The 49152-nt window shown below is 78.3% G+C and carries 42 protein-coding genes and 1 pseudogene; 18 read left to right on the forward strand and 25 right to left on the reverse strand.

What is annotated here, in order from left to right:
- From AC3WUG_RS12355 to AC3WUG_RS12410, 12 genes and pseudogenes are all read right to left on the reverse strand, one after another.
- Positions 1-1513, reverse strand: a pseudogene (locus AC3WUG_RS12355) (hypothetical protein); the annotation flags it as partial.
- Positions 1510-4791 (reverse strand): hypothetical protein, encoded by a 3282-nt coding sequence (locus AC3WUG_RS12360; protein WP_492327925.1) that lies wholly within the window; start codon positions 4789-4791, stop codon positions 1510-1512. The pseudogene AC3WUG_RS12355 and the gene AC3WUG_RS12360, both read right to left, overlap by 4 nt.
- Complete coding sequence (locus AC3WUG_RS12365) at positions 4788-5504, reverse strand: ABC transporter ATP-binding protein (RefSeq protein WP_492327963.1); 717 nt, start codon at positions 5502-5504, stop codon at positions 4788-4790. The genes AC3WUG_RS12360 and AC3WUG_RS12365 overlap by 4 nt, the downstream gene beginning before the upstream one ends.
- A 44-nt stretch (positions 5505-5548) precedes the next feature.
- Positions 5549-6547 carry an ABC transporter ATP-binding protein gene (locus AC3WUG_RS12370; protein WP_492327926.1) on the reverse strand — a complete coding sequence of 333 codons (999 nt, stop codon included), beginning with the start codon at positions 6545-6547 and terminating at the stop codon, positions 5549-5551.
- Positions 6548-6707: 160 nt separating this feature from the next.
- Complete coding sequence (locus tag AC3WUG_RS12375) at positions 6708-7349, reverse strand: DUF3618 domain-containing protein (protein ID WP_492327927.1); 642 nt, start codon at positions 7347-7349, stop codon at positions 6708-6710.
- Complete coding sequence (locus AC3WUG_RS12380; RefSeq protein ID WP_492327964.1) at positions 7342-7785, reverse strand: phage holin family protein; 444 nt, start codon at positions 7783-7785, stop codon at positions 7342-7344. The genes AC3WUG_RS12375 and AC3WUG_RS12380 overlap by 8 nt, the downstream gene beginning before the upstream one ends.
- Before the next feature lie 89 nt (positions 7786-7874).
- Positions 7875-8753, reverse strand: coding sequence for a hypothetical protein (locus AC3WUG_RS12385; protein ID WP_492327928.1), 879 nt, complete (start codon positions 8751-8753; stop codon positions 7875-7877).
- A 10-nt stretch (positions 8754-8763) separates the two neighbouring features.
- The gene (locus AC3WUG_RS12390; RefSeq protein ID WP_492327929.1) at positions 8764-9645 is read right to left on the reverse strand and encodes a manganese catalase; all 882 of its coding nucleotides are present in this window, start codon (positions 9643-9645) and stop codon (positions 8764-8766) included.
- Between the two features lie 230 nt (positions 9646-9875).
- Positions 9876-10271, reverse strand: a complete 396-nt coding sequence (locus AC3WUG_RS12395) for a hypothetical protein (RefSeq protein WP_492327965.1) — start codon at positions 10269-10271, stop codon at positions 9876-9878.
- A 189-nt stretch (positions 10272-10460) separates the two neighbouring features.
- Positions 10461-10850 carry a VOC family protein gene (locus AC3WUG_RS12400; RefSeq protein ID WP_492327930.1) on the reverse strand — a complete coding sequence of 130 codons (390 nt, stop codon included), beginning with the start codon at positions 10848-10850 and terminating at the stop codon, positions 10461-10463.
- A complete protein-coding gene (locus AC3WUG_RS12405; protein ID WP_492327931.1) occupies positions 10847-11170 on the reverse strand; it encodes an ArsR/SmtB family transcription factor in 324 nt (107 codons plus the stop codon). The genes AC3WUG_RS12400 and AC3WUG_RS12405 overlap by 4 nt, the downstream gene beginning before the upstream one ends.
- Before the next feature lie 64 nt (positions 11171-11234).
- Entirely contained in the window at positions 11235-11423 is a 189-nt protein-coding gene (locus AC3WUG_RS12410; RefSeq protein WP_492327932.1) for a hypothetical protein, read from the reverse strand.
- Positions 11424-11553: 130 nt separating this feature from the next.
- Between AC3WUG_RS12410 and AC3WUG_RS12415 the strand changes: the two genes are divergently transcribed.
- The 8 genes from AC3WUG_RS12415 to AC3WUG_RS12450 all read left to right on the forward strand — a co-directional run bounded on the left by AC3WUG_RS12415 (position 11554) and on the right by AC3WUG_RS12450 (position 19730).
- On the forward strand, positions 11554-13428 hold the full coding sequence (locus AC3WUG_RS12415) for an anthranilate synthase family protein (RefSeq protein WP_492327933.1): 1875 nt from the start codon (positions 11554-11556) through the stop codon (positions 13426-13428).
- Positions 13429-13465: 37 nt separating this feature from the next.
- Positions 13466-13846: a hypothetical protein gene (locus tag AC3WUG_RS12420; RefSeq protein ID WP_492327934.1), complete on the forward strand. Its 381-nt coding sequence runs from the start codon at positions 13466-13468 to the stop codon at positions 13844-13846.
- Positions 13847-13895: 49 nt separating this feature from the next.
- Positions 13896-15131, forward strand: a complete 1236-nt coding sequence (gene dinB / locus AC3WUG_RS12425) for a DNA polymerase IV (RefSeq protein ID WP_492327935.1) — start codon at positions 13896-13898, stop codon at positions 15129-15131.
- A 199-nt stretch (positions 15132-15330) separates the two neighbouring features.
- Positions 15331-16005: a PAS and ANTAR domain-containing protein gene (locus AC3WUG_RS12430; RefSeq protein ID WP_492327936.1), complete on the forward strand. Its 675-nt coding sequence runs from the start codon at positions 15331-15333 to the stop codon at positions 16003-16005.
- A 122-nt stretch (positions 16006-16127) separates the two neighbouring features.
- Entirely contained in the window at positions 16128-16976 is an 849-nt protein-coding gene (locus AC3WUG_RS12435; RefSeq protein WP_492327937.1) for a UbiA family prenyltransferase, read from the forward strand.
- A gap of 77 nt (positions 16977-17053) precedes the next feature.
- A complete protein-coding gene (locus tag AC3WUG_RS12440; RefSeq protein WP_492327938.1) occupies positions 17054-18133 on the forward strand; it encodes a type III polyketide synthase in 1080 nt (359 codons plus the stop codon).
- 5 nt (positions 18134-18138) lie between these two features.
- Complete coding sequence (locus AC3WUG_RS12445) at positions 18139-18684, forward strand: isoprenylcysteine carboxyl methyltransferase family protein (protein ID WP_492327966.1); 546 nt, start codon at positions 18139-18141, stop codon at positions 18682-18684.
- On the forward strand, positions 18681-19730 hold the full coding sequence (locus AC3WUG_RS12450; protein ID WP_492327939.1) for an NAD(P)/FAD-dependent oxidoreductase: 1050 nt from the start codon (positions 18681-18683) through the stop codon (positions 19728-19730). Before AC3WUG_RS12445 ends, AC3WUG_RS12450 begins: the two co-directional genes overlap by 4 nt.
- A gap of 8 nt (positions 19731-19738) precedes the next feature.
- Here the strand turns inward: AC3WUG_RS12450 and AC3WUG_RS12455 are convergent, their stop codons facing one another.
- A complete protein-coding gene (locus tag AC3WUG_RS12455; protein ID WP_492327940.1) occupies positions 19739-20683 on the reverse strand; it encodes a GGDEF domain-containing protein in 945 nt (314 codons plus the stop codon).
- A 170-nt stretch (positions 20684-20853) separates the two neighbouring features.
- Between AC3WUG_RS12455 and AC3WUG_RS12460 the strand changes: the two genes are divergently transcribed.
- Both AC3WUG_RS12460 and AC3WUG_RS12465 read left to right on the forward strand, forming a co-directional pair.
- A complete protein-coding gene (locus tag AC3WUG_RS12460) occupies positions 20854-21708 on the forward strand; it encodes an alpha/beta fold hydrolase (RefSeq protein ID WP_492327941.1) in 855 nt (284 codons plus the stop codon).
- 103 nt (positions 21709-21811) lie between these two features.
- Positions 21812-22564 carry a DinB family protein gene (locus tag AC3WUG_RS12465; protein WP_492327942.1) on the forward strand — a complete coding sequence of 251 codons (753 nt, stop codon included), beginning with the start codon at positions 21812-21814 and terminating at the stop codon, positions 22562-22564.
- An 8-nt stretch (positions 22565-22572) separates the two neighbouring features.
- Here AC3WUG_RS12465 and AC3WUG_RS12470 read toward each other — a convergent pair whose 3' ends face one another.
- Positions 22573-23343, reverse strand: a complete 771-nt coding sequence (locus AC3WUG_RS12470; protein ID WP_492327943.1) for a class I SAM-dependent methyltransferase — start codon at positions 23341-23343, stop codon at positions 22573-22575.
- Positions 23344-23369: 26 nt separating this feature from the next.
- Positions 23370-25838: a glycoside hydrolase family 43 protein gene (locus AC3WUG_RS12475; RefSeq protein ID WP_492327944.1), complete on the reverse strand. Its 2469-nt coding sequence runs from the start codon at positions 25836-25838 to the stop codon at positions 23370-23372.
- A gap of 206 nt (positions 25839-26044) precedes the next feature.
- Between AC3WUG_RS12475 and AC3WUG_RS12480 the strand changes: the two genes are divergently transcribed.
- Complete coding sequence (locus tag AC3WUG_RS12480; RefSeq protein ID WP_492327945.1) at positions 26045-26467, forward strand: PLDc N-terminal domain-containing protein; 423 nt, start codon at positions 26045-26047, stop codon at positions 26465-26467.
- A gap of 6 nt (positions 26468-26473) precedes the next feature.
- On the opposite strand, the gene AC3WUG_RS12485 is transcribed toward AC3WUG_RS12480, so the two are convergent.
- The 3 genes from AC3WUG_RS12485 to AC3WUG_RS12495 form a co-directional block, all read right to left on the reverse strand.
- Positions 26474-28648, reverse strand: a complete 2175-nt coding sequence (locus AC3WUG_RS12485; RefSeq protein ID WP_492327946.1) for an iron ABC transporter permease — start codon at positions 28646-28648, stop codon at positions 26474-26476.
- A 34-nt stretch (positions 28649-28682) separates the two neighbouring features.
- A complete protein-coding gene (locus AC3WUG_RS12490) occupies positions 28683-29678 on the reverse strand; it encodes an ABC transporter substrate-binding protein (protein ID WP_492327947.1) in 996 nt (331 codons plus the stop codon).
- A 96-nt stretch (positions 29679-29774) separates the two neighbouring features.
- A complete protein-coding gene (locus AC3WUG_RS12495) occupies positions 29775-30674 on the reverse strand; it encodes an ABC transporter ATP-binding protein (protein WP_492327948.1) in 900 nt (299 codons plus the stop codon).
- A gap of 171 nt (positions 30675-30845) precedes the next feature.
- On the opposite strand from AC3WUG_RS12495, the gene AC3WUG_RS12500 reads away from it, so the two are divergent.
- Both AC3WUG_RS12500 and AC3WUG_RS12505 read left to right on the forward strand, forming a co-directional pair.
- Positions 30846-32039: an NAD(P)/FAD-dependent oxidoreductase gene (locus tag AC3WUG_RS12500; protein WP_492327949.1), complete on the forward strand. Its 1194-nt coding sequence runs from the start codon at positions 30846-30848 to the stop codon at positions 32037-32039.
- 31 nt (positions 32040-32070) lie between these two features.
- Positions 32071-32571, forward strand: coding sequence for a glutathione peroxidase (locus tag AC3WUG_RS12505; RefSeq protein WP_492327950.1), 501 nt, complete (start codon positions 32071-32073; stop codon positions 32569-32571).
- A gap of 137 nt (positions 32572-32708) precedes the next feature.
- On the opposite strand, the gene AC3WUG_RS12510 is transcribed toward AC3WUG_RS12505, so the two are convergent.
- Positions 32709-36347, reverse strand: a complete 3639-nt coding sequence (locus tag AC3WUG_RS12510) for an ATP-binding cassette domain-containing protein (protein ID WP_492327951.1) — start codon at positions 36345-36347, stop codon at positions 32709-32711.
- Positions 36348-36431: 84 nt separating this feature from the next.
- On the opposite strand from AC3WUG_RS12510, the gene AC3WUG_RS12515 reads away from it, so the two are divergent.
- The 3 genes from AC3WUG_RS12515 to AC3WUG_RS12525 all read left to right on the forward strand — a co-directional run bounded on the left by AC3WUG_RS12515 (position 36432) and on the right by AC3WUG_RS12525 (position 39268).
- Complete coding sequence (locus AC3WUG_RS12515; RefSeq protein WP_492327952.1) at positions 36432-37184, forward strand: VOC family protein; 753 nt, start codon at positions 36432-36434, stop codon at positions 37182-37184.
- Positions 37185-37262: 78 nt separating this feature from the next.
- Entirely contained in the window at positions 37263-37862 is a 600-nt protein-coding gene (locus tag AC3WUG_RS12520) for a helix-turn-helix domain-containing protein (RefSeq protein ID WP_492327953.1), read from the forward strand.
- Positions 37859-39268 carry an MFS transporter gene (locus tag AC3WUG_RS12525; protein ID WP_492327954.1) on the forward strand — a complete coding sequence of 470 codons (1410 nt, stop codon included), beginning with the start codon at positions 37859-37861 and terminating at the stop codon, positions 39266-39268. The genes AC3WUG_RS12520 and AC3WUG_RS12525 overlap by 4 nt, the downstream gene beginning before the upstream one ends.
- Positions 39269-39283: 15 nt before the next feature.
- Here the strand turns inward: AC3WUG_RS12525 and AC3WUG_RS12530 are convergent, their stop codons facing one another.
- The 6 genes from AC3WUG_RS12530 to AC3WUG_RS12555 all read right to left on the reverse strand — a co-directional run bounded on the left by AC3WUG_RS12530 (position 39284) and on the right by AC3WUG_RS12555 (position 46129).
- The gene (locus AC3WUG_RS12530; RefSeq protein ID WP_492327955.1) at positions 39284-39916 is read right to left on the reverse strand and encodes a response regulator; all 633 of its coding nucleotides are present in this window, start codon (positions 39914-39916) and stop codon (positions 39284-39286) included.
- Positions 39913-41301, reverse strand: a complete 1389-nt coding sequence (locus AC3WUG_RS12535) for a sensor histidine kinase (protein ID WP_492327956.1) — start codon at positions 41299-41301, stop codon at positions 39913-39915. Before AC3WUG_RS12535 ends, AC3WUG_RS12530 begins: the two co-directional genes overlap by 4 nt.
- A gap of 27 nt (positions 41302-41328) precedes the next feature.
- Entirely contained in the window at positions 41329-41883 is a 555-nt protein-coding gene (locus AC3WUG_RS12540; protein ID WP_492327957.1) for a hypothetical protein, read from the reverse strand.
- A 123-nt stretch (positions 41884-42006) separates the two neighbouring features.
- Positions 42007-42300: a hypothetical protein gene (locus AC3WUG_RS12545; RefSeq protein WP_492327958.1), complete on the reverse strand. Its 294-nt coding sequence runs from the start codon at positions 42298-42300 to the stop codon at positions 42007-42009.
- Positions 42301-42389: 89 nt separating this feature from the next.
- A complete protein-coding gene (locus AC3WUG_RS12550; RefSeq protein ID WP_492327959.1) occupies positions 42390-44399 on the reverse strand; it encodes an ABC transporter ATP-binding protein in 2010 nt (669 codons plus the stop codon).
- Positions 44396-46129: an ABC transporter ATP-binding protein gene (locus AC3WUG_RS12555; protein ID WP_492327960.1), complete on the reverse strand. Its 1734-nt coding sequence runs from the start codon at positions 46127-46129 to the stop codon at positions 44396-44398. The genes AC3WUG_RS12550 and AC3WUG_RS12555 overlap by 4 nt, the downstream gene beginning before the upstream one ends.
- A gap of 331 nt (positions 46130-46460) precedes the next feature.
- Here AC3WUG_RS12555 and AC3WUG_RS12560 point away from each other — a divergent pair, with 331 nt between their 5' ends.
- Both AC3WUG_RS12560 and AC3WUG_RS12565 read left to right on the forward strand, forming a co-directional pair.
- Positions 46461-47375: a WecB/TagA/CpsF family glycosyltransferase gene (locus AC3WUG_RS12560; RefSeq protein WP_492327961.1), complete on the forward strand. Its 915-nt coding sequence runs from the start codon at positions 46461-46463 to the stop codon at positions 47373-47375.
- The gene (locus AC3WUG_RS12565; protein ID WP_492327962.1) at positions 47372-49114 is read left to right on the forward strand and encodes a glycosyltransferase family 2 protein; all 1743 of its coding nucleotides are present in this window, start codon (positions 47372-47374) and stop codon (positions 49112-49114) included. The genes AC3WUG_RS12560 and AC3WUG_RS12565 overlap by 4 nt, the downstream gene beginning before the upstream one ends.
- Positions 49115-49152 lie beyond the last annotated feature (38 nt).

Genomic DNA, 49152 nt, shown 5'->3' on the forward strand with positions numbered 1-49152 from the left:
CGCCGGTCCCGGCTCCCGGGGCGCCGCCCGCCGCGCCCGCGCGCAGCGCCACGACCGAGCCCGCCGCCAGCGCCGCCAGCGCGAGCTCCGTGGCCAGCCGCCGGCCCCGGGCGTCGGCCCCGCGGCCGGCCCGGTCGCCGGCCCGCCGCCGCCGGCCGGGGTCCGCCGCACCGTGCGCGACGCGCAGCGCCGCGACGGGCGGCGCGAGCGCGGCGAGCCCCGCGAGGGCGAGCACGGCCCCGACGGGCACCGCCCCGGGCACGACGGCACCGGCCAGGACCACGCCGGCCAGCGCACCCACCCCGGTGACGACGACCGCCTCGACCCCGAGCTCGACGGCCAGCGCGGGCAGCGCCGCACCCCGGGCGCGCCGGGTGGCGAGCTCGCCGGCCCGGCGCCCGGCGAGCAGCCCCGCGGTGAGGACGACGAGCAGCGCACCCACGCCCACCCCGCCCACGACGAGCGACGTCGCGGCGGCCCGCGCGGCCGCGAGGTCCGCGGCCGCCGCCCGGAGCACGCCCACCGCGCTCGAGTGCAGGGACCCGCCGGACGCACCCCAGCCGATCGTGCCGGGCGAGGCCTGCAGCGCCGGCAGCTCGGCGAGCACCCGGTCGGCGGCCGCGACGCCCACCCGCGCGGGCTCGAGGGCGACCCGGACGGTGCGCTGCACCTCCCGCGGGCCCACCGCCGCCACCGCCGCGGCCAGCGACTCGTCCGAGAGCAGCGCGGCCGCGTCGGTGGTCGTGGCGGGGCCCGTCGTCGACACGCGCGGGTCGAGGAGGTCGGGCGCGTCGTGCCACGTCGCGGCGCCCGGGTCCGCGGGACGGAACACCCCCGACACCACCGCCTCGACCGGCCCGCCGTCGGACGCCGTCAGGTGCAGCGGGTCGCCGGTCGTCGCGCCGACCGCGCGCGCCACCGCCTCGGAGAGCCCGACCTGCACCGGCTCCGGCGGGACGGGCGCGCCCCCGTCCCCGGCGCCGCCGTCGGCCCCCGGCGCCGGGAACGGGGGCGGGACCACCGGCTCCGCCCCGGACACCCACGTCACCGCGCCCTCCGCCGGGGTCCACACCAGCCGGAGGGTCGCCTCCCCGGTGGGCGCGGCGCGGTCGTCCGGGTCCACCGCGAGCTGCAGCGGCGCCGTCGCCGTCGAGACCACGGGGAGGCGCAGCACGTCGCCGAGCCGCGGGGCCAGCCCGGCGGCGATCTGGTCCGCCGCCTGCCGCGCGAGCCCGGCCGAGCCGTCGTACCCCTGCCCGGTCTCGGTGAACGCCGTCGGCGTCGTCACCACCAGGTCCGCGTCCGCACCGGCCCGGGCGACCGCGGTCCGCACCGCCGCGTCCGACACCCGCGCGACGGCCCGGGGCACCGCCACCGCCAGCGCCACCACGAGGGCGACCAGCACCGCCACCAGCGCCAGCGGGCCCGCCTGCGCAGCGGCGCGCCGCGGGAGCGTGCCGAGGTCGAGCCCCGCCCGGCGCCGCCCGGCGCGGGTGCGGTGCCGGCCGGTCACCCGGCGTCCCCGAGCCGCAGGTGCGCGGCGGACGCGCGCCGGACCAGGCCCGTCACGACCGGCAGCACCACCGCCGCAGACCCCGCGAGCAGCACCGTCGCGATCCCGCCCGCGACGGGCCAGGACCAGACCGCCAGCGCCCCGGGCACGGGCCTGCCCCCGGTCGCCGAGATCGTCAGCGCCGGCGCGAGCGCCCGGACCGCGACCGCCCCCACGGCGGTGCCCGCGGCCACGGCGAGGACGTCCACCACCACGTGCTGCACGAGCAGCGTGCCGGCCACCGCCCGCGGGGCCGCGCCGACGGCGAGCAGCCGCGCCACCTCCGGGCCGCGGTCCTCGGCCGTCTCGGCGGCGTGCAGGGCGGTGCCGACGAGGGCGAGCGCGACGGCGGCGACGACGAGCAGCCCGAGCGCCGCGAGGACCCCGACCCGCAGCGGCCCGCCCCGGAGGTCCTCGGCGACCTCGGCCCGCGACGTCACGCCCGCGCCCGCGTCCCGCAGCGCCGCCACGTCACCGCCCGCGGGCAGCCACCACGCGTCCACCAGCGACGCCGTCTCGGCCTCCCCGACCGCGACCCGGGACAGCATCCGCAGGTCCGCGAGCACCGCGGGCCCGTCGACCGCGCCCGGGAGGTACGGGGCGACGGCGGCGACGGTCGCGGGCAGCGCGGTCCCGCCGACCGCGACCTGGAGCGCGTCGCCGGGCGCCAGCCCCGCGTCGGCCGCGAGGTCCTGGGTCACCACCACCGGCAGCTCCGCCACCGGGGAGAACGCCGTCAGCACGAGCACGGTCGGCAGGTACGACGCGCGCGACACGTCGACCTCGGCCGCGCCGCGCAGCAGCCCCGGCGCCACGGTCACCGCCGGGTCCGCGAGCGACTGGTTCCGGAGCGTGGCGCCGGTCGGACGCGCGGACCACCCGTCCGGACCGGCCGCCGGCTCGTCGGTGCCCGGCGGCCGGTCCCACCCCACCGCGACGTCCACGTCCGCCAGCCCGCCGACGCCCTCGTCCAGCACGGCGTCGGTCGCCACCTGCAGCGCGACCGCGAGCACCCGAGCACCCCCGTCGGGCGCCGAGAAGCCGCCCGGCGTCGTCAGCCGCACCGTGCGCTCCGCGCCGTCGAGCGGCACCCGCTCCCCCACGGCCCGCACCCGCACCCCGTGCCCGTCGTCGAGCACGAGCGTCGGCGTCACCGCCATCGGGTAGGTGCTGCCGGTCGTCCCCGAGACCCGGACCGCCAGGTCCCCGCCGCCGGCGGCGAACGGCAGGGCCGCCGCGAGCTCGTCGTCCGGCGGGGCGAGCCCCGCCGTGAGCCCGGCCCACGACGTGCCGTCGGGCAGCCGCCCGGCCAGCGCCGCGGCCCCGGTGTCGACGGCGAGCAGCCGGGGCTCCGCGTCCTCGGGCCCGGACACCGCGAGCGTCCCGAACCCGGTCACCCGGTCGGTCACCGGCAGCGCCGCGCCGTCGGCCGCCGACCGGACCAGGGCGCCCTGCGCGGTCGGCGAGCCCGGCACGTCGGCCGCGACCACCGCCGCGGGCACCAGCGCCTCCGCCTGCTCGGCCTGGGACCGGGACCAGGTCGCCGCCCACCCCGCGCCGGACGTCGCGCCCGCGGCGGCGAGCACCAGGAGCAGCAGCGCGACGGCGGCCCGGGGCCGGCGGGCCACGTCGAGGGCCGCGAGGGGCAGCACGAACCCTCGCGACCGCCGCGCGGCGCGCTCCGCCGGCCGCGCCAGGGGGGGCACGACCCGCAGTACGACCACCGACGCCGCCACCAGCACCAGGACGGGCGCCAGGACCCGGACCGCGTCGGTGGCACCGCCGGCGCGGAGCCGGACCGCGGCGAGCACCGCGACGGCCACCAGCAGCAGGTCCCCGCCGGACCGGGCCAGCCGCGACGCGGCGCCCCCGCGGCGCCGCGCGCCCGGGGGCCGCGTCGCCGGGGCGACGAGCGCCACCAGGAGGCCGGCCGCGCCGGCGGCGACGGTCGCCACGAGCGACGCCGGCACGCCGTCCGCGGCCCCGACGCCCGAGCGCGCGACCAGCGGCACCGCCGTCAGCGCGCGGTACGCCGCCAGCCCGAGCGGGACGGACAGCGCCGCCGCGACCGCCACGACCGCCGCCGCCTCGGCGAGCGCCAGGCCGAGCAGCTGGCGCCGGGCCGCCCCGCGGTCGAGCAGCAGGGCGCGCTCCGGGGCGCGGCGCGCCGCCAGCAGCCGGCCGGCGAGCAGCAGCGCGGCCGCCGCCAGGGCGACGCCGACCAGCCCGGCGGTCAGCGCCGCGGCCCCCGCCACGGCGTGCTGGGTCGCCACCGCGCGGACCGTCGCCGGGAAGGCGGTGCGGACCACCGCGCGGTCGACGCGCTCGCCGAGCGCGTCCGCGACCGCGGGACGCAACCGGGCGACGTCCCGGCCCGCCGCCTGCAGGGCCGCGACCGCGACGCCGGCGGTCCCCGGCCGCAGCGTCACGGTCACGACCCCGACGCCGGTCCCGGCCGCGGGCAGCGAGCCGGGGGCGACCGCGAGGGGCCCGTACGCCGGCGACAGCTTCCGGCCCGAGGTGCCCGGCCGGGGGTGCTCCGGGTCGACCCCGGCGCCCCCGAGCAGGTCGCGCTGCCACACCGGCGTCCCGGGGTCGCCCCGGCCGAGCGGCTGGAACACCCCCACCACCCGGACGGTCGTGCGCGGCGCCGCCGCGGGCGCGTCCGGCGAGGGGGTCAGGTCGACGGTGTCGCCCGGCGTGAGACCCAGCGCGGCGGCGGTGGCCTCGGGCACCGCGACGTCGACCGCAGCGCCCCCGCCCGCAGCCGCCGCGGCCTCCCGCGCCTCCCCGGCGGGCGCGGGCCAGGAGCCCGCCACCAGGCGGGCGGCGTCGGCGAGGTCCGCGGCGTCGGTCAGGTACGCGTAGCCCGGGCCCGCCGAGCCGTCGCCGGGCAGCGCCAGCAGGGGCGACTCGGTCCAGGTGGTCGGGGTCGCGGGCAGCGGCGCGAGCGCGTCGGCGACGAGGGCCGCCACCTCGGGCTCCAGCGCGGCGGCCTCGGCGGCGTCCGCCCCGACGGGCGGGACGAGCCGGACGACCACCTGGGTCCCGCTGGTCCCCGCGGCGGCGAGCGCGGCGTCCAGCGCGTCCCGGCGGCCGGCGGTGAGGAGCAGCCCGCAGGCGGCGAGGACCGTCAGCGCGACCAGCGCCGTCGCGGTCACGGCCGCGAGCAGCGGCGCCTGCGCCCGGGCGCGGTGCAGCGCCAGCGCGGGCACCTCCCGGGCCCAGGCCGCGGTCATGCGGGCAGCACGCGCCCGTCGACCAGACGGACCGCCCGGTCCGCCAGGCCGATCATCACCGGGTCGTGGGTCGAGACGACCGCCGCCGTGCCCTCCGCCTCGACGACCGCCCGGATGAGCGCCATCACCGCCAGGCCGGTCTCGGTGTCGAGCTGGCCGGTGGGCTCGTCGGCGATCAGCAGCCGGGGCGAGCCCGCGAGGGCGCGGGCGATCGCGACGCGCTGCTGCTGGCCGCCGGACAGCTCGTCCGGCCGCAGCCCGGCGTGCCCGTCCAGCCCCACGAGCCGGAGCAGCAGGGCCACCCGGCGCTCGCGGTCGGCGACCGGCAGCGCGCGCAGCCGCAGCGGCACGGCGACGTTCTCCGCCGCGCTGAGCACCGGGACCAGCCCGAACGTCTGGAACACGAACGCCACCACGTCCCGGCGCATCCGGACCTGACCTGCGGCGTCGAGCGTGGTCACGTCGGTGCCGTCGACGTGCACCGTCCCGGCGTCCGGCCGGTCCAGCCCGCCGACGACGTTGAGCAGGGTCGTCTTGCCCGAGCCCGACCGGCCGACCAGGGCGACGAGCTCGCCGGGCGCCACGTCCAGGTCGACGCCCCGCAGCGCGTGCACGGCCGCGCGACCCGAGCCGTAGGTGCGGTGCACGCCGCGGACGCGGACCAGCGGCGCCGTGCCGGGGGCGGCGGGACCCGGGCTGCCGGACCGCAGCACCGCCTCGTCCGCCCCGGCCCCGGCGGCCGCGGTCGACCCGCCCGTCACGCGGCACCGTGCCGACGACGCCGGGCCGGCCCGTCGGGGCCGCCGTGGCCGCCGGGCCCACCGGGGGCCGCGGAGCCGTCCGGCCGCACCGCGACGTGGTCCGCCTCGAGCTGGAGCCGGACGCGCCGGGTGAGGTCGAGCGCCTCCCGGTACTCCCGCGGGACCTGCACCCGGCCGGCCCGGTCCATGACCGCGTACTCCTCGGCGACGACGGCCGCGGCGCCGTCCTCGCCGACGTGCGCGCGCCGCAGCACCTCGCTGCTGGTCCGTCCGTCCCGGATCGCCACCGTGCGCTCCACCTGGCCGCTCACCGCCGGGTCGTGCGTGACGACCACGACGGTCGTGCCCGCGTCCCGCTGGGCGGCGCGCAGCGCGTCGAACACCTGCTGCCCGGTCGCGGTGTCGAGCTCGCCCGTCGGCTCGTCGGCGAGCAGGAGCCGGGGCCGGTTGGCCAGCGCGACCGCGATCGCCACCCGCTGCTGCTCGCCCCCGGACAGCTCGGCGGGGCGGCGGCCGCCGGCGTCGGCGAGCCCGACCAGCTCCAGCAGCTCGCCCACGCGCGCGACCCGCTCCCCGCGCGACGCCCCCGCGAGGGTGAGGGGGAGCGCCACGTTCTGCCGCGCGGTGAGGTACGGCACGAGGTTGCGCGCGGTCTGCTGCCGGACGGTCCCGACGACGGTGCGGCGGTAGGTCACGCGGTCCCGGGCGCTCAGCGCCCCGAGGTCCCACCGTCCCACGCGGACCCGCCCGGCGCTCGGCGCGTCGGCGGCGGACAGGATGCGCAGCAGGGTGGACTTGCCGGACCCCGACGCCCCGACGACGGCGACCATCTCCCCCGCGTGCACCAGCAGGTCGAGGCCCTGGAGGGCCTGCACCTCGACGCCGCCGGACCGGAAGATCCGGACAACGGCGTCGCAGGCGACGAGGGCCTCGCTCCCGAACTCCCCGGGCGCGCCGAGCCGCTCGCCGAGCTCCTCCACGATGCTGCGCTGCACGGTGCCCCTCCTCGGACGACGGCGGGACTGTACCCCGTGCGTCGCCGCACGTCACCGGCGCGCCGGGGTCGTCACCCGCGCGCGCCGGCGCCGGGGATGCGGCCGACGGCGCGACGCCGCCCCGGGCGCGGTGCACCCGGGGCGGCGTCGGCGGCGTGCGTCAGCCCTGCTGCGGCGCCTGCCGCACCTCCTGGGCCGAGTCCTGGGCCTGGTCCCTCAGGTCGCTCGCGGCCTGCGTCCCCTGCTCCTTGACGGACCCGACCGCCTCGGCGGCGCGCTCCTTCACCTGGTCGACGGCCTGCTGCGCCGGCTCGCGCAGCTCGTCGACGACCTGGCTCGCCGCCTCCTTGACCTGCGGGGCCAGCTGCTGCGCCTGGTCCTTGAGCGCCTGCGCCGCCTGCTGCTCCTTCTGCGAGGACGGGAGCAGCGACGCCGCGAGCCAGCCCACGCCGAACGCGATCAGGCCCGCGGCCAGCGGGTTGCCCTGCGCCTGGCGCGCCACCGTCGACGGCGCGCCCTGCACGCCCTCGGCCAGCCCGTGCGCCGCCGACCTCGCCGAGCCGGCGGCCGAGTGCGCCGACCCCGACGCGCTGCCCGTCGCCCCGCTCACCGTGTCGCGGGCGTCGTGCACCGTGCCCATGACCCGGTCGCGGACCGAGCCGACCGTGCTGCGGACCTTGTCGGCCTGGCGGTGCGCCACCTGGCGCGGGTCCAGGGCGTCGCCCACCGCGTCGACGTTCGCGCTCAGGTCCGCGCGGGTCGCCTCGATGCGGGCGCGGATCTCGTCCGGGTTCTCACTCATGGTTCGCCTCCTCGTCACCCTTGAGGGCGTTCGGGATCTTCTTCATCGTCTCCGCCGTGCGCGGCGCACCCGTGACGCGCTGCAGCTCCGAGCGACCGCGCAGCGCGAGCACGGCCGCGATCACGCCCCAGATGACCGCCAGGACCAGCGCCGACCAGGCGTGGCCGAGCGGGTGGGCCAGCGCCCACCACAGCGCGATGGAGCCGAACAGCAGCACGAAGTGCCCCGCGACGCCGGCGCCGGCGAGCATCCCGCTGCCCCGGCCGGCGCGCTTCGCCGACTGCGTCAGCTCGGCCTTCGCCAGCTCGACCTCCTGGCGCACCAGCGCCGACAGGTCCTGCGTGACGTTGCCGATCAGGTCGCCGAGCGACGGACGCTCGCCGCCCGACCCGGCCGGTGCCGTCCCCGCCGGCGCCGACCCGGGGGCGTCGCCCAGGGGAGGGACGCCGCCCGCCGTGCCACCCGTGCCCGCACCGCCGGGACCCGCGCCGGGGGCCGCGGCGACGGTCGGGTCCCCCGGCCCGGTCACGGCTGGTCCTCGCGGCGCACGCCGGCCAGCGGGTCGCCGCCCGCGGTGCCCGGGTCGTCCGTCGTCGGGAGGTGGCCGGGCGTCGGGGCGACCGGGGCGTCGCCGCCCGCCGCCGCCCACGCCTGCTCCTCGGAGGCGAACCCGGCGTCGTCGGCCGGGCCCGGCTCGCGGTGCTGGCCGCCGTCGAACTCGGCGTCGACGTCGGTCACCTCGGCCGTGCCGCCCGCGACCACGCCGGGTCCGCCCGCGGCGGCGAGCGCCGGGGTGAGGTCCTCGGTGGTGGCGGCCGGCGAGCCGCCGGCGGAGCCCGCGGTCGGCGTGGACAGGCCGGTGGTGGCGCCCGGCAGCGACGAGCCGGTGGACCCGGTGGAGCCGGTCGACCCCGTCGACGGCGGCGCGTCCTTCAGGCCCCGCGTCAGCCGCCCGGCCAGCACGCCGGCGCCGGCCGCGATCGCCAGGAACACGCCGGGCCGCCGCCGCGCGAAGTCGGTGACCTCGCCCAGCACGTCGCCCGGCTCGCGGTTCTCGAGCCACGTCGCCACGGAGCCGGTGCGGCCCGCGACCTGGCGGACGAGGTCCGCCGCGAGCCCGCCCTGCTCCGAGCCGTCGGCCATCCGGCCCAGCTCGTCGCCCAGCGAGCGGAGGCTGGACGCCGCCCGCGCCTGCTGGTCGGACGCCTGGCTCGTCAGGCCCGCGCGCGCCTCGCCCAGCAGGTCCCGGGCCTGGCCCGTCGCCTCCTGGACGACGTCCGCCGCCTGGTCCTTCGCCTCGTGCAGCACACCCTGGCCGCTGTCGGCCGCCGCGTGCGCCAGTCCGGACGCCTGCTCCTTCGCGGTGCCCACCGCTGCGGCGGCGCCGCTGTCGTTCGTGCTCATCGCGTCCTCCTCACTCGCTCTTGAAGGTGTCCTTGAGCTTCCCGGCGACCTTCTCGGCCGTGTTCGGGAGCGGGGTGGTGCCGTACAGCCGCGGGTCGGGCTGCGTGGGCGGCGGCATCGGCACGCCGGCCGGGGGCTCGGCGACGTAGCTGAACTCGCCGAGGCCGTCCGGGGTCGGGCCGGAGGCCCAGGAGCCCTTGTCCGCGTCCGTGCCGTTCGAGAAGTTGATGTACTGGTAGGACACCTCGCGGTGCTCCTGGTCGATCGGGAAGTTGCTCGGGGTCGGGATGCCCTCGAAGCCCTCCTCCTGCAGCTCGCGCGCGGCGGCGATCCACTGGTTCTGGTGCATCGTGTCGCGCGCCAGCAGGAACGCGAGCATGTCCCGGACGCCGCTGTCGTCGGTCATGTGGTAGAGCCGGGCCACCTGCACGCGGCCCTGCATCTCGGCGTTCGCGTTCGCCTGGAAGTCGGCCAGCAGGTTGCCGCTCGCGGTGATGTAGCCGGCGCTCCACGGGTTGCCGTTGCTGTCGACCGGCCGGGCGCCCGCACCGGCGACGATCGCGTGCTGGACGTCCGTGCCGCCGACGATCGCGGCGATGGTCGGGTCCTTCTGGACGGCGTCCTCGGTGATCCCGACCGGCGCCTTCTCGAGCAGCTGCGCGATCATCGTCGCCAGCATCTCGACGTGGCCGAACTCCTCGGCGCCGATGCCGTACAGCAGGTCGCGGTACTTGCCGGGCAGGTGCGTGTTCCAGGACTGGAACCCGTACTGCATCGCGACCGTGATCTCGCCGTACTGCCCGCCCAGGACCTCCTGGAGCTTGCGGGCGTAGACGGCGTCCGGCTTGTCGGGTGTGGCCTTGAACTGCAGCTCTTGACGGTGGAAGAACATCGCGACCTCCGCGCCCCGGGCTCGGGGCAGTCGTCTGCGGGAGGCTCGGTCGCGGGAGGTGCCGGTGGCGGCGCCCGCCCGGACCGGGCGGTGCGCCGGCGCCCTGCTGCACCGACACGGGGCGGTCCCGGTAGCGGACCGCCTGGACCCGACGCTAGGTCCGTCCGTGTGAACGCGCCTCTCGGGGGCGCGGTTGCGCGCCGTGCCCCGCCGTGCGAGGTCGCCGCCGGTCAGGCGGTGGGCCGCGCCTCGTGCCCCGGGCGCCCGTGGGTGCGGTTCCGCTCCTTCAGCTGCGACTCGTAGACGTGCTTCCGGCCGCCCACCAGGCGCTCACGGGTGCGCCGCTCGGCGTCGGCGAACGTGCGGTAGTAGCCGTCGTCGAAGTCCTCGACGACCTGGAACGTCCAGCGCCCCTCGAGCACGTTGCGGCCGACGACCTCGGCCCGGAGCTCGTCGGCGACGTCGGGGTGGCCCGCCTCGGCGAGCCGGTCGAGCGCGTCGGCGAGCTCGGCGTCGGCGCGGCCGATCAGGCGGTGGAAGGCGTACAGCATCCCGCGGGCGTGCTCGACGACCTCGAACGCCGCGGTCACGCCGCCGACGGCCTCGACCACGGCGTCGGGGGGCAGGTGCGCGGCGTCGGGCCGCTCGGCGGACCCGCCGGCGGGGTGGTCGGCGGGGTGGTCGAAGGTCGGGGGCCGGGTCGCGTCGTCGGTCACCCGGCCATCGTGCGGCGCCCGGCGCGCGCCCACCACCGCGAGCGGGTGGTCGACCCCTCGGGCGAGCGGTTGCCGGGCGCTCCGGGCCGCGGGCGCGGGTCAGGCGGCCGGCGAGGCGATCTGGATCAGGTTGCCGCAGGTGTCGTCCAGCACCGCCACGACGACCGGGCCGGCGTCGGTGGGCGGCTGGACGAACCGCACGCCCAGCCCCTCGAGGCGCGCGTGCTCGGCGCGCACGTCGGCCACGCCGAAGCTCGTCCACGGGATCCCGTCCGCGACGAGCGCGGCACGGAACGGCCCGACGGCCGGGTGCTCCGCCGGCTCGAGGAGGAGCTCGACGCCGTCCGGGGCCCCCGCCGACACGACGGTGAGCCAGCGGTGCGCGCCGACCGGGACGTCGGTCTTCGGGCGGAAGCCCAGGACGTCGGTGTAGAACGCGAGCGCCCTGGCCTGGTCGTCGACGAACACGGAGGCGGTGGTGATGATCACGGGGACTCCTCGGTGGGTGCGGGTGGGGCTGCGGGTGCGGCTGCGGGTGCGGACATCACGTCGAGCCAGCCGGCCACGCCGGCGAGCGGCCCCGGGTCGAGCCGGTGCACGGTCGTGCGCCCCGCGCGGGTGGTCCGGACCAGGCCGGCGTCCGCCAGCACGCCCAGGTGCTTGGAGACCGCCTGCCGGGTGACCCCGACGTCGTGGACGGAGATCAGCCGGGTGCAGAGCTCGAACAGGGTCTGGCCGTCGCGCCGCCGCAGCTCCTCGAGGAGCAGCCGCCGCGTCGGGTCGGCCAGCGCCCGGAACACCTCGTCCACGCGACCACGATAGGCAACCAGAGGGTTGCCTATCAAGCCCCCCGGGCCGACCACCGGCGGGGGCTCAGTCGGTGGCGCGCCGCACCACGCCCCCGGCCAGGCCCGCCGCGAGCCCCGTCACCGGGTCCCGGGGAGCCTCGTCGACCCGCTGCACCGCGGCGCGCAGGACCGGGTCCCCGGTGACGCCTCCGGGCTCGAACGCGCGGGGCGGTCCACGGCCGGCGGGCCTCCCGTGCCGTACCGTGTCACCCATGTGCACGACGCAGAGCTGGTGGCCCGCCTCCTAGGCGGACCCTCGACGCGTCGACGACCGCCCCTGAGCCGGGTGGTCGTGTCCGCGGACGCGGCGGGACCACCCGGTCCCCGACCGAACGGCACCCGCGATGACCTCCCTGCTCCGCTCCCTGCTCGACGACGACGCCACCGGCTTCGCGGTGCTGCACCGCCGCGGCACGGACTGGCTCGACGTCCTCGTCGGCGACGTCCTCGACGTCGACCGGCTGGCCGACGTGCCGCTGGACGGCGGCACCGTGCTCGCGCTCGTGCCGTTCCGCCAGGTGCGCGAGCGGGGCTTCGCCGCGCACGACGACGGCGCCCCGCTGCGCTGCCTGCTGGTCCGCGAGCGCGAGCGGGTGCCGCTCGCGGAGGCCCTGCCGCTGCTCCCGGACGCCGTCCCCGTCGAGCCGGAGGGCTTCGACGTCGACGACGCCGCGTACGCGGACCGGGTGCGCACCGTGGTCGAGGACGAGATCGGCCGGGGCGAGGGCGCGAACTTCGTGCTGCGCCGGGACTTCGTGGCCCGGACCGGGGCCGCCCCCGGGCCCGCGGTGCTGGGCTGGCTGCGCGCGCTGCTGGAGCGCGAGCAGGGCGCGTACTGGACGTTCGCGGTCCGCACGCCCGGGCTCGCCGCCGCCGGCGCGACCCCGGAGCGGCACGTGTCCGTCGCGGGCGGCGTCGCCCGGATGAACCCGATCAGCGGCACGTTCCGGCACGGCGCGCAGCCGCCCACCGGCGCGGAGCTGCTGGAGTTCCTCGCCGACACCAAGGAGAGCGAGGAGCTGTTCATGGTGGTGGACGAGGAGATGAAGATGATGAGCGCCGTCTGCCCGGACGGCGGCCGGATCCTCGGTCCGTACCTCGCGCAGATGTCCCGGCTCACGCACACCGAGTACGTGCTGGAGGGGCGGACGGACCTCGACGTGCGCGAGGTCCTGCGGCTGACCATGTTCGCCCCGACCGTGACCGGCTCGCCGATGGGCAACGCCTGCGCCGTCATCGCGCGCCACGAGACGACGCCCCGCGGCTACTACTCCGGCGTGCTGGCCCTGCTCGAGCCGGACGGCACGACCCGGCCGGGTGGCGCGCCGGGGTACGCGGTCGACGCCCCGATCCTGATCCGGACCGCGTACCTCGACGACGCCGGCCGGGTCACCGTGCCCGTGGGCGCCACCCTCGTGCGGCACTCCTCCCCCGACGGCGAGGTCGCCGAGACGCACGCGAAGGCGGCCGGGGTGCTGACGGCGATCGGCGCCCTCGCCCCCGTGCGCGCGGCGGCGCCCGCCCCGGTGCTCGCGGACGAGCCCGGTGTCGCGGCGGCCCTGGCGTCCCGCAACGACCGGCTCGCCGCGTTCTGGCTGCGGCCCCAGGCGGTGGCGCCGGACCCGGCGCTCGCGGGCCGCACCGCCCTGGTGGTCGACGCCGAGGACCAGTTCACGACGATGCTCGCCCACCAGCTCCGGCACCTCGGGCTCGACGCCCGGGTGGTGCCGTGGCAGGACGTGCCCGACGACCCGGGCACCGACCTGCTCGTCCTCGGTCCCGGCCCGGGCGACGCGCGGCACCGGCACGAGCCGCGGGTGGCGCGGCTGCACGAGCTGCTCGCCCGGCGGCTCGCCTCCGGCGACCCCCTGCTCGCGGTCTGCCTCAGCCACCAGGTGCTCGCCCTCCAGGCCGGGCTCCTCGTGGCGCCGCTGCCCGCGCCGCGCCAGGGGGTGCGGCTCGCGGTCGACGTGTTCGGCGAGCGCGCCGCGATCGGGTTCTACAACACGTTCGCCGCGCACCGCCCCGCCGGGGCGACCCGGACCCCGCTGCTCGGCCTGGAGGTGGCGGCCGACGAGGCCGGGGTGGTGCACGCGCTGCGCGGGCCCGGGGTCGCGTCGGTGCAGGGGCACCTGGAGAGCGTGCTGTCGTCCGACGGGCTGGCGACGCTGCGCCGGCTCGTCGGGCACGCGCTGGCGACCGGCCCGGCGCCGCGGTGACGGCGGACCCGCCGCTCGCCCGCTAGCGTGACCTGCCATGGCCTCCCGCACCGGCGTCTCGACCGCCTCCGGCTGGCTCGCCGTGGTGGCCCTGGCGGGCACGGCGCTGCTGCTCGTGCCCGGCTGGTTCGGCCGCCCGCCGGGCGCTCTGCTGCTCCCGGTCGCGGCGGCCGCCGCGCTCGGCCTGGGCTGGCTGCTCGACCCGGGGGCGAGCCGCGCGACGTTCGTGGACGGGGCGCTGGCGGCGGTCGGCCTCGGCGCGCTGCTCGGGGGCGTCGCTCTCCTGGTCTCGTCCCTGGTGCGGCTGATCGCGCTCGGCGACGTCGCGGCGCTCGGCTTCGGGCTCGGCGGGGCCGCCCTCGGCACGCTGATCGGCTCCGGCCTGCTGGCGACGCGGATGGACGGTCCGCCGATCTAGCCCGGTCCCCGGCGGCGGCGTGTCGGACCCCGGGTCGAACATGTGTTCCATGCCCGCCACCGCCGCCGACCCCGGGCCCGCCGCCACCGCCGGGATCCTGCACGCCGACCTCGACGCGTTCTACGCCTCCGTGGAGCAGCGCGACGACCGGCGCCTGCGCGGCCGGCCGGTGGCCGTCGGCGGCGGGGTGGTGCTCGCGGCCTCCTACGAGGCGAAGCGCCGCGGCGTGCGCACGGCGATGAGCGCGCGGCAGGCGCGGTCGCTCTGCCCGGGGCTCGTGGTGGTCCGGCCCCGGTTCGAGGCCTACTCGGCCGCCAGCCGGGCGGTGTTCGCGATCTTCCGGGACACCACCCCGGCGGTGCAGGGGGTGTCGATCGACGAGGCGTTCCTCGACGTGCGCGGCCTGCGCCGGATCGACGTCGCCCCGGTGCAGCTGGGGGCGCGGCTGCGGGACCGGGTCCGGGACGAGGTCGGCCTGCCGATCACGGTCGGGGTGGCCCGGACGCCGTTCCTCGCGAAGGTGGCCAGCCGGGTCGCCAAGCCCGACGGGCTGCTCCTGGTCGACCCCGCCGGCGAGGACGCGTTCCTGCACCCGCTCCCTCTCGAGGTCCTGTGGGGCGTCGGCGCGGTCACGGCGGAGAAGCTGCACGCCTTCGGGCTCGCGACCGCCGGGGACGTGGCCGCGCTCCCCCGGTCGGTCCTGGAGCACGCGCTCGGCCCGGCCATGGGCCGGCACCTGCACGCCGTGGTGCACGGCCGGACGCCCGACCGCGTCGAGACCGGGCGCCGTCGCGGTTCCGTGGGGGCCCAGCGCGCGCTCGGCCGCGGCCCGCACGACCCGGCGCAGGTCCGCGCCGCGCTGCTGGGCCTGGTCGACCGGGTCTGCCGCCGGATGCGCGGCGGCCACCGCCTGGCACGGACGGTGGTGCTGCGCCTGCGGTTCGCCGACTACACGAAGGCCACGCGCTCGCGGTCGTTCGCGTTCGCGACGGCGTCCGGGGCCCAGATCGGGGCCGCGGCGGTGGCGCTGCTCGACGAGGCCGCGCCGCTGCTCCGCGAGCGCGGGATCACGCTGGTCGGCGTGGCCCTCACCGGCCTGGAGCCCGACGACCACTGGCAGCCGGCGCTGGACCTCGACGGCGGGGCGCGGGACGGGCTCGACGTCGCCGTCGACGCGGTGGCGGACCGGTTCGGCTCCGGGGCGCTCGTGCGCGGCGCGCTGCTGCGCCGCGGGACGGGGCTCGAGGTGCCGACGCTGCCGGACGAGCCGGAGGACGACGCGTGACCTCCCGGGGACGCCCGCCGCGCGCCCCGGGACCCGGCCGCCGGCCACCGGGTCACCGCGGCCGTCGGCGCTCGCCCGGGTGCGCCGCTCCCGGGTGTCGGGATCGCGGGGGCACGCGTACCGTCGACGGGACAACGGCGCCCGGGGTGGAGCCACCGCCCGCGCACGCCGCACCGGACACCCGACGGGGGCGGCGTCCATGACCCTAACCACCGGAGCGGAGCGCGCACTGGCGCTCGGGACCCGCACGCGCGCGGGGGCCTACCGGCTCGACCTCGAGACGCAGCACTGGTGGTGGTCCGACGACGTCTACGCCATCCACGGGTTCGCCCCGCACGAGGTCGTGCCCACGACGGAGCTGCTGCTCGCGCACAAGCACCCCGAGGACCGGGACCACGCCGTCGCGGTGCTCGGCGAGGCGAGCCGGACGGGCGTGGCGTTCTCGTGCGTGCACCGGATCGTCGACGCCCGCGGGCGAGAACGTGTGGTCGCGGTCGTCGGCGCGGGGCAGGGCACGGCCGCGCACGGCGGACCCACGGAGCTGGTCGGCTACTTCGTCGACGTGACCGACGTGGTCCACGACCGGGCGCAGGCCGCGGCCACGGTGTCCATCGCCGCCGCCGCGCAGAGCCGGTCCGTCATCGACCAGGCGGTCGGGGTGGTGGCCTTCGTCGAGGCGGTCGACCCCGCCGCCGCCTTCCTCGTCCTGCGCGCGGCGTCGAACGACGCGAACGTGCCGATCCGGGTGCTCGCCCGCGCGATCGTCGGCGCGCTGCCCACGCTGCGGCACGACCCGGCCCGGGTCCGGCAGTTCCTCGACGGCCTGCTCGCGCCCGCGCACCGCACCGCCGCCGGGGCCGCGCCCGGCGCCTGAGCCCGCCGGGCCCGCCGGACCGGGCACCACCCGCCCCGCTGCCCGGGCCGCCTGCGCCCGCCGCCGCTACCGTCGGCTGCACGGGCGCGCCGCCGCGGCGGGTCCCCCGGGCGAGGAGGGCCATGCCGCCGGCAGCCGCACCGACGACCGCGCGCCGCGCCGTCGCGCTGGTCCGCGCCGCGCACGCCCCGCCGGCGTTCGCCGTCACGCTGTTCGCCGGCGCCTACGCCGCCGGCGCGGCGGGCGCCGGCCCCGCGCGGGCGGCGCTGGTCGCCGCCGCGGTGCTGGCGGGCCAGCTGTCCGTCGGCTGGTCGAACGACTGGATCGACGCGGGCCGGGACCTCGCGGTGGGCCGGGCCGACAAGCCGGTGGTCGCCGGGACGGTCACGGTCGCCGGGCTGCGGCGCGCGGCCCTCGCGGCGCTGGCCGCGTGCGCGCTGCTCTCGCTCGCCCTCGGCCCGGCCGCCGCGGCGCTGCACCTCGCGCTGGTCGGGGCCGCCTGGGCGTACAACGCCCGCCTCAAGTCCACCGCGTGGTCCTGGCTGCCGTACGCGGTGGCGTTCGGCGGGCTCCCCTCGGTCGCGACCCTCGGGGTGCCGGGCGGCGACGCGCTCGCGCCCTGGTGGGTGACGGCCGGCGGGGCGCTGCTCGGCGTCGGCGCGCACCTCGCCAACGTGCTGCCCGACCTGGAGGACGACGCCGCGACCGGCGTCCGCGGGCTGCCGCACCGGCTGGGGCGGCGCCGGACCGCGTTCGGCGCGGCGGTCGTGCTGCTCGCGGCGGTCGTCGTCGTCGCGCTGGGCCCGCCGGGCGCGCCCGGGGCGGTCGCGGCGGCGGGTCTCGCCCTGGCGGCGGCGCTCGCCGCGTCCGGGGTCGCCGTCGCGCTCGCCCGGCCCGCGAGCCGGTGGCCGTTCGGCGCGGCCATGGCGGTCGCCGCCGTCGCGGTGGTGCTGCTGGTGGTCCAGGGGTGACCGCCGCCGCGGGGCGGTCGCGCACGGCCATCCCCCGACCGGTCGCGGCCGCGAGGGTCGGAGGGCAGCATCGGGGCATGTCCCGCATCGCGGCCGTCGCCCCCGCGCTCCCCGAGCACGTCTACCCGCAGGCCGAGATCACCGCGGAGGTGGCGGGCCTGGTCACCCGGGACCCCCGGCGGCGCGCCCTGCTCGACCGGGTGCACGCGTCCAGCGGCATCGCGACCCGGCACACCGTGCTCCCGCTCGAGAAGTACGCGGGGCTGACCTCGTTCGGCGAGACCAACGACGTGTTCCTCCGCGAGGGCCTGGAGCTGGCCGCGCGGGCGGTGACCGACGCGCTGGCCGCGGTCGGCCTGCGGCCCGCCGACGTCGACCACCTGTTCTTCACCACCGTCACCGGCGTCTCCGCGCCCTCGCTCGACGCGCTCCTCGTGGGCCGGATCGGGCTGCGGCCCGACGTGCGGCGGGTGCCCAGCTTCGGCCTCGGGTGCGCGGGCGGCGCCGCGGGCCTCGCCCGGGTCGACGACCACCTGGCGGGCCACCCCGACGAGGTCGCGGTGCTGCTGTCGGTCGAGCTGTGCTCGCTCACGCTGCAGCACGACGACGACTCGACCGCGAACCTGGTCGCCAGCGGCCTGTTCGGCGACGGCGCCGCGGCGGCGGTCCTCCTGGGCGACCGCCGCGCGGCGGCGCTCGGGCTGGACGGCCCGGCGGTCGTCGGGGCCCGCAGCGCGCTCTACCCCGGGACCGAGCACGACCTCGGCTGGCAGGTCGGCGGCACGGGCTTCCGCATCGTGCTGTCCGGCGGCATGGCCGGCACCGTGGCCGCGCACGCCGCCGCGGACGTCGCCGCGCTGCTCGAGCCGCTGGGCGCGCGGGTCGCGGACGTGGCCCGCTGGGTGGTGCACCCGGGCGGGCCGAAGATCCTCGACGCCGTGCAGGACGCGCTCGGGCTCGCACCCGAGGCGCTCGCCGGCTCGCGGGCCGCGCTGTCCAGGTCGGGGAACCTGTCGTCGGCCGCCGTGCTGCACGTGCTCGCCGACGTGCTCGCGGGTCCGCCGCCCGACCCGGGCGCGCTGGGCGCGGTCCTGGCGTTCGGCCCCGGGGTCGGCGCCGAGCTGGTCGCCCTGCGCTGGCCGGAGGTGGTCGCGTGAGCTCGCTGGCGTGGTTCGACGTCCTGGTCGCCCTGACCGCCCTGGAGCGGCTGGCGGAGCTCGTCGTCTCGTCGCGGAACGCCCGGTGGTCGTTCGCCCGGGGCGGCGTCGAGTCCGGGCGGCGGCACTTCCCGCCGATGGTCGCCCTGCACACCGGCCTGCTGCTGGCCTGCGTGCTGGAGGCGCACCGCGCCGACCGGCCGTTCCTGCCCTGGCTCGGCTGGCCCGCGCTGGTCCTCGTGCTGGCGAGCCAGGCGCTGCGCTGGTGGTGCATCGCGACGCTCGGACCCCGGTGGAACACCCGGGTGATCGTGGTGCCCGGCCTGCCGCTCGTCGACCGCGGGCCGTACCGGTCGATCCCGCACCCGAACTACGTCGCGGTGGTCGTCGAGGGCATCGCGCTGCCGCTCGTGCACACCGCCTGGGTCACGGCCCTCGCGTTCACGGTGCTCAACGCCGTGCTGCTCCTCGGGTTCCGGATCCCCGCCGAGGAGCGCGCGCTCGCGGCGGCGACGGGCGGCGGCGGGCCGGTGCCCGCGCCGGGCCGGTGAGCGCCACCCCGGACGTCGACGTCCTGGTCGTCGGCGGCGGGCCCGTCGGGCTCGCCGCGGCCCTGGAGGCCCGGCGCGCCGGGCTGTCGGCGCTCGTGGTCGAGCCGCGCGGGACGCCCGTCGACAAGGCGTGCGGCGAGGGCCTGATGCCGCGGGCGGTCGACCTGCTGCGCCGGTGGGACGTCGACCCCGCGGGGCGGCCGCTCGCGGGCATCGCCTACGTGCGGGACGAGCTGCGCGCCGAGCACCGGTTCGCCGGGTCGCCGGGCCGCGGCGTGCGCCGCACCGTGCTGCACGCGGCGCTCGCGGACCGGGCCGCGGCCGCGGGCGTCGGGCGGCTGACGGCGCGGGTCGGCGACCTCGCGCAGGACGCGGACGGCGTGACGGCCGCCGGGGTGCGCGCCCGGTGGCTGCTGGGGTGCGACGGCCTGCACTCGACGGTCCGGCGGCTCGCCGGGCTGGAGAGCACGCGCGGGGTCCGCGCCGCGCACCGGGGCCGCGCCGCGCGCCGGTTCGGGGTGCGCCGGCACTACCGGGTCGCCCCGTGGACCGACCTGGTCGAGGTGCACTGGGGGCGGCGCGCCGAGGCGTACGTGACCCCCGTCGGCCCGGACCTGGTCGGGGTGGCGCTGCTCGGGCCCGCGCCGGTCGACGTCGACGCCGAGCTCGCCGCGATGCCCGCCCTGGCCGCCCGCCTCGACGGGGCGCCCGTCGACGCCGCCGACCGCGGCGCGGGCCCGCTGCGGCAGCGCACCCGCGCGCGCACCGCCGGCCGGGTGCGGCTGGTCGGCGACGCGTCCGGCTACGTGGACGCGCTGACCGGCGAGGGCCTGCGGCTCGGGTTCGCCCAGGCGGTGGCGGCCGTCGCGCACCTGGACGACCCCGCGGGCTACGAGCGCGCCTGGGCGGCCGCGACCCGGGACTACCGGCTGCTGACGTCCACGCTGGTGGCCGTGGCGACGTCGCCCCTGCGCGGCGTGCTCGTGCCGGCGGCGGTCCGGCTGCCGCCGGTGTTCGCCGGGGCGGTCGAGCGCCTCGCCCGCTGACCGCGGCGCTACCGGCGGGCGCCCGCCTTCCGGTCGTGCTTGTCCGCGTACAGGTCCGCGTCCGCGCGCGCCAGCAGGTCCCGGGGCGTGTCCCCCGGCCGGTGCACCGCCACGCCCGCGCTGCACGGCAGCGGGGTCCAGGCGCAGGCGAGCGCGGCCCAGCGCCGCGCCGCCTCCTCGTCGTGCCCCGGCAGCACCGCGACGAACTCGTCGCCGCCGAGCCGCCCGACGAACCCCGCGCGGTCGAGCTCCGCGTGCCAGTGCGCGACCAGGTCGGCCATGAGGTCGTCGGCGCCGAGGTGCCCGTGCGCGTCGTTGACCCGGCGGAAGTCGTCGATGTCGAGCGCCACGACGCCCAGCGGCTCGCCGCGCCGGCGCGCCCGCCCCAGGGCCGCGTCGAGCCGCGCGTAGAAGGGCCCGCGGGTCAGCGCCCCGGTGAGGTGGTCGGTGCCGCCGGCCTCGCGCAGCCGGTGGCCCTGCCACCCGAGCAGGACGCAGGACAGCACGCAGAGCGTCGCCATGCTGACGATGTTGGTGGCGTGCACCGGCGCGACCGCCAGCCACGCGCCGACGGCGATCGTCCCGGCCGCGGCGGCCACCACGACCGCCGCGCGGCGCGTGTCCAGCACGTACGCGGCGAGCTGCCCCGCCAGGATCACGCCGAGCGCGAGGACGACCACGCCCTCGGTCGCCCGGCAGCTCGCGAGCACCCCGCCGGCGACGACGATGCCGGCGACCAGCACGACCTCGGTGCTCGTCGGGTGCGCGGGCAGCGTCACCGCCAGCACCGCCAGGACCGCGTACGCGGCCGCCGCGACGGCCCAGCGGCCGGTGGGCGTCTGCGGGTCGACCGGCGTCAGACCGCCGACCGCCGTCAGCACCGAGACGACCAGCAGCGCCACGGCGAGCTGCACGCGCAGGTCCCCGTGCGGCGTCTGCTCCACCGTCGGCATGGCCCGATGGTGCCGTGTCCGCGCGCGCGGCGCGGCTGGCGGACGGGTGAACTCCGCGACGTGCCGCGCACCGTCGGGCCGGGGCCGCGCACGCTCACCCGAACGGCGGCGGGGGCGTCCGGGCGCGGCTCACCCGGACGACGGCGGGCGTCTCGGCTACCGTCGCGCGGGTGACCGCCGCACCTCCGGGACCCGCCCGCGCCGCCGCGGCCTCCCCCGCCGCGCCCTCCCCCGCCGACCGCAGCGCCACCGCCGACGACGGCACGCGGCTGCACTGGCGCGAGCAGGGCGCGGGCAGCCCCGTCCTGCTGCTCCAGGGGCAGGCCACCGCGATGGCCGGCTGGGACCGGGTCGCCGCCGGGCTCGCCGCGGAGTTCCGGGTGCTGCGGACCGAGCAGCGCGGCGTCGCCGGCACGGACCCGGGCCCGGGCGGCCGGGTCCCCGAGGGCCTGACGACCCGCGACCTCGCCCGGGACGTCCGCGCGGTGCTGGACGCGGCCGGCGTGGCGACGGCCCAGGTCGTCGGGCACTCGATGGGCGGCAAGATCGCGCAGTGGCTCGCGGTGGACGCGCCGGACCGGGTCGCGTCGCTGGTCCTCCTGGCCACCAGTGCCGGCGCCGCCGACGGGGTGCCCCGGGACGCGGAGGCGCACCGGCTGCTGCTCGCCGGCGACGGCGCGGCGCGCACCCGGCTGTTCTTCGACGACGACTGGGCCGCCGCGCACCCCGACGAGGTGCGGACGTTCTTCGCCCTCGACGCCGACCGGCCGACGCTGCGGGCCCTGTACCGGGCGAGCACCGAGCACGCCGCGCTCGGCTCCCTCGGGGCGGTGTCGGCGCCGGCGCTCGTCGTGCACGGCAGCGAGGACCGGCTGGCGGCCCTCGCGTCCGCGGAGCGGCTGGCGGCGGCGGTGCCGGGCGCCCGGCTCGTCGCCGTCGCCGGGGCCCGGCACGGGCTGCACCTGGACAGCGCCGAGGCCGCGGCGGCCGTCCGGGAGTTCCTGCGGGAGCACGCGCCCCGGTGACGGGCGCGCACCACCGGGCGCACCGGCGGTGGTGGGGGCTGGCGCGCCGGCGCCCCGCGGGCCTTGACTGGTCACCCGGCGCGCCGCACCCGAGGGGGACGAGATGACCACGACCGACCGGCGCGACCTGCGCGGGGCGCACCTCGTCGAGGCCGACCTGCGCGGGGCGCGGCTGGTCCGCGCCGACCTGTCGGGCGTCGTGATGCGCGGCGTCGAGATCGACGGCGCGGACATCGACGCGCCCTGGCTGCTCGACGGCGGCTCGCTGCTCGTGAACGGGGTGGACGTGGTGCCGTACGTCGACGCCGAGCTGGACCGGCGGTACCCCGGGCGGTCCCTGCGCCGCGCCGCGGACCCCGAGGGCCTCCGCGCCGCGTGGGCCGCGGTGGAGCGGACCTGGGCGGCCACCCTCGACCGCGTCGCGGCGCTGCCCGCGGGCGCGGTGGACGTGTCCGTCGACGGCGAGTGGTCGTTCGCGCAGACGGTGCGGCACCTCGTCATGGCGACGGACACCTGGCTCCGCGGCGCCGTGCTCGGCGTCGAGCGGCCGTACCACCCGCTCGGGCAGCCGAACGTGGAGTACGCGGCCGACGGTCACGACCCGTCCGTGTTCGCGGACGGCACCCCGCCCTGGGACGAGGTGCTGGCGGTGCGGGCGGAGCGCGTGGCGATGGTCCGCGACCACCTGGCGGGCGTCACCGCGGCGGACCTCGCGGGGACCCGGCCGAACCCGTGGGCCCCCGAGCACCGGGAGACGGTGCTCTCCTGCCTGCACACGATCCTCGAGGAGGAGTGGGAGCACCACCGGTACGCGGTCCGCGACCTGGCCGTGGTCGCCGCGTCCGCGGGGCCGTGACCGCCCGCTCAGCGGGGACGGCGGGCGAGGACGAGCCGGAACGCGTTCCGGAACCGGTACGAGCCGTCCGGCCGCCGGAAGGGGGCCGCCGCCGCGACCACCACCGGCCCGCGCTCCGCGAGGCCGGCCGCGTCCTCGCCGAGGAGCAGCCCCCGCACGAGGGCGTCGGCGTCGGGCGCCGCCCAGGGCACCTCGACCAGCGCGACGCGCTCGACGGCCAGGCCCGCGCAGGCCAGCAGCGCGCGCACCGGCGCCTCCCGGCGCAGCGGCCCCTCCGGACCGGGCTCGTCGCCGTCGTCCGCCGCGAGGGCGGCCTCGACCGCGTCCAGCTCGCACCGGTCCCGCTCCGCCCAGCCGCACACCGCCAGCACCCCGCCGGGTGCCAGCACCCGCGCCGCCTCCGCCGCGGCCGCGGCGGCGTCGGCCAGGTGCAGCACGTTCACCGCCGCGACGACGTCGAACGCGCCGTCCGGCCACGGCAGGTCCTCGGCGTCCGCCTCCCGCACGTCCGCGCCGGGGGCGGCCCGCCGCGCGCGGGCGACCATCCCGGGCGCGGCGTCCGCGCCCGCCACCGCGGCGCCCCGGGCCGCGGCGTCCGCCAGCAGCTCCCCGGACCCGCAGCCGACGTCGAGCAGCCGGGTGCCCGCCCGCACCCCGGCCGCGTCCAGCAGCGCGGCGCGCGCCGGGTCGGCGAAGCCGCCCCACGCCGCCGCCCAGTCGTCGGCCAGGGCCGTCCAGGGGTCGTCGTCGGGCGGGGCGAGGTCGGCGTCGTCGTGCACGTGCCCAGTCTCGCGCGGGACGCGGGCTAGTCCGCCCAGACGCGCAGGTGGTCGAACCAGGCCGTCGCCCGCGGCGCCGCCCCGTCCCACCCGTGCGCCACCAGCCCGACGCGCAGGTCGGTGCCCGGCGGGAACGTCCAGACCCCGCCGGCGACCCAGGTCCGCCCGTCCGTGCTGGTCAGCGCGCGCACCTCGTGCTCGCCCGCGTCGTCGGTCCGGTGCACGAGCCGGAGCCAGGTGGTGTCGCCGGGCGGCCCGACGATCGTCCCGCCGTAGGACAGCCGGCCCGCGAACGGCAGCTCGCGGCCGAACTCGGTCTGCCGGGTGTTCCAGATCGCGACGTGCGACAGCCGGGCGAAGTCGTCGTCGCCCGCGTACGCGACCAGCCCCGCCTGCTGGAAGTTGCGCACGTCGTCGGTGCCGAGGTCGACGGCCACCGCGGTCTCGGCGGTCCAGTCGCCGTCGGGGACGTCCCGCAGCAGCACGCCCGCGTCGTTCGTGGGGCCGGTGAGGTCGGCCTGCTCGACCGGCCAGACCAGCGCGCCGTCGGCGACCGTCACGTCCGGGTCCCGCACCGCGGTCCAGCCGGCCCCGGGGTCGTCGCCGGACGCCCCGTCGAACGTCACCTCGTCCACCAGGGTCCCCGTCGGCGGCAGCGGCTCGACGTCGGTGACCGGCTGGGCGAGCGGGACCGCGCTGAGGTCGTCGACGTGCACCCCCGAGGTCCGCGCCACGGCGCCCGCGCCCCCGGGGCGGAGCCGCTGCGGCAGGTCCAGCGTCACGACGGCGAGCGGGTCGCCGAGCCGGGCCTGGCTCACCTCGGCCCGTGCGAGCCTGCCCTCGACCTCCAGCGCGACCGCGTGCCAGGTGGACCAGTCGACCCCGGGCGGCAGCGGCACCGCCGCCCGCGCCGACCCGGACCGGAGCACCAGCTCCCCGGCGGCGGGGTCGAGCACGGCGCTCACGCCGCTGCCGGCCCGGGCCGCGCCGCGCACCCCCGCGGGACCCGGGCCGGCCGCCGACCCGCCGGTCGTGCCCGCGCGCCCGAGGCCGAAGCCCGCCACCACGCCCCCGGACGCCCCGGGGTTCAGGCGCACGTCGGCCTCCACCCGCACGGGCCCGGGCAGCCGGGACCGGGTGAGCAGCGCGCCGGCGCCGACCGCGACGGCGTGGCCGCCGCCCTGGGGGTCGCCGCCGACGGTGCGCCAGGCGTCGCCGCGCCACCCGGCACCGAGCCCGTCCTCGAACCCGGCGACCGCGGGGCCGCCGGCGGCCGGCGCGGGCTGGGCGTCGTCCGACGGCCCGCGGCCCGCCCGGACCACCGGCCAGCCGTCCACCCAGTCGAGGCGGTCGAGCAGCATCGGCCGCCGGTTGACGCCGTCGGTGCCGTCCAGGTACGGGCGCGCGCGGTCGATCGCGTGGTACGCGACCCAGTCCCGCCCGGCCAGGTCGGTGACGACGGCGTTGTGGCCGGCGCCCACCCAGGCGTTCCCGTTCTGCGCCAGCACCGGCGTGCCGCCCGCGCGGGACTGCAGCAGGGGCACGCCCTCGCGGTCGAGGTACGGCCCGGTGACCTCCGTCGATCGCCCGACCTGCACGCTGTACCCCGTCGTGGGGCCCGCGCAGCAGTTCGCGGTCGACGCGAACAGGAACCAGTACCCGCCGCGCCGCACGACGTACGCGCCCTCGAACTTGTTGTCGACCGCCACCTGCACCGGGTCCCCGACCGCCCGGGTCCCGGTGTCGTCCAGCGCGGTCACCCACAGGCCGCCGTAGTACGAGCCGTAGACGAGGTGCTCGGACCCGTCGGGGCCGACGACGTGCGACGGGTCGTAGGTCCACAGGAAGTCGTCGGGCGCGCCGCTCCCGCCGGGGCGCGGGGCGACGACCGGGACGCCGGCGTCGGTCCACGGCCCGGTGGGCGTGGGTGCGGTGGCGACCCCGATGGCCGAGTCCCCGGTCCCCGGAGTCACCGTGGTCTCGGTGACCACGTAGTACAGCCGGTACTCGCCGTCGACGTACCGCACGTCGGGGGCCCACAGCGCGGCCGGGTGCGCCGGGTCGGTGTCGGCCCAGGACGGCAGGGTGCCCTCGGTGAACGCGTCGCCCACGTGCTCCCACGTGACGAGGTCGGCGGACCGGGCGACCGGCAGCAGGTGCCGGGCGTCCTCGCCGGAGCGCAGCGGGTCGGTCGTGCCGAACGCGTACCACCACCCGTCCTGGCCGCGGATCACCGCAGGGTCGGCGAACGTGTCGGCGAAGCCGGCGCTGACCGGGTTGGTGGACGTGCCGGGCGCCGTCGGACCGCCCCGGGCGAACCGGGCGTCGCCCACCGGCACCTCCGCGGAGCGGGGCGCGGGCGGGGCCGCGGCGGCGGGTGCCGTGGCCGGCGCGACGCCGCCCGCCAGCGCGAGCGCGAGGACCGCGGCGGGGAGGACGGCGCGCGCGCCGGTCCTGCCCGCGGCGTGCCGGGGCCGAGGGGTGCGCTGCGCCATCGCAGGCTCCTGCCGTTCGTGGATCCGGAGCACCCTTCTACGCCCGTGGGCGCGCAGCCGCCACCCGGACGGGCGATCCGGCCGAGGACGACCCGTCGTTCGGCGGACAGGGGGGTGCCCGCTCCCCTACCGTCTCCGATGTCTGCTCGGCCGCGTCCGCGCGCGCCGTGGCCGCCCGCCCCCACCGCCGACGAAGGGTCCCCGCCGTGATCCGCGTGCTGCCAGTCCTGATCCAGCTCGGGCTGCTCGTCTACTGCCTGATCGACTGCATCCAGACGGACTCGGTCCTCGTGCGCAACCTGCCCAAGACGGCGTGGGTGCTGCTGATCGTCCTCCTGCCGCTCGTCGGCGGGATCGCGTGGCTGGTCGCAGGGCGGCCCGAGCGGGGCGCGGTCGCGCAGTCGGTGCCCTGGCCCAGCACCGCGACGGCCGGCTTCCCCGAGTACGAGCGGCCGCGCGCGACCGGCCCCGACGACGACCCCGAGTTCCTCGCCGGCATGCGGCGGTCCGACGACCGGCACGAGCGGATGCTCCGCGACTGGGAGGCGGACCTGCGCGCCCGGGAGCAGGGCCTGCGCGACGGGGATCCCGCCGCGGACGACGAGCCGCCCACGCGACCCGGCGCCTGACCGGCGTCAGCGGCGGGACGTGGCCCGCATCCGCCAGAGCAGCCAGAGGAAGTACGGCGTCCCGACCACGGCGGTGACCAGGCCCGCGGGCAGCTGCGCGGGCGCGATCGCCGTCCGCCCCACGACGTCGGCCACGCAGACCAGCGCCGCGCCGAGCACGACGGTCAGCGGCAGCGTCCACCGGTGGCGCTTGCCGATCAGCATCCGCGCGGCGTGCGGCGCCACGAGCCCGACGAACACCACCGGGCCGATCGCCGCCGTGGCCGCGGCCGTCAGCAGCACCGCGGCGCCGACGTGCAGCGACCGGGACCGCGGCAGGTCGACGCCGAGCACGCGCGGCGTGACGTCGTCGACCTGGACCAGGTCGAGGTCGCGGTGCGTGCGGGCGACGACCAGCACGCCGATCGCCAGGGCCACCGCCATCGGCACCAGCTGCGGGGTCCCGGCCCCGTAGGTCGACCCGCCGAGCCAGGTGATCGCGCGGTTCTGGTTCCACGGGTCGGTGCGGACGAGCAGCAGCGTCGTGACCGCGCTCGCCGCGGCGCCGGTGCCGAGGCCGACGAGCACCATCCGCCCCGACGCCATGCCGGTGCCCGCCGTGACGCCGAACACCAGCAGGCCCGCGAGGACGGCGCCGACCAGCGCCCCGGCGAAGACCAGCGCGAACGACGGCGCCGTCGTCAGCACGATGACGACGACCGCACCCAGGCCCGCCGCGTGCGCGACGCCGAGCACGCCGGGGTCGGCGAGCGGGTTCCGCGTGACCGTCTGCACGAGCGCGCCCGCCAGCGCGAGGCAGGCGCCGGCGAGCAGGGCGGCGGCGACCCGCGGCACCCGGGAGTCGAGGATGATGTCCAGCCGCACGGACGCCTTGCCGGCGAGCCAGTTCGACACGTCGCCGAGCAGGACCGTGGAGTCGCCGAGCAGCACGGCCGCGACGACGACGCCGACCAGGACGAGCACCACGGTGCCGAGCAGCAGGGCCGGGGCGCGGCGGGCGAGCGCGCTGCCCGCACGCAGCGTGACCAGCGTGTCGGGCTCCAGGGCGGCGCGCGCCCGCCGGGCCAGCACGACGAGTGCCACGGCGCCGATCAGGCTGGTCACGACTCCGGTCGGCACGGTGACCCCGGAGATCGGGCCGAACACGGCGCGCAGCCCGACGTCGGCGGTGAGCACGAGGGCCGTGCCGGCCACGGCGGCGGCGGGGATCAGGAGCCGGTGCCGGCCGAGCGGCCGGACCCAGGTCGCGAGCAGGCGCACGAGCAGCGGCGCGCACAGGCCGACGAACCCGATGGGGCCGGTCACCGTCACGGCGCAGGTGGCGAGCAGCACCGCCAGCACGACGCCGACGAGGCGGGTCCGGGCCACGTCGACGCCGAGCGACCGGGCGGCGTCGTCGCCGAGCCCCAGCAGGTCGAGCCGGCGGCCCAGCAGGACGAGACCCAGGAACGCGACGGCCACGACCGGCGCGACCGTGCGCACCGTGCCCATGCCGTTCTGGCCGAGCGAGCCGGCGCCCCAGGCGAACAGCCCCTGGGTCTCCCAGGGGAACAGCACGAGCAGGGCCTGCGTCACCGACGACAGGCCGAGCGTGATGGCGGTGCCGGCGAGCACGAGGCGCACCGGCGAGGCGGCCGGGCCGCCCGACAGGCCGATCACGACGCCCGCCGCGGCGAGGCCGCCGACGAAGGCGACCGCGACGCCGGGGAGCGCGCCGAGGGAGGCCCCGACGACCGCGGCGGCCGTGACCGCCAGGTGTGCGCCCGCGTTCACCGCGAGGGTGTCGGGTGCGGCGAGCGGGTTGCGGGCGACGCCCTGCAGGGCAGCGCCCGACGCGCCGAGCGCGCAGCCGACCAGCACGCCGGCCGCCAGCCGCGGCAGCCGCGACGCCGTGACGACCGCGGCGGCCTGGTCGAGCCCGCCCTGGCCGGTGAGCGCCCGCCACAGCTCGCCGACCGTGACGTCCGCGGTGCCCTGGGTCAGGTGCCACGCGGCGGCGGCGACCAGCCAGAGGACGAGCAGCACGAGGGCGCCGACGAGCCGGACCGGCTGGCGCCGCGCCGGGTGCGCTGCTGCCCCGGTCCGCGCGGCACCGCGCCCCCCGCCCGCCGGTCCGGCGCCGGGCGCGGCAGGGGGCGCGGCGGCGGCGACGGGGCCGGTGGCGGGGGGCGAGGTGGTCACGGTGTCCCTCAGGGGTGGGTGGTGCGGGTGCGGGTCACTCGGCGGTCAGCTGGGCGACCAGGTCGTCCGACCAGCCGGCCAGCGACTCCGGGCCGCCGTAGGCCCAGATGCCGACGCCGGCGCGGTGGACGTGGCCCTGCTGCACGAACGGCAGCGACTGCCACACCGGGTTGCTCGCGAGGACGGTCTCGACGACGTCGTCCTCGTCGTCGTTGCCCCAGTACAGGAACCGGGTCTCGGCCGGCAGCGCGGTCAGGCCCTCGACGTCCACGTAGGACAGGCCGTACGCGTCGTCGCCCGGGTCCTCCGTCGCGGAGCCGAGGCCCATCTCGGTGGCGACGGCCTGGAACGCCGAGCGCGGGCCGTGCATGCGCACCGTCACGTTCGCGCCCTCGGCGTACGGCGAGGCGAACACCACGGGCGTGCCCTCCAGGCCGGCGTCGGCGATCGCCTGCGCGTTGTCCGCGATGCGCGCCTCGGTGTCGGTGACGACCTGCTCGGCCTCGTCCTCGGCGCCGACCAGCGTCGCGACGCTGCGGAAGGTGTCCTCGACGTAGCCGAGCGGGTCGGACGCGTCCGCGCCGTCGAACAGCGCGACCGGCGCGATGCGCTCGAACTGCTCCAGCGCGCCCTCCGGGATCGACGACGTGACGCCGATGATGAGGTCCGGCTCCAGGCCGGCGATCGCCTCGACGGAGGGCTCGCCGCGCGTGCCGACGTCCTCGGGCTCGCCCTCGAGCGGCACGACGGCGCCGACCCAGGAGGTGTAGCCGGCGACGTCCGCCGCGCCGACCGGGGTGACGCCGAGCGACGTCAGCATCTCGGTCTGCATCCACTCCAGCGACACCACGCGGGTGGCCGGGGCGTCGAGCTCGACGGTCTCGCCGCGGTCGTCCGTGATGGAGACCGGGCCGCCGGCGGGCGCGGCGCTCGTGGCGTCGCCCGCGGGCTCGTCGGTGGTGCCGCAGGCCGCCAGCGCGGCGACCGCGCCGACGGCGACGAGCGCCGTGAGCGTGCGTCGGGTGGTCATCGTTCCTCGTGTCTGCGCGGGAGGGAGTGGGCGCCCGCGCGTCGCGCCCTCGGCCGCGGGGAGGCGCGGCGGGTGGTGGGGGTCGGTGGCGGCGCGTCAGGCGCCGACGGGGGCCGGGTGCGGTGCGCCGGCGGGCGCGTCCGCGGGTTCGTCGACGCGGTCGCCGGCGGCCCGGGCGCCCACGCGGCGGAGCAGCAGGCGCGGCGCGTGCACGCTGACGTGCCCCGTGCCCGCGTCGGTGCGCACCACGATGTCGATGTCGTAGACCTCGCTGAGCAGGGCCGAGGTCATCGCGTCCTCGGGCGCGCCGTCCGCGACCACGCGGCCGCCGTGCAGGACGAGCACCCGGTCGGCGACCGCCGCGGCCTGCTCCAGGTCGTGCAGCACCACGCCGACCGCGACGCCGTGCTCGTCCGCGAGCTGCCGGACGAGCTCCAGCACCTCGACCTGGTACCGGAGGTCCAGGTGGTTGGTCGGCTCGTCGAGCAGCAGCACGCCCGTGTCCTGGGCGAGCGCGGACGCGAACCAGACGCGCTGGACCTGGCCGCCGGACAGCGCGTCGACGTCGTCGCCCGCGAGGTCCGCGATCCCCGCGAGCTCCAGCGCGCGGTCCACCGCGGACCGGCCCTCGGGGTCCGTGCCCCGCCAGCCCTGCCGGTGCGGGTGCCGGCCGAACTCGACCGCGTCCCGGACCGTGATGCCGGCGGGCGTCGGGCGGGACTGCGCGAGCAGCGTGACCCGGCGCGCGAAGTCGCGGGCGGAGAGCGCGTCGGCGTCCCCGTCGGCGACGGTCACCCGTCCGGCGGACAGCCGCTGCAGCCGGGCCATCCCGCGCAGCAGGGTCGACTTGCCGGAGCCGTTCGGCCCGACGAGCGCCGTGACCCGGCCGGCGGCGAGCTCGACGCTCGCGCCGGTGACGACGGGGTCGCCGCCGTAGCCGATGCTGACGTCGGCGGCGGCCATCGCGGCGGTGTTCACGGGCACGAACCGGGACATTAGCGAAGGCTTACCTCAGAAGTCCATCCGCGTCCGGTCCGTGACCTGCGGCGGGCGGTGCCCGGTCCCCCACCGGCGGGTGGGCGGACGCCCGTCCCGCCGGGCGGGCCGGCCGCCCCTCGCCTAGCGTGGCCGGGTCCGGTCCCCCGACGCGCGGAGCGTGGTGCACTGATGAGCGGTCCCCGGCGGCACGACGTGCTCGTCCTCGGCGGCGGCAACGCCGGCCTGTCCCTCGCCGGCCGGCTCCGGCGGGACGGCTGCCCCGACGTCGCGGTGGTCGAGCCGCGGTCGGTGCACCACTACCGGCCCCTGCTGTCCTACGTCGCCTCCGGCACCGCGACCCTGGCGGACCTGCGCCGGCCGCAGGACGAGGTCGTCCCGTCGGGCGTCCGGCGGTACGCCGGCACCGTGGCGTCCGTGGACCCGGCGCGATCGGTGGTCGTGCTCGCCGACGGCACGGAGCTCGGCTACGGCGACCTCGCGGTGTGCCCCGGCTCGGAGGTCGACTGGGACGCCGTCCCCGGGTCGCGCGAGGCGGTGGCGACCGCGCACGCCGCGACCAGCTACCTGCCCGAGCAGGCGGAGAAGACCTGGACGATGCTGTCGTCGCTCCGGTCCGGCCGCGCCGTGTTCGTGCTGTCCGACCGGCACGTGCCGTGCGCACCCGTCGGCCTCAAGCCGCTGTTCTCCGCGCTGGACGTGTGGCGGCGCTCGGGGGTGCTCGCGGACATCGAGGTCGAGCTGCTGGTCGAGGGGCCGCACCTGGTTCGGCACGCGGCCGCCGACCGCCGGCTGCGGGACGCGGCGGCGGCGTACGGCGTCCGGGTCCGGCTCGGGACCACGGTGCGCTCCGTGGACGCCGCGGGGCGGACGCTGGCGCTCGAGGGGCCGGACGGTGCGTCGGCGCTCGGCTACGACGCGCTGTACCTCGCGCCGCCGCACCGCGCGTACGACTGGATCGCGGAGAGCGACCTGGCGACCGACGACAGCGAGGGGTTCGTCGCCGTCGACCCGGAGACCCTGCAGCACGTGGCGCATCCGAACGTGTGGGGCCTCGGCGACGCCGCGACCGTCGGGACGCTGCCGTCGGGCGGCGCGCTGCGCAAGCAGGTGCCGGTGGTGGCGCGCAACATCCAGGCCCGCCGCACCGGCCGCACGATGCGGCGGTACGACGGCTACTCGGTCGCGCCCGTGACCACCTCCCGGCGCCGGCTGCTGCTCGCCGAGTTCGACCGGACCGGCCGCCCCGAGCCGTCGCTGCCCGTCGTGGACCTCGCCCGGCCCCGCCCGAGCCTGCTCGTGTTCGACCGCTACCTGGAGCCGCTGATCTACTGGCACAAGCTCCTCCCGGGCCGCGTCTCCTGACAGCCGGCCCCGGCGGTGGCAGGGTGAGCGCGTGCAGATCGACGACATCCCGGTCCGGACCCTCCGCGGCGAGGAGACCACGTTCGGCGCGCTGACCGACGGGCGGGTGGCCCTCGTGGTCAACGTCGCGTCCCGCTGCGGGCTCGCGCCCCAGTACGAGCAGCTCGAGGCGCTGCACCGGTCCTACGGCGGACGCGGGTTCACCGTCGTCGGCGTGCCCAGCAACCAGTTCCTCCAGGAGCTCGGCTCGTCCGAGGCGATCGCCGAGTACTGCTCGGCCACCTGGGGCGCGACCTTCCCGATGCTGGAGAAGACCCCCGTCAACGGCCGGCACGCGCACCCGCTGTACCGCGCGCTGCACGACGTGCCCGACGACGCCGGCAAGGCCGGGCGGATCACCTGGAACTTCGAGAAGTTCCTGGTGGCGCCGGACGGGCGCGCCCGCCGGTTCCGCCCGCGCGTGCTCCCGGACGCCCCGGAGGTCGTCGCGGCGATCGAGGCGCTGCTCCCGGAGCGCACCCCGGAGGGGTGACGCGGGGAGGGCGGGGCGGTCCGGGCGGGACCGCGCGTCGAGATCGGCGCTTCCGCCCGAGATCGGCGCTTCCACCCACCGATCTCGGCGCGAACCACCGATCTCGGCGCACCTGCCGGCAGCGACCGACGGCGGCGTCAGCCCGCCAGGTGCCCCCACCGTCCCGCGAGGTCGCGCCACGGCCCCACCGCCACCACGGCGCCCTCCTCGAGCACCACGACCCGGTCCGCCCGCGCGAGCGCGGCGCGCTTCGACGTCGCCCCCACCACGGTCGTCCCCCGCTCCCGCAGCGCCGACCACAGCTCGATCTCGGTGCTGGCGTCGAGCGCGCTGGACACGTCGTCGGCGAGCAGCAGCTCGGCGTCGGTGGCGAGCGCGCGTGCGAGGGCGAGGCGCTGCACCTGACCGCCGGACAGGCGCACGCCGCGGTGCCCGACGAGCGCGTCCGGGCCGCCCGCCTCGGCCACGTCGGTCGCCATCCGGGCCGCGGCGAGCGGCCCGTCGACCGCGCGGTCGTGGTCGAGCCGCACGTTGTCGGCGAACGTCCCGGACAGCACCCGCGGCACCTGGGCGACGTGCGCGACGCGGCCGGGTCGCAGGAACACCTCGGCGTCCTCGACGTCGGTGCCGTTCCACCGGATCCGCCCGGTGTGCGCCATCAGCCCGGCGAGCGCCGACAGCAGGCTGGACTTGCCCGCGCCGACCCGCCCGAGCAGCAGCACGAGCTCGCCGCGCGCGACCGTGAGGTCCACGTCGGCGACGCCGATCGTGCCGTCGTCGTGCACCGCGCCGACCCCCCAGAGCTCCAGGGTGTCGAGCCGGTCCCGCGCGTCCGGACCGGGACGCGCGGCCGTGCCGGTCGACAGGTCGACGCCCGGCGCCTCGGCCACCAGGTCGGCGCCGCCCGCGAACGACGCCGTCGCCTGCTGCCAGGACCGGGTGCCGGGCGCCTCGGTCACCACCGCGCCGGCGACGACGCCGAACCAGTTGAACCCGGCGACGGCGCCCGCGACCAGCAGCGTGCTGGCCAGGTCCCAGACCCCCGCGAGCAGGGCGCCCCAGGCCACGACCGCGCCGACCTGCACCATGATGATCGGCACGCCGTCGAGGACGGCCTGCACCCGGTGCTCGAACACGGCGGCCTCGACCCGGCCGTCGTCGACGCGGCGCAGGTGGGCGTGCACCTCGGGCGTGCGGGCGGCCAGCTTGACCGTCCGGGCGGCGTCCAGCGCGGACACCAGCGACCGCCCGAAGCCGGCGCGGGCGGCGGCCGACCGGGTGGCCGACCGCCCCGCGACGCCGCGGCCGGCGAGCGCGCACGCCGCGCTCACGACGAGGACCGCGAGCAGCACCGCGCCCGCGAGCAGCGACCAGCTCAGCACCGCCGTGACCGCCACCAGCACGAGGCCGTTGGCGAGGTCGACCCAGCGGTCGGCGTAGAGCACGAACCGGTCGGCGTCGAGCGCGCGCGCCACGACCTCGCCCGGCGGGGTGCGGCGCAGCCGGTGCTGCCGGGTCTGCCCGACGAGCACCGACATCCGCACCCGGAGCAGCAGCTCGATCCACCACTTCGGGTACAGCCGGAACGCGAGCGAGCTGCACGGGGCGACGAGCAGCAGGGTCACGGCCAGCGCCACGACCAGGCCCGTGGTCGGCTCGCCCGCGCGCAGGCCCTCGACGGTGTGCCCCCACAGGTAGCCGGTCACCGCGCCCTGGGCGGCGAACAGGCTCGACAGCAGGAACAGCAGGCCGCCGAGCAGGCCCCACCGGGGCTTGACGACGAGGGCGTGCGCGATCCCGCGGGCCAGGCTGGGCCCGGTCCCCGGGTCGCGCAGCGCGGGCGGCGGGCCGGTGCGCCGGCGCGCGCCGACCTCGGCCGCGCGGTCGTCGGCGTCCACGGCCGGGTCGGCGGCGCGCGCGCCCGGCCCGCCCGGCTCGCCCGGCCGGCCGCCCGCCGCGCCGGCCGCCGCGACGGTCCCCGCCACGATGCCCGCGTCGGTCCCCGCGACGTCGAGCGCGTCCGCGCGCCCCTCGGCCCGGCTCGCCTCGAGCAGCGACCGGAACGGCCCGTCGACCCGCGCCAGCGCCGCCCGGTCCCCCTGCTGCACGACCCGGCCGTGGTCCAGCACGACCACCTGCTCCGCCCGCTCGACGGTGCCGAGCCGGTGCGCCACGAGCACGCCGGTGCGGCCGCCGAGCAGCCGCTCCGACGCCGCGACGACCCGCGCCTCGGTGAGCGGGTCCATGCGGGCGGTCGCCTCGTCCAGCACCACCACCTGCACGTCCCGCACCAGCAGCCGGGCGAACGCGACCAGCTGCTCCTCCCCCGCGGACAGCGAGGTCCCGCCGGGGCCGAGCAGCGTGTCGAGCCCGTCGGGCAGGCCCGCGACCCAGTCGGTGAGCCGCAGCTCCCGAACGGCGCCCTCGACGTCGGCGCGCGGCACGTCGGCGAACAGGGCGATGTTCTCGGCGAGCGTCCCGGCGAGGATCTCCGTGCGCTGGGTGACCACGCCGACGGCGCCGCGCAGCGCCTGCAGGTCGAGCTCCCGCACGTCGACGCCGCCGAGCAGCACCGATCCGGGCTCGGGCTCGACCGCCCGGGACAGCAGGGACGCGAGGGTCGACTTGCCCGAGCCGGTGCGGCCGACGAGCGCGACGGTCTGCCCCGCGGGCACCCGCAGGTCGACGCCGCGCAGGGCGAACGTGCCCTCCGCGTACGAGAAGTGCAGGTCGCGCAGCTCGAGGTCGAGCGGCCCGTCGGGCACGGCGCGACCGCCGGCCGGCTCGGGCTCGGTGTCGAGCAGCTCGCGGATGCGGACGATCGCGCCGATGCCCTCCTGGACGTCCGGCAGGTGCCGCGCGAGCTGGTCGAACTGGCCGACGAACGACGCGGTGACCAGGAACAGCGTCACGAGCTGCGCGACGGTGAGGTCGCCCGCGCCCGCCAGCACCACCCCGGCCACGACGACGCCGGCGAGCAGCGCGTGCAGCAGCGTCCCGGCCTTCGCGGTCATCCGGGTCTCGACCGCCAGGACGCGGTCGAGCATCCGGTGCACGAGCGCGGACGCCTCGGCCAGGCGCCGGACGGCGAACGCCTGCCCCCGGCTCGTGCGCAGGTCGTCGCGGGCGGCGACCGCCTCCTCGAAGGCGGCGGCGTTGTCGGTCCACGCGCGCTCCTCGACCACCTTGCGGCGCGCGATCTCGCCGAGCGACGGCCGCACGACCAGCACGGTGACGCCGCCGAGGAGCGGGAACAGCACCCAGGCGGGCCACCAGGTCAGGCCGCCGACGATCCACAGCGGCACGCAGCCGACCACCGTGCGCCCGAGGCCCCAGACCTGCCGGCGGACGAGGGTGCCGACGGCGTGCGTGTCGTCGTCCACCCGGTCGAGCACCTCGCCGACGGCCTGCTCCGAGAGCGTGCCGAGCGGCTGGTGCAGCGCGGCGCTCAGCAGGTCGCCGCGCAGCCGGCCCTCGGCGCGGTCGACCACCCCGGCCCACGCGACCTGCCCGACCGTGTCCACGAGCGCGGCGCCGACCAGGCACGCGGCGAGCAGCCACAGCCCGGCGGCCGTCGGCTCCTCGGCGAGGTCGCCGGCGACGACCGTGCCGAGCGCCGCGCCGACCGAGGCGATGGTCAGCGCGACGAGCGCCAGCCCGGCGACGGGCCCGCGCAAGCGGTGCCAGTCGAGCCGGCGGGCGGGGTCGCGGGGCGCGCGCGAGGCCCGGTCGGCGGCGGCGTCGACCGGGGGCGGGGCGGTGGTGGTTCCGAGCATCGCCGTCGACCCTAGGGCGAGCCACCCACACGCCGAAGCGCATTTCGGCGCCGGACGCGCGGCCGCCGCCGCTACGGTCGCCGCATGATCACCTGGGCGACGGCGTTCCTCGACTCGACCGCGGCCGACTGGGACCGCACGCTCGCGTTCTGGCAGGCGGTCACCGCGTCGACCCTGTCGCCGTTCCGCGGCCCGGACCACGAGTTCGTCACGCTGGTGCCCGCCGACGGCGACGGGTTCCTGCGGGCGCAGCGGGTGCGGTCGGGCCCCGGCGGCACGCACCTGGACCTGCACGTGCCCGACGTCCGCGCCGCGGCCGACGACGCCGTGCGGCTCGGCGCGCGCGAGGTCGCCGCCTCCGACGTCGTCGTGCTGGCGTCGCCCGGCGGCCTGCCGTTCTGCTTCGTCGACGCCTCCCCCGCGCGCCGGCCCACCGCGCCGACGTGGCCGCACCCGGGCGGCGGCACGCACGCCAGCCTGGCCGACCAGCTCGCGATCGACGTGCCGGCGGAGCACTGGGACGTCGAGCGGCGGTTCTGGGTGGCGCTCACCGGCTGGCCCGAGCAGCCGACCGCGCCCGGCGCGGCCCTCGTCCCCCTGCGGCGCCCCGACGGGCTGCCGCTGCGCCTGCTGCTCCAGCGCCTCGACGAGCCGGCCGGGACCGTGCGCGCCCACCTCGACCTGGCCTGCGACGACCGCGCCGCCGAGACCGACCGGCACCTGGCTCTGGGCGCGCGCGTCGAGGCGGTGCGGGAGCGCTGGACGGTCCTCGTCGACCCCGCCGGGCGGCGGTACTGCCTCACCGACCGCCTCCCGGCCACGGGCGCCCTGCCCTGACCGTACGCCGGCGCCCGCGCCGCGCTGATCATCAAGGACTCTTGATCAAGGAGTCTTGATGGTCCTAGCGTCCCGGACATGGACCCGAAGCCCGCCGCCGGCCCTGCCCCGCGACCCGAGTCGGACCCCGCGCGGATCCGGGCTCTGGCGCACCCGCTGCGGCTGCGCCTGCTCGACCTCCTCGACGCCGAGGGCGACCTCACCGCGACGCAGTGCGCCGCGGTCAGCGGCGAGTCCGTCGCGAGCTGCTCCTTCCACCTGCACACGCTCGCCCGGCACGGTTACGTCGAGGCGGCCCCGCCCCGCGGCCGCGAGCGGCCGTGGCGGTCGGTGCGCGAGCGCCCGAGCCGGTACGACCCGGAGCGACCCGGCTCGCTGCGCGCCTTGGCCGAGGTCGCGCGGCTCACCCTGGACAAGGAGGCCGACCGGCTGCACCGGTGGCTGGACGCCGCACCCCGCGAGGCGGACGAGTGGCTGCTCGCGTCGGGGCTGCACTCGTCGTCGTTCTGGGCCACGAGCGACGAGCTCCGCGCCCTGTCGGCGGAGCTCGAGCGGCTGACCGACCGGTTCGCCGGGCGCTCGGACGACCCCGCCCTGCGTCCGCCCGGCGCCCGGCACGCCCGGTTCTTCGGCGTCGTCAGCGTCGACCCGCAGCGGGACCCGGGGCCCGTCCGGTGACCGCCGGCGACGCCGTCGACCGGGACGCGCGGCCGGAGGCCCCGGCGCGCGCCGACGAGGGGGCACCGCCGCACGCCGGGCGGGGGGCACCGCCGCGGGCCGGGCGGGACGCACCGCCGCTCGCCCGTCAGGTCGCGGCACCCGACGACGGGGACCCGGCGGCGCCGGCCGACCCCCGCGCCGCGCTCCGCTCCCCCGCGTTCCGGCTGCTCACCGCCGTCTGGGTCGCCGCCAACCTCGCCGACTCGCTCCTCGCGCTGATCCTCGCCGTCTGGGTCAAGGACCTCACCGGGTCGGATGCGGCGGCGGGCCTCACGCTCGCCGCGTTCGGGCTCCCCGCGCTCGCCACCCCGCTGATCGGCCACCTGGTCGACCGGGTGTCGCGGCGGCGCGTCCTGGTCGTCGCCTACGGGGTCGGCGCCGCCGCCCTCCTGGTGCTGCTGTCGGTGCGCGGGGCGTCCGGCGCGTGGGTCGTCCTGGGCGTGACCGTGGTCTACGCGACCCTCGGCTACACGACCGGCGCGGCGCAGTCCGGGCTGCTGCGCGACCTGCTGCCCGACGGGGCGCTCGCGCCGGCGAACGGCCGCCTCACCGCCATCGACCAGTCGTTCCGGCTCGCGATGCCGGTCGTCGGCGCCGTGGTCTACGCCGCGGCCGGCCCGCGCCCGCTCGTGGTCGTCGCCGCGGCCGCGTTCGCGGTGTCGGCGGTGCTCGCCGCCCGCCTGCGGGTCCGGGAGACGCCGCCCGCCCCCGGGCACGAGCCGTTCGCGCGCGCGGTGACCGCCGGCTTCCGGCACCTGCGGCGCACGCCACCGCTGGGCCGGCTCGCCGTCACCCTCGGCATCGGGTTCGGCGTGACCGGCGCGATCAACGGAGCGGCGTTCGCGATCATCGACCGCGGCCTGGGCCTGCCGCCGGAGGCGCTCGGCCCGCTCACCAGCGCCCAGGCCGTCACGGCGGTGGTGGCGGGGCTGACCGCGGACCGGCTGATCGCCCGGTGGGGCGCCACCCGGCTGGTCGCGGTCGCGCTGCTGGTCGCCGCCGCCGGGGTCGTGCCGCTTGCCGGGTCGAGCCTGGTCGGCGTGGTGCTCGGGATGGGGGCGCTGGGCGCCGGCGTCACCTGGGCCGTCGTCGCGTTCGTCACCGAGCGGCAGCTGCGCACGCCACCGACGCTCCAGGGCCGGGTGCAGTCGGCCGGCGCGCTGCTGCTGAACGCCCCGCAGCTCGCGCTCGCGGTCGCCGCGGCCGCGGTGGTGGACGCCGTGGACCACCGCGTCGTCGTCCTGGCGTGCGCGGCGGGCCTGCTGGCCTCGGCGGTGCTGGCGGCGTCGGCCCGGCGCGCAGCGTCTCCTACGGGATCCGGCGGGGCCGCACCCGATCGTCGACGGCCGCGCCGGAACGCGTAGGCGAGCCGCGCCCGGTCACGACTCCGGGAGGTGCTCCCGCGCCCAGAGCGCGGCGCTCGTCCGGTCCGCGACGCCGAGCAGCCGGAACACGTGCCCGAGGTGCACCTTCACCGTGCGCTCCGCGATGCCGAGCTCCCGCCCGATCTGCTTGTTCGCCAGCCCGCGCGCGAGCAGCCGCAGCACGTCGCGCTCCCGGGCGCTGAGCCGGTCCGCGGGCCGCGGCGCGGCGGCGGACGGCAGGAGCGCGCCGGCCACCCGGGGGTCGAGCGGCGCGTAGCCCTGCGCCGCGGACCGGACGGCCGCGACCAGCTCCTCCGGCTCGCAGTCCTTCAGCAGGTAGCCCACGGCGCCGGCGCCGACCGCCGCGGACACCCGGTCGTGGTCGGAGAACGACGTCAGCACGACGACCCGGGTCCCCGGCCGCACCGCCAGGACCTGGCGGGTCGCCTCGACGCCGTCGGTCCCGGGCATCGACAGGTCCATGAGGATCACGTCCGGCGCCAGCTCGGCCGCCAGCGCGACGGCCGCCGCACCGTCGGCGGCCTGGCCGACCACCCGCATCCCGTCCGCGGCGTCGACCAGCCCGGCCAGCCCCGACCGCACCAGGTGGTGGTCGTCGGCGAGCAGCACCGTGATGTCCTCGGTCATCGCACCTCCACCTCGGGGTCCACCGCGAGCCGCCAGCGCGTCCCCGCGCCCGGGGCCGAGTCGACCGACAGCTCCGCGCCCGCGGCGGCCGCGAGGTCGCCGAGCACGCGCAGCCCCAGGTGGCCCTCGGGCGGGTTCTCCAGCGCGGCGGCGTCGAACCCCGCGCCGTCGTCGGCGACCTCCAGCACCAGCAGGCCACCCGACCGCGCCAGGGTCACCCGCACCTCGTCGGCCCCCGCGTGGGCGACGGCGTTGCGCACCGTCTCCTGCGCCACGCGGTAGACGAGCTGCTGGGCGTCGACGCCGACCCCGGCCAGCGCGTCCTCCGGCGCGTCGACGGTCACCCGCACCCCGCGCGCCGCGAGCCCGCCCGCCAGGTCGGCCAGGGCGGCGCCGAGCCCGGCGGTGCGCAGGCTCGGCGGGTAGATGTCGACGAGCAGCGACCGCAGCCCCCGGATGGACGTCCGCACCGTGCCGCTCGCGGCGCGCACGTCGGCCGCGACGTCCGCCGCCCCGGCCCGCTCCGCGCGCTCGGCGGCGCCGGCGAGGGCGAACGACGACGCCGCGAGCTCCTGGACCACGCCGTCGTGCAGCGTGGCAGCGACCCGACGGCGCTCGGCGTCGGACGCGTCGGCCGCGCTGCGCAGCAGCCGCTCGCGCTGGTCCTGCCCGCGGCGCAGCCGGTCGAGCAGCGTCCACAGCACCGGCAGCAGCAGGACGAGCAGGAGCAGCAGGCTGGTCACCGTGATCCCGGCGAACCCGCGCCACACGGCGGCGGCGCGCTCGGTGACGACGTCGTACCGGCTGTACGTCTCGAACAGCAGCACCGTGCCGTCGGGCGTCCACACCGGGCGGTAGACCTCGAGCAGCCGGCCCTGGTCGCGCTCGAACCGGTTCTCGGGCTCGTCGAGGTCGCTCACCTCGGCCTGCGTCGCCGGGTCGGCGAGCACGGCCCGCTCGTCGTCGCCCAGGCCGAACGCGTCGCCGATCAGCCGGGGCTCGTCCGAGTAGACGATCCGGCCCTCGGCGTCCCAGAGCTTCACCCGCACGACCGCGTCGCCGAGCACCCGGTCCCGGACCACCGCGTCGAGCGCGGCGAGGGCCTCCGGGTCGCCGGTGGCGACCCCGTCGGTCAGCGCGGGCTGCACGACGGTGTCGGCCAGCAGGTCGGTGCTGCGCGCGGCGTCGTTCACGGACTCCTGCTCGGCGATCCGCCGGCTGGCGCTCAGGCCGAGCACCGCGACCAGCACCAGCACGACCGCGGCCGCCGCACCGACCTGGAGGAACACCCGCCAGGTCCGGACCGGGGCGACCGAGGCGGCGGGCGGCGCGCCGCGGCTGAGGACGACTCGGCCGTCCTCGGCCGCGGGCGCGGGCGTCTGCACAGCGGCCACCCTAGGTGCTGGCACTGGTCAGTCGTCGCTGCCGTGGCCGCCGTGCCGGCCGCCGCCGTCGTCGCCGTGGTGGCCCGAGTCGTCGGAGCCCGAGGACGAACCGGAGCCGTGGTGCCCCGAGTCGTCGGAGCCGGACGACCCGCCGTGGTGGCCCGAGTCGTCGGCCGGGGCGGCGGGGACCGCGGGGGCCGCCGGGGCGGCAGGGGCGGCGGGCGCAGCCGGCGCTGCGGTGCCCGTCCCGTTCACCCGGCGGTCGTCGCCGGGCTCGAACCGGTCGTCGCGGTCCACGCGGCCGCCGTGGTCGTCCGGCACGGCCGACGGCGAGGCGGAGCCGGACGGCGTCGCGTCGTCCGACGGCGACGTGGTGGCGCCCGTGCCGTTCGCGCGCCGGTCGTCGCCGGCCTCGGTGCGCAGGTCGCGGTCGGTGGCCCCGCCGCGGTCGTCGGCGGTCGGCGCCTGGCTGGGCACCGAGACCGGCACCTCGCGGCTCAGGCTGGGGTTGGCGGTGAGGCCGACGACGGCGGGCACGATCGCCAGCGCGGCGGCGGCGGTGAACACCAGGGTGCGCTTCACGGGGACTCCTCGGGTGGGTGGTGGATCCGACGAGTCAGTTCTCCCGCGCCACCGGTCTGCCGCGCGATCGGACCTTGGTACTAGTACCCCTCCCGGGAGGTCCCGGTGCTGGTCGGGGCGCCGTCAGCCCCGGCGGTCCACCAGCAGCCACGCCCCCGCGCCGAGCACCGCCGCGGCGAGCGCGACCGACGGCCACGCCCCCAGCGCCCCGGCGAGGACGTGCGACGCGACGAAGCACGCCGCCCCGAGGAGCACCACGGCCACCACCCGCGCGGCCCCGGCCGCCGCCCACGACCGCCACGCGCACCAGGCCACGCCCAGCACCAGCACGACCCCGCCGAGCGCCCGGACGCCGGTGCCCTGCGCGACGGCGAACGCCGCCACCAGGGTCACCGCCGCCAGGACGGCCGTGGGCACCGCGGCGAGCGGGCCCCGGGCCCCGGCGGGCCGGGACGGCGCTGCCGCCGCCCCGACCCCGCCGGTCGGACCGCCTACGCCCGGACCGGTCACTCGTCCGCGCCGACGACCGCGCCGGCGAACTGCGACTGGTACAGCCGGTGGTACGCGCCGCCGGCCGCGATGAGCTCGTCGTGCGTGCCCTTCTCGACGATCGCGCCGTGCTCCATCACGAGGATGAGGTCGGCGTCCCGGATGGTCGACAGCCGGTGCGCGATGACGAACGAGGTCCGCCCCTGCCGCAGCGAGGCCATCGCCTGCTGGAGCAGCTTCTCGGTGCGGGTGTCGACCGAGGACGTGGCCTCGTCGAGGATGAGCACCGACGGCCGCGCGACGAACGCCCGGGCGATGGTGATCAGCTGCTTCTCCCCCGCCGACAGGTTGGCCGCGTCCTCCTCCAGCACGGTGTCGTACCCGTGCGGCAGCGAGTGCACGAACCGGTCGACGTAGGTGGCCTGCGCCGCGGCGAGGATCTCCTCGTCGGTCGCGGACTGCCGGCCGTAGCGGATGTTCTCCCGGATCGTGCCGGCGAACAGCCACGGGTCCTGCAGCACCATCCCGGTGCGCGCGCGGGCGTCGTGCCGGGACAGCGTCGCGATGTCCTGGCCGTTGACCAGGATCCGGCCGCCGTCGAGCTCGTAGAACCGCATGAGCAGGTTGACCAGGGTGGTCTTGCCGGCGCCGGTCGGGCCGACGATCGCGACCGTCTGCCCGGGGCGCACGGTGAACGACAGGTCGGTGATCAGCGGGTGCTCGGGGTCGTAGGAGAACGCGACGTGCTCGAACTCGATGGTCCCGTCGCCCTGCGCCGGGGCGGGCGCCTGCGGGTCGTCCTCGCTCTGCTCGTCCTCGTCGAGCAGCTGGAACACCCGCTCGGCCGACGCGGTCCCGGACTGCACGACCGCGGCCATGCCGCCGAGCTCGGACAGCGGCTGGGTGAACATCTGCGTGTACTGGATGAACGCCTGCACGCTGCCGAGCAGCATCGTGCCGTTCGCGACCATGAGCCCGCCGAGCACCGCGATGCCGACGTAGGTGAGGTTGCTGACGAACGACATGCCCGGCCAGATGATCCCGGACAGGAACTGCGCCCTGAACGAGGCCTGGTAGAGCTCCTCGTTCTCCGCCTTGAACTTGTCCGCGAAGTCCTGCCGGCGGCCGAAGACCTTGACCAGGGCGTGCCCGGAGAACGACTCCTCGACGCGCGCGTTCAGCCGCCCGACCTTGCGCCACTGGGTGCCGAACGCCTTCTGCGACTTCGGGCCGATGATCCCGAAGATGACGCCCATCAGCGGGATGGAGACCAGCGCCACCAGCGCCAGCTGCCACGAGATCGTGAACATCATGACCAGCACGCCGACCACGGTGAGGATGGAGGTCAGCGCCGAGGACAGCGACTGCTGCATCGTCTGGGTGATGTTGTCGATGTCGTTGGTCACGCGGGAGATCAGCTCGCCGCGCTGCACCTTGTCGAAGTACGCGAGCGGCAGCCGGTTGATCTTGGTCTCGACCTGCTCGCGCAGCCGCCACATGGCCCGGACCATGATCACGTTGATGATGTAGCCCTGCAGCCACATGAGCAGCGCGCCCGCCACGTACAGGGCGAGCACGGTGACCAGCAGCCGGCCGAGCAGGTCGAAGTCGATGCCCGCGCCGGGCACCAGGTTCTCCGCCGCCGCGACCATGTCCGCGACCCGCTCCTGGCCCGCGGCGCGCAGCCCCTCGACCGCCTGCTCCTGGGTCAGGCCCTCGGGCAGCTGCCGGCCCATGAAGCCGGTGAACACCGCGTCGGTGGCCCGGCCCAGCACCCGCGGGGCGAGCACGGTGAGCACGACGCCGGCCGTGCCCATGACCGTGACCGCCACGAGGGCCCACGTGTACGGGCGCAGCAGGCCGAGCATCCGGCCGAACGACTGCCCGAAGTTGTCCGCCTTGCCGGGCGCGACCGAGTCCCACGAGTCCGAGGCCAGGCGTGCGGCCTCCCCGAGCTCGATCTCGAGCTTCTCGTCCTCCGTCAGCTCCGGCTCCGCCGGCTTCGTGCGCGTCTTCTGGTCGCTCATGCGCCGGCCTCCACCGCGAGCTGGGACTCCGCGATCTCGCGGTAGGTCTGGTTGGTCGCGAGCAGCTCGTCGTGCGTGCCGAGGCCGGCCACGCGGCCGTCCTCGAGGACGAGGATCTGGTCCGCGCCGGTCACCGTCGACACCCGCTGGGCGACGACGATCTTGGTGACGTCGGGCAGCTCGCGCCAGAGCGCCTGCCGCAACCGGGCGTCGGTCGCGAGGTCGAGCGCCGAGAACGAGTCGTCGAACAGCAGCACGGCCGGCCGGCGCACCAGGGCGCGCGCGATCGCGAGCCGCTGGCGCTGCCCGCCGGACACGTTGGTGCCGCCCTGCGAGATCCGGGCCTCGAGCCCGCCCTCCATCTGGGACACGAAGTCGCTCGCCTGGGCGATCTCCAGCGCGCGCCACAGGTCGGCGTCGGTCGCGTCCTCCTGGCCCAGGCGCAGGTTGGACGCGACCGTCCCGGCGAACAGGAACGGCCGCTGCGGGACCAGGCCGATGCCGGCCCACAGCTCCTCGACGTCGCGGTCCCGGACGTCGACCCCGCCGACGCGCACCGCGCCGCCGGTGGTGTCGAACAGCCGCGGGATCAGCGAGACGAGCGTCGTCTTGCCCGCGCCGGTCGAGCCGATGACCGCGAGGGTCTGGCCCTGCCGGGCGGTGAACGAGACGCCCGAGAGCACGGGGTGCTCGGCCTCGGGGTACGCGAAGGTCACGTCGTCGAACGCGACCTCGCCCGGCCGCGGCGTGCCGCGCACCGGCTCCGCGGGCTCGGCCAGCGTGGACTCGCTGGTCAGCACCTCGGTGATCCGCTCGGCCGACACGGCGGCGCGCGGGATCATCACCGTCATGAAGGTGGCCATGAGCACGCCCATGAGGATCTGGCCGATGTACTGCATGAACGCGAACAGCGTGCCGACCTGGACGTTGCCGTTGTCGACCTCGATGCCGCCGAACCAGATCACGCCGACGACGGTCACGTTGAGCACGAGCATCGCGAGCGGGAACAGCACCACGAACAGCGAGCCGATCTTGCGGCCGACGACCATGATGTCGGTGTTGGCGCCCCGGAACCGCTCGCTCTCGATGTCCTCCCGGACGAACGCCCGCACGACGCGCACGCCGGTGAGCTGCTCGCGCATGATCCGGTTCACCGCGTCGAGCTTGGTCTGGAACGAGCGGAACAGCGGCACCATCCGGCTGATGATCACGCCCGCGACGAGCAGCAGCACCGGCACCGAGACGGCGATCAGCCAGGACAGCCCGACGTCCTGCCGCAGCGCCATGACGATGCCGCCGATCGCGAGCATCGGGGCGCTGACCAGCATGGTCGAGCCCATCATCGCGAGCATCTGGACCTGCTGGACGTCGTTGGTGTTGCGGGTGATGAGCGAGCCGGCGCCGAACCGGGAGATCTCCCGCTCCGAGTAGCCGCTCACCCGCCCGTACACGTCGTCGCGCAGATCCCGCCCGACCTGCATCGCGGCGCGCGCGGCGAAGTAGGTGGCGACGACCGCGGCGACGATCTGGCCGAGGGACACCACGAGCATGGACCCGCCGGTGCGCCAGATGAACCCGGTGTCCCCCTGGGCGACGCCCTCGTCGATGATGCGGGCGTTCAGGTTGGGCAGGTAGAGCATGGCGAGGGCCGAGCAGAGCTGGAAGACCAGCACGCCGAGCAGCAGCCAGCGGTAGGGGCGCAGGTAGCGCATCAGCAGACGGGCGAGCACGTGTTCTCCTGGGGTCGGCGGGCGACGAGGTCCGCGACCACGGGGCGGCGGGGGGTCCGTCCGCGATCGGCTCCGACAGGGTAGCCACCGCCACCGACACCCACCGCCACCTTTTCGCCCACCCCCGGGGCGCGTGGAGTCTTGTCCCGTGGCGGCAGCGCGCCCTAGGGTCGCCCTGTCCGAATTGTCCTAAATGTCCCTACCGCGGACTCAGGCCACGGGTCCCGGTGCCGTCGTCCGCCCTGCCGCCCGGCTCCCGGGCCCCACCGCGGCGGCCGCCCGGGAGGCCGGACCGGGCGCGCGCCGGGCGCGACCGAAGGACGTGACCGCGATGGCGAGCACGGGGGCGCAGCACGCCGCATCCTCCCGCACCCCGGCCCCCTGGCCCCGGGTGCTGCTGGGCGGGACGCCGGTCGACCTGCTGGAGACGGTCGGCGCGGTCGACACCGTGGTGGGGCACGCGACCCGCGGGGCGGGCTGGCCCCTCGGGGTGATGAGCGCGAACCTCGACCACATCCACCACTTCGGCTACCACGGGCCGTCGTCGCTGGTGCCGTTCGCCTGGGCGCACCCGGACGCCGGGGACCCGTACCCGGCGGGGCCGCCCGCCCCCGACCCGCTGGACGGGCTGCCGCCGGTCCGCTGGCTCAACCTCCTGGACGGGGCGCCGCTGGTCCGCCGCGCCGAGCACCTCACCGGGCACGCCTGGCCCCGGCTCGCCGGGAGCGACCTGATCGCCCCGGTCCTGGACCGCGCGGCCGCCGTCGGGCTGCGCGTGGGCTTCCTCGGCGGCCGCCCGGAGGTGCTCGACGTCCTGGCGGAGCGCCTGGCGGCGGAGCGGCCGCGGCTGGCGGTGGCGGGGCTGTGGGCGCCCCCGCGGCGGGACCTCGACGACGCCGCGGCGTGCCGGGCCTGGGCCGGCCTCGTGCGGCACGCCGGCGCCGACGTCGTGGTCGTGGGGCTGGGCAAGCCGCGCCAGGAGCGCTGGATCGCGCGCTACGGGCCGCTGACCGGCGCCGCCGTCCTGCTCGCGTTCGGCGCGGTGGTCGACTTCCTCGCGGGCGCCGCCCGGCGCGCGCCGGAGGCGGTCCGCGACCACGGCTGGGAGTGGGCGTGGCGGCTCGCGCACGAGCCCCGGCGGCTCGCGCGGCGGTACCTCGTCGACGGGCCGCCCGCGTACGACGTCCTGGCCCGGCGGAGCTTCGTGCTGGTGCCCGGGGCGCCCGAGCCGGCGGGGCGGCCGTGACGACGCAGGCGGTGCGTCCCGCGACGGCCGGGGCGGCGTTCGCGGCCGCCCGCGCGCCCGCGGACCTCGGGGTCGTCGTGGTGACGTACGACAACGAGGCGCACCTCGACCGGCTGCTCGCGAGCCTGCGCCTCGAGGCGGCCGGCACGCGGATGCGCGTGGTCGTCGTCGACAACGGGTCCTCCGACGGCACGGTGCGTCGCGCCCGCGCCCACCCCGACGTCCGCACCCTGACCGGCCACGGCAACGTCGGCTACGCGGGCGGCATCAACGTGGGTGCCGCGGCGCTCGGCGACGTCCCGGCGGTCCTCGTGCTGAACGCGGACCTGGTGCTCGAGCCGGGTGCCGTGCCCGCCCTCCTCGCGCGGCTGCAGCGGCCTCGGGCGGGCGTGGTGCTGCCGATGCTGCTCGACCGGTCCGGCGCGGTCCAGCCGTCGCTGCGCCGCGAGCCGTCGGTGACCCGGTCGCTCGGCGACGCGGTGCTGGGCCGCTTCCTCGGCGACCGGCCCGGGTGGCTGTCCGAGACGGTGCGCGACCCCACCGCCTACGCCTGGGCGCACCCCGTCGACTGGGGCACCGGCGCCGCGGTGCTGGTGCGCGCCGAGACCGCGCGGTCGGTGGGCCCGTGGGACGAGCGGTTCTTCCTGTACTCCGAGGAGACCGACTACTGCCGCCGCGCGCGCGAGGCCGGCTGGGAGGTGTGGTTCGAGCCCGCGGCGCGGGTGCGGCACGCCGCGGGCGGGTCGGGACGGGGACCGGAGCTGACCGCGCTGCTCCAGGTGAACCGCGTCCGGTACGCGCGCAAGCACCGGGCCGCGCCGGTGGCCGGGGCCACGCTCGCCGTGACCGCGGTGACGTCGCTCGCGCGCACCTGGGACCCCGGGCACCGGTCGGCGGTGCGGGCCCTGCTGCTCCCGGCGGCGCGGCGGGCGCTGCCGCGCGGGCGGCCGACCGGCCTGGTCCAGGCGGACGGCGGCCGGCCCGCGGCCCCCGCCGCCCCCGCGGTGGCCGCCCCCGCGCGCGTCACCGGGACCGTCGTCGTCCCCGCGCACGACGAGGCGGCGGTCATCGGCCGCACGCTCGCCGGTCTCGCGCCGTGGGCCCGCGCCACCGGGGTCGACGTCGTCGTGGTGTGCAACGGCTGCACCGACGGCACCGCCGCCGTGGCGCGGCGGTTCCCCGGCGTGCGGGTGCTCGAGCTGGCCGAGGGCTCCAAGCCGCGCGCGCTGGACGCCGGCGACCGCGCCGCCCGGGGCTTCCCCCGGGTCTACCTCGACGCGGACGTCACGGCGACCCCCGCCGCCGTCGCCGCCACGCTGCGCGCGCTCGCCGCCGGACCGTGGCTGGCCGCCCGTCCCCCGGCCGCGGTGGACCTCGCCGGCGCGTCCGCGGCGGTGCGCGCGTTCCACCGCGCCCGGGCCCGGCTCGCGGCACCGCGGGACGCGCTGTGGGGCGCGGGGGTGTACGGCCTGTCCGCCGCGGGCCACGCGCGGCTCGGGCGGTTCCCGGACCTCGTCGCGGACGACCTGTGGGTGGACGCGCTGTTCACGCCCGCGGAGAAGCGGGTGGTCGACGCGCCACCGGTGCGGGTGGTCGCGCCGCGGACCGCGCGGAGCCTGGTGCGGGTGCTGGCCCGGACCGCGCGCGGCTCGGCGGAGGTGCGGGCGCTGGCGGAGACGGCCCCGCCCGCGCCGCCGTCAGCCTCCGGGGCGCCCAGCTCGCGGCGTTCCCGACGGTGACGGTCTCGCCCGTCGACGTGCAGCGCGACGCTGCCGCG

The organism is Cellulomonas sp. EB106-03-03-XG116, assembly GCF_058792015.1.

Bases quoted from the DNA above. Each gene is read 5' to 3' on its own strand.
- AC3WUG_RS12360 (WP_492327925.1), bottom strand. From the start codon at position 4,791: ATGACCGCGGCCTGGGCCCGGGAGGTGCCCGCGCTGGCGCTGCACCGC.
- dinB (WP_492327935.1), top strand. From the start codon at position 13,896: ATGCCCGCCACCGCCGCCGACCCCGGGCCCGCCGCCACCGCCGGGATC.
- AC3WUG_RS12530 (WP_492327955.1), bottom strand. From the start codon at position 39,916: ATGACCGAGGACATCACGGTGCTGCTCGCCGACGACCACCACCTGGTG.
- AC3WUG_RS12550 (WP_492327959.1), bottom strand. From the start codon at position 44,399: ATGAGCGACCAGAAGACGCGCACGAAGCCGGCGGAGCCGGAGCTGACG.
- AC3WUG_RS12515 (WP_492327952.1), top strand. From the start codon at position 36,432: ATGATCACCTGGGCGACGGCGTTCCTCGACTCGACCGCGGCCGACTGG.
- AC3WUG_RS12520 (WP_492327953.1), top strand. From the start codon at position 37,263: ATGGACCCGAAGCCCGCCGCCGGCCCTGCCCCGCGACCCGAGTCGGAC.
- AC3WUG_RS12435 (WP_492327937.1), top strand. From the start codon at position 16,128: ATGCCGCCGGCAGCCGCACCGACGACCGCGCGCCGCGCCGTCGCGCTG.
- AC3WUG_RS12455 (WP_492327940.1), bottom strand. From the start codon at position 20,683: ATGCCGACGGTGGAGCAGACGCCGCACGGGGACCTGCGCGTGCAGCTC.
- AC3WUG_RS12510 (WP_492327951.1), bottom strand. From the start codon at position 36,347: ATGCTCGGAACCACCACCGCCCCGCCCCCGGTCGACGCCGCCGCCGAC.
- AC3WUG_RS12465 (WP_492327942.1), top strand. From the start codon at position 21,812: ATGACCACGACCGACCGGCGCGACCTGCGCGGGGCGCACCTCGTCGAG.
- AC3WUG_RS12385 (WP_492327928.1), bottom strand. From the start codon at position 8,753: ATGAGCACGAACGACAGCGGCGCCGCCGCAGCGGTGGGCACCGCGAAG.
- AC3WUG_RS12495 (WP_492327948.1), bottom strand. From the start codon at position 30,674: ATGTCCCGGTTCGTGCCCGTGAACACCGCCGCGATGGCCGCCGCCGAC.
- AC3WUG_RS12375 (WP_492327927.1), bottom strand. From the start codon at position 7,349: ATGAGTGAGAACCCGGACGAGATCCGCGCCCGCATCGAGGCGACCCGC.
- AC3WUG_RS12500 (WP_492327949.1), top strand. From the start codon at position 30,846: ATGAGCGGTCCCCGGCGGCACGACGTGCTCGTCCTCGGCGGCGGCAAC.
- AC3WUG_RS12390 (WP_492327929.1), bottom strand. From the start codon at position 9,645: ATGTTCTTCCACCGTCAAGAGCTGCAGTTCAAGGCCACACCCGACAAG.
- AC3WUG_RS12475 (WP_492327944.1), bottom strand. From the start codon at position 25,838: ATGGCGCAGCGCACCCCTCGGCCCCGGCACGCCGCGGGCAGGACCGGC.
- AC3WUG_RS12415 (WP_492327933.1), top strand. From the start codon at position 11,554: ATGACCTCCCTGCTCCGCTCCCTGCTCGACGACGACGCCACCGGCTTC.
- AC3WUG_RS12490 (WP_492327947.1), bottom strand. From the start codon at position 29,678: ATGACCACCCGACGCACGCTCACGGCGCTCGTCGCCGTCGGCGCGGTC.
- AC3WUG_RS12430 (WP_492327936.1), top strand. From the start codon at position 15,331: ATGACCCTAACCACCGGAGCGGAGCGCGCACTGGCGCTCGGGACCCGC.
- AC3WUG_RS12420 (WP_492327934.1), top strand. From the start codon at position 13,466: ATGGCCTCCCGCACCGGCGTCTCGACCGCCTCCGGCTGGCTCGCCGTG.
- AC3WUG_RS12440 (WP_492327938.1), top strand. From the start codon at position 17,054: ATGTCCCGCATCGCGGCCGTCGCCCCCGCGCTCCCCGAGCACGTCTAC.
- AC3WUG_RS12560 (WP_492327961.1), top strand. From the start codon at position 46,461: ATGGCGAGCACGGGGGCGCAGCACGCCGCATCCTCCCGCACCCCGGCC.
- AC3WUG_RS12410 (WP_492327932.1), bottom strand. From the start codon at position 11,423: ATGGGTGACACGGTACGGCACGGGAGGCCCGCCGGCCGTGGACCGCCC.